Annotated in this window: 43 protein-coding genes and 1 pseudogene; 19 read left to right on the top strand and 25 right to left on the bottom strand. The window is 64.0% G+C overall.

Annotated features, from left to right (window positions below; genetic code table 11):
• Together BOO71_RS17775 and BOO71_RS17765 are read left to right on the top strand one after the other, a co-directional pair.
• Positions 1-310, top strand: a pseudogene (locus BOO71_RS17775) (hypothetical protein); the annotation flags it as partial.
• A gap of 373 nt (positions 311-683) precedes the next feature.
• Positions 684-2939, top strand: coding sequence for a xanthine dehydrogenase family protein molybdopterin-binding subunit (locus tag BOO71_RS17765; protein ID WP_075834605.1), 2256 nt, complete (start codon positions 684-686; stop codon positions 2937-2939).
• Between the two features lie 94 nt (positions 2940-3033).
• Here the strand turns inward: BOO71_RS17765 and menC (BOO71_RS17760) are convergent, their stop codons facing one another.
• Genes menC (BOO71_RS17760) through BOO71_RS17735 form a run of 6 tightly spaced genes read right to left on the bottom strand, consistent with a single transcriptional unit; the run spans position 3034 to position 9601 of the window.
• Complete coding sequence (gene menC, locus BOO71_RS17760) at positions 3034-4146, bottom strand: o-succinylbenzoate synthase (protein WP_075834603.1); 1113 nt, start codon at positions 4144-4146, stop codon at positions 3034-3036.
• A 10-nt stretch (positions 4147-4156) separates the two neighbouring features.
• Positions 4157-5053, bottom strand: coding sequence for an ABC transporter permease (locus tag BOO71_RS17755; RefSeq protein ID WP_075834601.1), 897 nt, complete (start codon positions 5051-5053; stop codon positions 4157-4159).
• On the bottom strand, positions 5046-5960 hold the full coding sequence (locus BOO71_RS17750; RefSeq protein ID WP_075834600.1) for an ABC transporter permease: 915 nt from the start codon (positions 5958-5960) through the stop codon (positions 5046-5048). The genes BOO71_RS17755 and BOO71_RS17750 overlap by 8 nt, the downstream gene beginning before the upstream one ends.
• A gap of 52 nt (positions 5961-6012) precedes the next feature.
• Positions 6013-7533 carry an ABC transporter substrate-binding protein gene (locus tag BOO71_RS17745; RefSeq protein ID WP_075834598.1) on the bottom strand — a complete coding sequence of 507 codons (1521 nt, stop codon included), beginning with the start codon at positions 7531-7533 and terminating at the stop codon, positions 6013-6015.
• 36 nt (positions 7534-7569) lie between these two features.
• Positions 7570-8760 carry an o-succinylbenzoate synthase gene (menC, locus tag BOO71_RS17740; protein ID WP_075834596.1) on the bottom strand — a complete coding sequence of 397 codons (1191 nt, stop codon included), beginning with the start codon at positions 8758-8760 and terminating at the stop codon, positions 7570-7572.
• On the bottom strand, positions 8744-9601 hold the full coding sequence (locus tag BOO71_RS17735; RefSeq protein ID WP_075834595.1) for a MurR/RpiR family transcriptional regulator: 858 nt from the start codon (positions 9599-9601) through the stop codon (positions 8744-8746). The genes menC (BOO71_RS17740) and BOO71_RS17735 overlap by 17 nt, the downstream gene beginning before the upstream one ends.
• A 261-nt stretch (positions 9602-9862) precedes the next feature.
• Between BOO71_RS17735 and BOO71_RS27135 the strand changes: the two genes are divergently transcribed.
• Positions 9863-10069, top strand: a complete 207-nt coding sequence (locus tag BOO71_RS27135; protein WP_139323010.1) for a hypothetical protein — start codon at positions 9863-9865, stop codon at positions 10067-10069.
• 64 nt (positions 10070-10133) lie between these two features.
• Positions 10134-11036, top strand: coding sequence for a transposase (locus BOO71_RS17730; RefSeq protein WP_075834593.1), 903 nt, complete (start codon positions 10134-10136; stop codon positions 11034-11036).
• Positions 11037-11064: 28 nt separating this feature from the next.
• Here BOO71_RS17730 and BOO71_RS17725 read toward each other — a convergent pair whose 3' ends face one another.
• The 6 genes from BOO71_RS17725 to BOO71_RS17700 are packed head-to-tail and all read right to left on the bottom strand — an operon-like array spanning position 11065 to position 17328.
• Positions 11065-12027, bottom strand: coding sequence for a nucleoside hydrolase (locus tag BOO71_RS17725; protein WP_083653583.1), 963 nt, complete (start codon positions 12025-12027; stop codon positions 11065-11067).
• On the bottom strand, positions 12024-13712 hold the full coding sequence (locus BOO71_RS17720; RefSeq protein WP_075834592.1) for an adenine deaminase C-terminal domain-containing protein: 1689 nt from the start codon (positions 13710-13712) through the stop codon (positions 12024-12026). Before BOO71_RS17720 ends, BOO71_RS17725 begins: the two co-directional genes overlap by 4 nt.
• Complete coding sequence (locus BOO71_RS17715) at positions 13709-14698, bottom strand: ABC transporter ATP-binding protein (protein WP_075834590.1); 990 nt, start codon at positions 14696-14698, stop codon at positions 13709-13711. Before BOO71_RS17715 ends, BOO71_RS17720 begins: the two co-directional genes overlap by 4 nt.
• A 10-nt stretch (positions 14699-14708) precedes the next feature.
• Positions 14709-15485, bottom strand: a complete 777-nt coding sequence (locus BOO71_RS17710) for an ABC transporter permease (protein ID WP_075834589.1) — start codon at positions 15483-15485, stop codon at positions 14709-14711.
• A complete protein-coding gene (locus BOO71_RS17705) occupies positions 15482-16300 on the bottom strand; it encodes an ABC transporter permease (protein ID WP_075834588.1) in 819 nt (272 codons plus the stop codon). Before BOO71_RS17705 ends, BOO71_RS17710 begins: the two co-directional genes overlap by 4 nt.
• Complete coding sequence (locus tag BOO71_RS17700; protein ID WP_075834586.1) at positions 16300-17328, bottom strand: ABC transporter substrate-binding protein; 1029 nt, start codon at positions 17326-17328, stop codon at positions 16300-16302. The genes BOO71_RS17705 and BOO71_RS17700 overlap by 1 nt, the downstream gene beginning before the upstream one ends.
• A 106-nt stretch (positions 17329-17434) precedes the next feature.
• On the opposite strand from BOO71_RS17700, the gene BOO71_RS17695 reads away from it, so the two are divergent.
• The 8 genes from BOO71_RS17695 to BOO71_RS17660 all read left to right on the top strand — a co-directional run bounded on the left by BOO71_RS17695 (position 17435) and on the right by BOO71_RS17660 (position 26008).
• The gene (locus BOO71_RS17695) at positions 17435-18184 is read left to right on the top strand and encodes a GntR family transcriptional regulator (protein ID WP_083653578.1); all 750 of its coding nucleotides are present in this window, start codon (positions 17435-17437) and stop codon (positions 18182-18184) included.
• A 180-nt stretch (positions 18185-18364) separates the two neighbouring features.
• The gene (locus BOO71_RS17690) at positions 18365-19363 is read left to right on the top strand and encodes a LacI family DNA-binding transcriptional regulator (RefSeq protein WP_075834583.1); all 999 of its coding nucleotides are present in this window, start codon (positions 18365-18367) and stop codon (positions 19361-19363) included.
• Entirely contained in the window at positions 19360-20694 is a 1335-nt protein-coding gene (locus BOO71_RS17685) for an FAD-dependent oxidoreductase (protein ID WP_075834581.1), read from the top strand. Before BOO71_RS17690 ends, BOO71_RS17685 begins: the two co-directional genes overlap by 4 nt.
• Positions 20687-21913: an ABC transporter substrate-binding protein gene (locus tag BOO71_RS17680; RefSeq protein ID WP_075834579.1), complete on the top strand. Its 1227-nt coding sequence runs from the start codon at positions 20687-20689 to the stop codon at positions 21911-21913. The genes BOO71_RS17685 and BOO71_RS17680 overlap by 8 nt, the downstream gene beginning before the upstream one ends.
• Positions 21910-22773, top strand: a complete 864-nt coding sequence (locus BOO71_RS17675) for a carbohydrate ABC transporter permease (RefSeq protein WP_083653576.1) — start codon at positions 21910-21912, stop codon at positions 22771-22773. The genes BOO71_RS17680 and BOO71_RS17675 overlap by 4 nt, the downstream gene beginning before the upstream one ends.
• A 1-nt stretch (position 22774) precedes the next feature.
• Positions 22775-23626, top strand: a complete 852-nt coding sequence (locus tag BOO71_RS17670; protein ID WP_075834577.1) for a carbohydrate ABC transporter permease — start codon at positions 22775-22777, stop codon at positions 23624-23626.
• 124 nt (positions 23627-23750) lie between these two features.
• Entirely contained in the window at positions 23751-25196 is a 1446-nt protein-coding gene (locus BOO71_RS17665; RefSeq protein WP_075834575.1) for a DUF4127 family protein, read from the top strand.
• Entirely contained in the window at positions 25193-26008 is an 816-nt protein-coding gene (locus BOO71_RS17660; protein ID WP_075834573.1) for a sugar phosphate isomerase/epimerase family protein, read from the top strand. Before BOO71_RS17665 ends, BOO71_RS17660 begins: the two co-directional genes overlap by 4 nt.
• Positions 26009-26091: 83 nt before the next feature.
• Here BOO71_RS17660 and BOO71_RS17655 read toward each other — a convergent pair whose 3' ends face one another.
• The 5 genes from BOO71_RS17655 to BOO71_RS17635 are packed head-to-tail and all read right to left on the bottom strand — an operon-like array spanning position 26092 to position 31762.
• Entirely contained in the window at positions 26092-27123 is a 1032-nt protein-coding gene (locus tag BOO71_RS17655) for a LacI family DNA-binding transcriptional regulator (RefSeq protein ID WP_075834572.1), read from the bottom strand.
• A 17-nt stretch (positions 27124-27140) separates the two neighbouring features.
• Positions 27141-28748: an FAD-dependent oxidoreductase gene (locus BOO71_RS17650; protein ID WP_075834570.1), complete on the bottom strand. Its 1608-nt coding sequence runs from the start codon at positions 28746-28748 to the stop codon at positions 27141-27143.
• 1 nt (position 28749) lies between these two features.
• Positions 28750-29619, bottom strand: a complete 870-nt coding sequence (locus BOO71_RS17645) for a carbohydrate ABC transporter permease (protein ID WP_075834568.1) — start codon at positions 29617-29619, stop codon at positions 28750-28752.
• A 5-nt stretch (positions 29620-29624) separates the two neighbouring features.
• The gene (locus BOO71_RS17640; RefSeq protein ID WP_075834566.1) at positions 29625-30533 is read right to left on the bottom strand and encodes a carbohydrate ABC transporter permease; all 909 of its coding nucleotides are present in this window, start codon (positions 30531-30533) and stop codon (positions 29625-29627) included.
• Complete coding sequence (locus BOO71_RS17635) at positions 30530-31762, bottom strand: ABC transporter substrate-binding protein (RefSeq protein ID WP_075834564.1); 1233 nt, start codon at positions 31760-31762, stop codon at positions 30530-30532. The genes BOO71_RS17640 and BOO71_RS17635 overlap by 4 nt, the downstream gene beginning before the upstream one ends.
• A 92-nt stretch (positions 31763-31854) precedes the next feature.
• Here BOO71_RS17635 and BOO71_RS17630 point away from each other — a divergent pair, with 92 nt between their 5' ends.
• Complete coding sequence (locus BOO71_RS17630; RefSeq protein WP_139323009.1) at positions 31855-32574, top strand: hypothetical protein; 720 nt, start codon at positions 31855-31857, stop codon at positions 32572-32574.
• Between the two features lie 91 nt (positions 32575-32665).
• Here the strand turns inward: BOO71_RS17630 and BOO71_RS17625 are convergent, their stop codons facing one another.
• The 6 genes from BOO71_RS17625 to BOO71_RS17600 are packed head-to-tail and all read right to left on the bottom strand — an operon-like array spanning position 32666 to position 39199.
• A complete protein-coding gene (locus BOO71_RS17625; protein ID WP_075834560.1) occupies positions 32666-33889 on the bottom strand; it encodes an aminopeptidase in 1224 nt (407 codons plus the stop codon).
• 42 nt (positions 33890-33931) lie between these two features.
• Positions 33932-34507 (bottom strand): helix-turn-helix domain-containing protein, encoded by a 576-nt coding sequence (locus BOO71_RS17620; RefSeq protein ID WP_175607472.1) that lies wholly within the window; start codon positions 34505-34507, stop codon positions 33932-33934.
• The gene (gene opp4C / locus BOO71_RS17615; protein ID WP_075834557.1) at positions 34497-35378 is read right to left on the bottom strand and encodes an oligopeptide ABC transporter permease; all 882 of its coding nucleotides are present in this window, start codon (positions 35376-35378) and stop codon (positions 34497-34499) included. Before opp4C ends, BOO71_RS17620 begins: the two co-directional genes overlap by 11 nt.
• The gene (locus tag BOO71_RS17610; protein WP_075834555.1) at positions 35375-36340 is read right to left on the bottom strand and encodes an ABC transporter permease; all 966 of its coding nucleotides are present in this window, start codon (positions 36338-36340) and stop codon (positions 35375-35377) included. The genes opp4C and BOO71_RS17610 overlap by 4 nt, the downstream gene beginning before the upstream one ends.
• A 4-nt stretch (positions 36341-36344) precedes the next feature.
• Positions 36345-37979 (bottom strand): ABC transporter substrate-binding protein, encoded by a 1635-nt coding sequence (locus BOO71_RS17605; protein WP_075834553.1) that lies wholly within the window; start codon positions 37977-37979, stop codon positions 36345-36347.
• A 53-nt stretch (positions 37980-38032) separates the two neighbouring features.
• On the bottom strand, positions 38033-39199 hold the full coding sequence (locus BOO71_RS17600; protein WP_075834551.1) for a M24 family metallopeptidase: 1167 nt from the start codon (positions 39197-39199) through the stop codon (positions 38033-38035).
• A 244-nt stretch (positions 39200-39443) separates the two neighbouring features.
• Here BOO71_RS17600 and BOO71_RS17595 point away from each other — a divergent pair, with 244 nt between their 5' ends.
• The 5 genes from BOO71_RS17595 to BOO71_RS17575 are packed head-to-tail and all read left to right on the top strand — an operon-like array spanning position 39444 to position 44382.
• Positions 39444-40610, top strand: a complete 1167-nt coding sequence (locus BOO71_RS17595; RefSeq protein WP_075834549.1) for a M24 family metallopeptidase — start codon at positions 39444-39446, stop codon at positions 40608-40610.
• The gene (locus BOO71_RS17590) at positions 40598-41686 is read left to right on the top strand and encodes a M24 family metallopeptidase (protein WP_075834547.1); all 1089 of its coding nucleotides are present in this window, start codon (positions 40598-40600) and stop codon (positions 41684-41686) included. Before BOO71_RS17595 ends, BOO71_RS17590 begins: the two co-directional genes overlap by 13 nt.
• Positions 41676-42809 (top strand): aminotransferase class V-fold PLP-dependent enzyme, encoded by a 1134-nt coding sequence (locus BOO71_RS17585; RefSeq protein ID WP_075834545.1) that lies wholly within the window; start codon positions 41676-41678, stop codon positions 42807-42809. Before BOO71_RS17590 ends, BOO71_RS17585 begins: the two co-directional genes overlap by 11 nt.
• Positions 42806-43915 carry an NAD(P)/FAD-dependent oxidoreductase gene (locus BOO71_RS17580; protein ID WP_075834543.1) on the top strand — a complete coding sequence of 370 codons (1110 nt, stop codon included), beginning with the start codon at positions 42806-42808 and terminating at the stop codon, positions 43913-43915. The genes BOO71_RS17585 and BOO71_RS17580 overlap by 4 nt, the downstream gene beginning before the upstream one ends.
• Positions 43915-44382: a DUF3830 family protein gene (locus tag BOO71_RS17575; RefSeq protein WP_075834541.1), complete on the top strand. Its 468-nt coding sequence runs from the start codon at positions 43915-43917 to the stop codon at positions 44380-44382. Before BOO71_RS17580 ends, BOO71_RS17575 begins: the two co-directional genes overlap by 1 nt.
• Positions 44383-44836: 454 nt before the next feature.
• On the opposite strand, the gene BOO71_RS27130 is transcribed toward BOO71_RS17575, so the two are convergent.
• Together BOO71_RS27130 and BOO71_RS17570 are read right to left on the bottom strand one after the other, a co-directional pair.
• On the bottom strand, positions 44837-45007 hold the full coding sequence (locus BOO71_RS27130) for a hypothetical protein (protein ID WP_175607471.1): 171 nt from the start codon (positions 45005-45007) through the stop codon (positions 44837-44839).
• On the bottom strand, positions 44991-45629 hold the full coding sequence (locus BOO71_RS17570) for a type IV toxin-antitoxin system AbiEi family antitoxin domain-containing protein (protein ID WP_075834539.1): 639 nt from the start codon (positions 45627-45629) through the stop codon (positions 44991-44993). The genes BOO71_RS27130 and BOO71_RS17570 overlap by 17 nt, the downstream gene beginning before the upstream one ends.
• Positions 45630-45829: 200 nt before the next feature.
• On the opposite strand from BOO71_RS17570, the gene BOO71_RS17565 reads away from it, so the two are divergent.
• A partial coding sequence (locus BOO71_RS17565; protein ID WP_175607470.1) for a transposase occupies positions 45830-46099 on the top strand: 270 nt, incomplete at its 3' end.

The raw sequence follows: 46099 nt of genomic DNA, 5'->3' as shown, positions 1-46099 counted from the left end.
AGGGAAACGCCGCTGGCGAATCGAAGCCTTTTTCAAAACGATCAAGGGCCGCTTCGGACTTGAACGCTTTGCGCAGCACAGCAAACAGGGTGTCTTGCGCTGGTGGTGCCTCTCCGGCTTGGCCTTCCTGCTCTGTCATCTCCAGGACCTTGACCTCCCTCTTCGCCTGCCGGGCATATGGCCTGACTGGGGCGACCTGGCGAGAACCGTGAGGTTCTCGTTCGTCCCCGACGTGCATCGTCGTGCGCTTCAATTGGAGCTAGACGCGCTCGATGCCTTCCAGCACGCATCCCCTGCCCTCATTGTCTAAACTGCAAGATGTCAGTTGACACTCCCCAGACCTAAAGGCGGGGGATTCTTAAAGTTGGAATGAACCCATAACTCAGGACCAGTGGTCAAGCACTTCTGAGCAGAATGGGAGCGGGCGGCGAACTCGGTGGGCAGAACGTAGTCCAGACTCGAATGCGGGCATTCCTGGTTGTACAGTTCCCCGCTAAAGTGGTCCAGGTCTGCGGCGACATTCATCGGTAAGCCGTACACTTCCACGCCCTCGAGGAGAATCGATTTCTTGCCTGGCTGTGAACTGCCCAGCCACTCGCCCGCTGGCAGGCCCCTGGGCGTGAGGCGGTGTTCTTGGGCCACGCTAGCCCGTAGACTCTCCATCAAACCCTCAGGAGGTCCACGTGACAGAGACCACTTACCTCGGCAAACGGCGCAGGATCATCGACGGCCTCGAAAAGGTGCGGGGCACCGCGCGCTACACCGCCGATCTGAACCTCGCGGGCATGCTGCACGCCCGCCCGGTCCTCTCGCCGTACCCGCACGCGCGACTCAGGGCCATCAACGCCTCCGCCGCCCTGAGCGTGCCCGGCGTGGTCGCCGTACTGACTGGCGAGGACCTGAACGGGGGGCGCACGGCCCACTCGCGACCCAGCATGCTGCTCGCACAGGGCGAGGTTCAGTTTGCCGGGCAGCCGGTCGCGGTGGTTGTCGCTGCCACCGAGGCGCAGGCCGCGGACGCTGCCGCGCTGCTGGACATCGACTACGAGGTGCTGGAGAGCGTGGACGACGCCGGGGCGGCCATGACCGACGAGCGGCTGGTGTGGCCGCAGGGCGTGCCCAGCGCAGACACCAGCCTGGCAAGCCTGCACGGCGGCGAGACGGGCGCTCAGGGCGGCGACACGCGGTCGAACATCGACGAGCGCCGGACGTTTGCGCGGGGAGATGCCGGAGCCGCGCTGGCGAACGCGCACACCGTGGTGGAGGGCACCTATACGAATTCGTGGATTCACCAGGCATATCTGGAACCGCACGCGGTGGTGGCACAACCCGGCATCCGACCCGGCCAGGTCACGGTCTATACCAGCACTCAGGGGCAGTACGCGGTGCGCGGCGAGGTCGCGGGCGCGCTGGGGCTGCGCGAGGGGGACGTGCGCGTCGAGCCGATGACCGTGGGCGGTGGTTTCGGGGCGAAGTACGGCATCATCGACGCGCTGGTGACGGCGGTGGCGCTGCACCTGGACCGCCCGGTGCGGATGGTCCTGTCACGCAGCGAGGACATGCTGACCACCATGCCCGCTCCTGGCACGGTGATTCGCGTGCGCCTGGGAGCCGATGAGACCGGCCACCTGGTGGGTCTGGACGTACACGCCGTGATCGAGAACGGTATCTTCCGCTTCGGCCACGCGGGCATCCTCGCCACCCTGATCGGCGGAATGTACCGCTGCGAGAACGTGAGCATCGAGACGCTGGAAGTTCTGACCCACCGTGCGCCCACCGGGGCCTACCGCGCGCCCGGCGTGCCGCAGGCCCTCTTCGCGCTGGAATCGAGTATCGACGAACTCGCCCGCACCCTGGGACACGATCCGCTGGAGCTGCGGCTGCTCAATGCCGTGGAGGGCGGCGACCCCACCGGCACCGGACGCCCGTGGCCGGACATCGGCCTGAAGGCTTGCCTGGAACGGGCGCGTGAGCATCCGCTGTGGCAATCGCGCGCTGCGCGGCCCCACGAGGGCGTGGGCCTGGCCGTCGGCGGTTGGCCAGGGGGATTCTCGCCTGCCGGGGCGGTGTGCCGGGTGGACACGGACGGCACCGTGCGCCTGCATGTCGGCAGCGTGGATATCAGCGGCGTCCACAGTTCGATGGTCCTGATCGTCGCCGAGACGCTGGGCATCGACCCGGAAACGGTCGAGATCGTGCAGGGCAGCACCGACAGCGGCCCGTATGCCCCCGCCTCGGGCGGGTCGCAGGTCACCATCAGCCTGTCGGGCGCGGTGCTGGGTGCCAGCCAGCAGGTACGCGAGCAGTTGCTGGACCTCGCTGCCACACATTTCGAGGCGCACCGCGACGACATTGAGCTGAGCGGAGGCCAGGCGCGCGTGCGCGGCGTGGCCGGACAGGACGTGACCCTGGGACAGCTCGCCCGGCTGGGTCAGGGGACGGCGGGCGGCCCCGGCCCGGTGGTCGCCGAGGGCCGCGCCGCGATCAAGGGCGGCGCACCCGGCTTCACGGCGCAGCTCATGCGGGTGCGGGTTGATCCTGAGACCGGACACGTCACGCCGCTGGAGGCGGTCTGTATCCAGGACGTCGGGTACGCCCTCAACCCGCTGCTGGTCGAGGGCCAGATGCACGGCGGCACGGCGCAGGGACTGAGCATGGGCCTGTACGAGGGCCTGAACTTCGAGGGCGGCACGCTGACCAATCCGAACTTCCTGGAATACGTGTTCCCCACCACCACCGACCTGCCGCCTATAGACGCGGTAATCGTCGAGCGGCCCTCCGAACACGGGCCGTTCGGGGCGCGCATTGTCGGTGAACCCCCCATCACGGCAGGGGCCGCCGCCATCGCCAACGCGATCCGCGACGCGGCGGGCGTGCGCGTCACGAGCCTGCCTGCCACGCCCGAGCAGGTCTGGCGGTTGATGCAGGAGCGCGGCTGAACGTGTGACTGCCAACAGGCCTCTGGCGGAAAAGTCACTTCTGGAGACCTGGCGGGCAGGCAGAACAGAAAATTTGTTTGTCTGCGTCCCCCACTCAGCCTGTCTGGAAGTCGTCGACCGTCTTCAACGTGACGCTCTGGATGAAGTCCCAGTTGGGCGTGACGCCAATGCCGGCCCCCGGAGGCACGGCCATCAGGCCGTCTTTGACCTCCAGCGGCTCGTTGACGATGTCGGTGGCCCAGTACCGGGAAGCCGAACTGGTGTCCCCGGGCTTGCTGAAGTTCGGGAGTGTCGAGAGATGGATGTTGTGGGCGCGGCCGATGCCGGCCTCCAGCATGCCGCCGCACCACACCGGGATGCCGAACGCCTGCGCGAGATCATGGATACGGCGGGCCTCGCCGTGCCCGCCCACGCGGCCCACCTTGAGGTTGATGACCTTGCCGGCGTTCATGACCAGCGCTTTGCGCGCCGATTCCGGCGAGATCACCGACTCGTCCAGGCAGATGGGCGTGCGCAGCAGGGCCTGCAACTGGGCGTGATCGTTCAGGTCGTCGAAAGCCAGTGGCTGCTCGATGTAATCCAGCCGGTACTGGTCGAGCGCCGTCAGAACGCCGGTGTCCGCCAGGGTGTAGGCGGAATTGGCATCGACCGTCAGGTCGGCGTGGGGAAAAGCGGCGCGCGCCGCCTCCACCGGTTCGATATCCCAGCCGGGTTTGATCTTCAGCTTGACCCGCCGGTAGCCCTGATCGAGGTGCTCGCCGATCAGATCCACGGTGGCCTGCGCGGAGGGCTGGATGCCCAGACTGACGCCCACCTCTACCTGGTCTCGCACGCCGCCGAGGAGCTCCCACAGGGGCGTGTCTTTCGACTTGGCGTACAGGTCCCAGAACGCCATCTCGACCATGGCCTTGGCCATCGCGTTACCCCGGTACGCCGCCAGTTCCTGCCGGAGCCGCTCTGGATTGGCGAAATCGCGCCCGAGGATGCGGGGCAAGAAAGCCTGTTCGAGCAGGTCCCAGGCTCCGGCGATGGTTTCCTCCCGGTACATCGGGAGCTTTTCCATCACGCCCTCGCTGTAGCCTTCCAGGCCCTCGCCGCGGAGCGTCAGCAGCGGGATGGTCCGGAAGGTCTGGGCTCCGAACGACGTCTCAAAACGGAATTTCAGGGGCAGCTGGATCAGCCGCAGTTCAGCACTTTCAATACGCATCGCTTACACCTCAGTTGTTTCTGATCCGCGGATCGAGCAGGTCGCGCAGCCCGTCCCCGATCAGGTTGACGGACAGCACCGTCACGAAGATGGCGACGCCGGGGATCACGGCCATCCAGGCCATGCCCAGCAGATAGTTGCGGGCCTCGTTGAGCATGCCGCCCCACGATGGAATCTCCGGGGGAACACCCAATCCCAGGAAAGAGAGGGCGGCGGCCGAGAGCAGCACATGCCCGAACTCGTTGGTGGCGATGACCAGGATCGAACTCATCAGGTTGGGCATCAGATGCCGGAAGAGAATCCGGCGCGTGGGCGCGCCCAGAGCGTTGGCCGCCTCCACGAACTCACGTTCCCGCAGCGCCACGGTCTGCGACCGCACCAGCCGCGCGAACGGCGCCCACGAGGTGATCACCAGCGCCAGAATCAGGTTGGGCAGACCCGCACCCAGCACCGCGACGATCACCAGCGCCAGCAAAATGGTGGGAAAAGACCAGACTGCGTAGATCAACGTCGAGATCCAGTAGTCGACGCGGCCACCCACGTAGCCGGCGATCAGGCCCATGGTGATGCCGAAGCTGCCGGACAGCAGGACCGTCAGACCGGCCACGAACAGGTCCGTCCGCCCGCCGTACAGCACCCGGGCCAGGGTGTCCCGGCCCACCTGATCGGTGCCCAGCAGGTGGTTGGGATCCCCTCCTGCGTACCAGGACGGTGGGCGCATGCGCGCCATGATGTCCTGGAGCATGGGATCCTGACCGAACAGCACCGGGGCCAGCAGCGTCACGGCCAGGATCGCGACCAGCATGACGCCGCCGACCAGTGCAGAGGGATAACGCCGGAGCTGGCGGAAGAACGAGACGGGCTTGCGCGGCGCAGTCTCTGGACTGGAAACAGTCACGTCAGCCATACCGCACCCGGGGATCGACCAGCCCGATCAGCAGGTCCGACATCAGGTTGAAGATCACGACGCTCAGGGCGGTCAGCAGCACGATGCCCTGGACGATCGGGACATCGCCCTGGGTAATGGACTGGACCGCGAGCTGGCCCAGTCCTGGCCAGGCAAAGACACTCTCGGTGACCACCGCGCCGCCGAGCAGGGCCCCGACCTGTAAACCGACCACGGTGATGATCGGGTTCAGGGCGTTGCGCAGCGCGTGCTTGACGGTCACCTGACGCTCGGATACCCCCTTGGCCCGCGCCGTGCGCACGTAATCTTGCGACAACACGTCCAGCATCGAGGAGCGCGTCAGCCGCATGATCACCGGCAACAGGCCGCTGGCCAGCGTCAGCGTCGGCAGCACCAGGTGTTTCCAGCCGCCGCTGCCGGCCACCGGGAGCCAGCGCAACTGCACCGCGAACAGGATGATCAGCATCAATCCCAGCCAGAAATTGGGCACCGCCTGACCGGCGGTGGCCAGCATGTTGGCCACCACGTCGATCCAGGAGCCCCGGCGCAGGCTGGCCTGGATGCCCAGGAACAGACCCAAGGTCAGGGCCAACACCAGGGCGCTGAAGGTCAGCTGCAAGGTGTAGCGGATGCGTGGACGGATGACGTCGAAGACTGGTTCGTCGGTGAACAGAGACCGACCGAAATCGCCGGTGGTGGCCCGGCCCAGCCACTTGCCGTACTGGACGGGAAGCGGCTCGTTCAGGCCGAGGGTCTGACGCAGCCTCACAATGTCCTGTGCCGTGGCATCCGGCCCGGCCAGAATGCGCGCCGGGTCCTTGACGCCGTACAGCAGACCGAAGGTGGTCAGCGACAGGATGAACGTGACCAGTACAGCCTGGATCAGGCGCTGGACGACGTAGGTCACGGCTCACTTCCAGCGCGCGGGTCAGCGGCCCTGTACTTTTCCAGGACAACGGTCATTTCCAAGACGCCAGCCAGTAGCGGTCGATCTCGTCGTTCGATGGGCTCCAGTTCAGGTTGGCGCGCATGCCCGCGATCACCTTGCCGCTGAACAGCGGCACCCAGTACGCCTGATCGGTGACACGCGCGATGGCCGACTTGAACAGGGCCGCGCGGGCGGCGCTGCTGATGGTGATCCCCGCATTCGCCAGGGCGTTCTGGACCGCCGGATCCTTAATGTAGACGAACTCGCCGCCCCGCGAGAAGAAGGGATCCATACCAGTCGAGGCGTCGTAGACGCTGTTGGCTCCCCACGAGCCGAACCACAGCGGCACCTTCCCAGCGGCCAGCGATTGGGACGCGACGTCGTACTGGCCGCCGTACCACTTCAGGTTCGCCTTGATGCCGATCTTGGCGAGATATCCGGTGAGCGCCTGGGCCACCGACTGCTCGCGGTACCCGTAGAGGTCCACGGTAAAGCCGTTGGGATAGCCGGCCTCGGCCAGCAGCTTCTTGGCCGCCACCGGATCGTACTTGTAGGTCTTGGCGGCCTTCGCGTCGCAGCCGAACTGGGCGGGGTTGCAGGGCGTGTCGATGGTCTGGGCGTAACCGCCCAGCAAGACCTTCTCGATCTCGTCGCGGTTGATCGCCATGTATACGGCCTGGCGCACCTTGGGGTTTTTGAAGTACTCCACGCCTGAGCGCCCGGTCGCGTCCATCTGCAGGAACCAGAAGCGCAGAATGTCCGCCGAGTCGATCTTGAGTTCGCTGTTGCGGGCCAGCAGCGGAGCCTGATCGGAACTGATCCCACCCGGACGCACGAGGGACAGTTCGCCGGTGGTCAGGGCCGCGACCCGCGAGGATTCTTCAGGAATCATGTGAACCACCAGATTCGAGATCTTGGGTTTCGTCTTGGCCCCGCCGAAATAGCTGTCGTTGGCCTTAAAGGTCATGGTGTTGGCCTTCCACGACACGAAACGGTAGGGGCCAGTGCCGACGGGGTTCTTGGCCAGACCCGCCGCCCCGGCTTCTTTCAGGTACTTTGCGGGCAGCATGATGGCGGAGGTGGACAGGGTTTCGAGGGCGATCGGCGCGGGCTTTTTGGAGATCAGCCTCACCGTGTATTCGTTGACCTTCTCGGCCTTGTCGATCCAGCGCAGGATGTCCGCGCCGGGGTTGGGATTCTTGGGATCGACGGCGTAGTTGAAAGTGGCCACCACCGAGTCGGCGTTGAAGTTCTCGCCGTTGTGGAACTTCACGCCCTGGCGCAGCTTGAGTTCCAGAGTGGTGGCGTTGACTTTTTTCCAGGACGTGGCCAGATGAGGCACGAGCTTGCCGCTGGCCGGATCGCGAACCAGCAGGGTGTCGCCCCAGTTGTGGGCCAGCACCAGGGGCAGGCGGTCAGTCGTCGCGTAAGGGTTGAGGGTCAAGATCACCCGTTCGTAGCCGACGTCAAGGGTGTCGTTGGCCTTGCTGGCCTGCCCGGTGGCAGAGAGGGCGAGCGACAGGGACAGCATCAGACTCAGCTTGTTCTTCATGGCGTTCTCCTTGAAAGCGGTGGATCGGAAGGGAGTTCAGTACACTTCGTCGGCGGGAGGCTGACCGGCCTGGTCGTCCACGCTGGGCGGCGCGCCGGCCCGGACCGTGGTCACCGAGCGGGTGACCTCGTCGATGACGCCGTGATCCAGGGTGACCCCGATCCCTGGACCCTGCGGCACAGGCATCCATCCCCCGGACACCTCCAGCGGTTCGCGGATGATGTCGCGCTGCCAGTAGCGACTCGCACTCGAGGTGTCGCCGGGGAAGACGAAGTTCTCCAGGGTGGACAGGTGGATGTTGTGGGCCCGGCCCACGCCCGTTTCGAGCATGCCGCCGCACCACATCGCCGCCCCGAAGGCCTGGGTCACGTCGTGGATGCGCCTCGCCTCGAAGTGACCGCCCACCCGCGCCACCTTGAGATTGATGACCCGGCCCGCGCCGATGCCCAGCGCCTTGCGGGCGTCCTGTGCGCTGGTAATGCTCTCGTCGAGACAGATGGGCGTGCGGATCTCCCGTTGCAGCGCCGCGTGGTCCAGCAGATCGTCGAAGGCCAGCGGCTGCTCGATGTACTTCAGGTGGTAGGCGTCCAGCCGCTGCAACGCCGACAGGTCCGCAAGGGTGTAGGCGCTGTTGGCATCCACTGTCAGCGGCAGGTCCGGGTACGCCTCACGGGCCGCCGCCACCGGCACCTCGTCCCAGCCAGGCTTGATCTTGAGTTTGACGCGCTGGTAGCCGGCATCGACACTCTGGGCGAGCAGGTCCAGGGTGGCGGCGACGTCACGCTGGATCCCCAGGCTCACGCCCACCGCCACGCTGGAACCGTTGCCGCCCAGCACCTGCCACAGCGGCAAGTCCAGCGCCTTGGCCCACAGGTCCCAGGCGGCCATCTCCAGCATGGCGCGCGCCATGCGGTTGCCCCGGTAGGAGGCGAGTTCGGCGGCCAGGGCCTGGGGATGGGGGTAGGCCCGCCCCAGGACACGCGGCAGCAGTTGCCGTTCCAGAAAGGCGAGCGCGCCGGGCACCGTCTCTTCGCGGTACAGCGGCAGGTAGTCCATCACGCCCTCGGCGTAGCCTTCATGGCCCTGGGCATGCAAGGTCAGCAGCGGCACGTACCGGCGGCGCATGACGCCGAAGCTGGTCTCGAAGGCGAAGCGCAGCGGCAGTTCCAGCACGCGCAGCTCGGCGGACTCGATCAGCAGCCCACGCGGTTCAGTAGCTGAAGACATCCTGCTCCTCAAACTGCCGCTCAATGGCTTCCAGACGCGCGGTGCCCAGGCGGTCGACCAGCTTGGACGCCAGCAGCATGCCCAGACTACTCGGCAGCGTTGCCGACGCGAAACGGCCCGAGGTGAGCTGATCAGCCTCGGCTCCCCGTGTGGGCAGCACGATCACATGGCTCGCCTGCCGCGCCCCCGGTGCCTGCGCGCTGTCGGTGATCAGGGCCACCGGAACCTGCTCCTGAAGCAGCTGGCCGATCAACTGCGACGTCGCCTGGGCGTAGCGCTTGACGGTGAACGCGACCAGCAAGTCCCCGGCCCCAGCGCCCATCCACTGCTCGGGCGCGCCCACCGCATGCTCCTGAAGCAGGGTGACGCCTGGACGGACAGTGCTCCAGAGGTAGGCGCAGTAGGCGGCGGCCGCCGCCGAGCCGCGCGTGCCCGCCACGAAGACCTGCCGGGCCCCAGCCAGGTGCGTCACCAGATCGTCAAGCGGCTTTTCCGGAAAGCGTTGCATCTGACCGAGCAGATCCAGCTCTCTTTGCCAGTGAACGGCGGCCTGAGAGTCGGCGGGCAGCGCCGTCGGCACGTGCCGGCCCCGCAACTCGGTGCGGATCACGCGTTGCATGTCCGGGTAGCCCCGGTAGCCTAGGCGCTGGGCAAGGCGCGTAACGCTGGAGGGATTGACCCCGACGTCGTGGGCAAGCTCGGCGGCATTCATGAGCGGGAGTTCGTCCCAGATTGCGCGCATATGGGCCATGAGCCGCCGTTCGGTCTGCGTGGCTCCGTTCTGGGCCGCGTCAAAAGTCTCGATCACGGAAGAATGTGGCTGGGCGGTCTGGTGGGCCATGACTCACCTCCTCTCAATATTTGGCAATTTTGATTGCCGCATTCTACGACTTTGCAATTTCAATTGCAAGTTGAAAGCCGTTTGTGAATGCCTTTAACTCCGAGCGAGTCTCTGGGGCATGACGCTCAGTAAAGGACCTGGGCGACTGATCGACCACCAAGTCCCGGACTCGTGAACACCGGGCACTCGAAAAAGAACTGGACCCTGACGGCCTGACAAAACAGATGAGAATGCCTCCACCAAGAGGCATTCTTGTTGTGTATGAAAACAAAAATCCCGGTTGGTGGAGACGCGGCCATTCTATTCCAACAGCTCAATTACTGGCTGCGTACCGCTCCCTGGCGAGATGCCCGGCACCTGGTCGCCTGCACCTGGATGATGGTGGGCATCGTGCTTTCCGAGTCCATCCATCCTGCCCGGTGGTCATCCTTTCGTCATTTCTGGTGCAACACAGGCACAAAGTACTGAACGACAGCTCATCCGCCATCTCTCGCTGACCACGATTCCACGCACGGCCATTTATCAGCATATTGTGCGGCTCGCCCTGTCGCAGTGGGGTGATGCCCGCATCACCCTGGCTCTGGACACCACCCGTCTGTTCCATTCCTGGTGCCTCATCTGCGTGTCCCTGACGTACCGGGGCCGCGTCATTCCGCTGGCCTGGCGACTGTTGCGTCATTCCAGCTCCACCGTAGGGATCAAAGACATTCGGCCTGTGCTGGTCAGTGTCCATAGTCTGCTCTCACATCTTCCCCAGATTGAAGAGGTCTACATCGGCGCGGATCGTGGCTTTATGGACCGCGAACTGATGCGTGTGTTCATAGCGTATGGCTGGCAATGGAACATCCGTGGGAAGGGCCAAGTGTACGTCTATGACACCCAGGGCAAAGCCCTGGGCCAGATCCGCCAGCAACTCAGCCAACATGGCACGCCCGTCTTCCTCAAGGACGTCTATCTCACCAGGGCCAGGTTCGGCCCGGTCCATCTGGCGGCGATTCACCCGCCAGGAGCCAGAGAACCCTGGTTCATCGTGAGCGGTCAACCCTGTGGTCCACAGACCTTCGACGAATACGCCGGACGATTTCAGATTGAGGAAGGTTTCCTCGATCTGAAAAGTGGGGGATTCCAGCTTGAGGACACCCATCTCCGACACACGGCTGGCCTGGAGGGGCTGATTTTCGTGCTGGCGTTGACCTCAGTGTTTTTGTTCAGCGAGGGAACGCAAGTCGTGGAGGAGGGTCAACGAACCTCCGTTGACCCTCACCATCAGCGTGGATTGAGCGACTTCCAGATCGGCTGGCGAGCCATTCGACAGCGACTCTCCCGCCGTATCCCCTTTTTGCAACGCTTGAGACTCTCGCCAGCACCGGACCCTGAGCCATCTCGGCATCCACGCGCTCCGCCTGTTCAGCACGCCGATTCTCCCCTCTCATGATTTTTGTCAGGCCGTTAGGAACTGGACCTCAATTCTTAAGCGCTGACTCTTCAGTCAGGGCCGTCCGCAGCAGGGCCATCATGGCGGTCTGGCTCTCGGGCACGTGGGCGTGGGTGAGCACCTCGGCGTTGGCCACTCCACGGGCCGGCACCCTGAACTCGCAGACCGTCATCCCCCGGGTCAGGGTGCCGTCCAGTTCTACACGCACGTGCGCAGGCACGCTGGTGAACAGCTCCGGATAGATCAGTCGCAGCGCGGCACAGGGATCATGGAACGGCATCGGACCCGGACGTCCCGGCGAACGGATGCCGAGGTAGAACTCCAGGTGATCGGCCAGAAGCGCCGCACGCTCACCGGGCCAGGAGCGCAGGGTCCGCAGGTGATCCGGATCCACGATGACCTGCCGGGTCAGGTTGAGGCCCACCATCACGAAGGGCACGCCGGAAGTCAGCACCAGATCAGCGGCCTCGGGATCAGCAAAGGCGTTGAATTCGGCGGCGGCGGTGTGGTTGCCCCGGTCACTGGACCCACCCATCCACACGATCTCGCGGAGCAGCTCTGGCACGCGGGCGTCCGCCTGAATGGCGCGGGCGAGGTTGGTCAGCGGCCCCAGTGCCAGGACGCTCAGCTCACCGGGATGGGCGTGGGCGGCGGCGATCAGGGCCTGCACTCCGTCTCCCGCCTCGCCCGGATATGGCCCAGGCGGCAGGGTTCGGTTCACCGATGCCAGACCCGTCGGGCCAAGCAGGTGCTGGGAGGTGACCAGGGCACCGGCGAGGGGACGGTCGCGCCCGGCATACACCGGAGCTTTCAGCCCAAAAAAATCCCGCGCTCGCACGGCATTTTCGAAAGTGTCGGCCAGCGGCGCGTTGCCGGCCACCGCACTGACGCCTAGCAACTCGATCTCCGGTGCAGCGCTCAGCATCAACCAGCTGGTGAGGTCATCGAAGCCCGGATCGGCGTCGAGCCAGATGGGACGGGCGCCGTTCACGGGAACAGGGGGAGCAGCGCGCGGCGCTCCACGTCGACGAGGCCCCGGTCCGAGACCTTGACCTGCGGGCTGACCGTCAGCGGCAAAATGGTCAGGAACAGCACCGGATTGAGGTGAACCACGCCGCCCCGCCGCAGGGCCGCCTCGATGGCCTCGAAGTCGCGGGCGACGTCTGCCAGCGGCGCGTCGCTGATCAGGGCCGCCACCGCCAGAGGTAGGTGAAGGTGTTCCTCGCCGTGGACGTAGGCCATCCCGCCCCCGGCGCGCTGCAATAGCTGGGCGGCGGCCAGCATGTCCTGCCGTGAGCGGCCCACGACCAGCAGGTTGTGGCTGTCGTGCGCCAGCGTGCTGGCAAACGCGCCCGAGCGCAGCCCGAAGCCGCGCAGCAGCCCCAGGCCCGGTGGCCCGCTGCCCTGGCGGGTAAACACGGCAACGGTGTTCAGGACGTCGTCCGAGCTGCCGTCCTGCGGCCAGCCCTGATCGAAAGTCACCTGCTGCGGCTCGAGGACGGTAAAGGTGTTGCGGGTGTTGGCCCTCAGAACGTTCGTCAGGTGGGAGCCGTCCGGTACGGCGAACGTCAGTGCGGCCGCGTCAATGGTGGGCCGGGTCAGCTCTCCCCCAGCCGGCGCTGGGAAAGGAACCGTTTTGGTCAGGCACTGCCCCTGCCGGGCGACGGGCTGGCCCGCAACCCAGGTCTCGTTGACCTGGAAGTCGGCGCCGGCTTCCAGCACGCAGAAGTCGGCGGCCCGGCCCGGCGCGAGGATCCCCACATGCCGCAGGCCCAGGTACATGGCCGGACGCAGGCTGGCCGCCGCGACGGCGTCTACCAGCGGCCAGCCCAGATCAGCGGCCAGGTTGACCAGTCGGGAGAGGTGGCCGCCTTCAAGGCGGTTGGGCATCACGTCGTCCGTGACGAGCAGGACCCGTGAGCGGTCCGGCAATTCAAGGACCGCCCGCACCACCTCGGCGTTCAGGCTCTTTTCCTGCAGCATCACCGTGTAGCCTTTGGTGAGTTGTTCGAGCAGCTTCTCCGGCGTGGACAGCGTGTGATCCGAGAGAATGCCGTACGCGGTGTAGTCCGAAAGCACCGTGCCGCCCAGGGTGGGCGTGTGGCCCTCGATCAGCAGGCCGGCGTCCTGGGCCGCCGTGATGAGGGAGGGCAGCGCGGTGACCCCGGCCGCCAGGCCCTGGTAGTCCATGACCTCCCCCAGCGCCAGCACGCGCGGATGCGCGGCCAAGCGGCGCACGTCGCCGGCGTCGATCTTGCCCAGTGCCGTTTCCAGCTCGGCGGTGGTGGCCGGCACGCACGAGGGCACCGCGACGTAAACCCGCAGGGGCAGACCCTCGCTGGCGTCCAGGGTGTAGGTCACGCCGACCACGCCCAGGACGTTGGCCAGCTCGTGCGGGTCCGTCATCACCGTGGTCGTCCCGTGCGGCAAAACCGCCTCGGCGAACCGCCGGGGTGTCAGCAGGCTGGACTCGATGTGCATGTGGGCGTCGATCAGACCGGGCGTCACCCGGCGGCCCCCCAGGTCACGGGTTTCCACGGCGTCGATACCTGCGGGCACCTCGCCTTCCTCGACGTACTGGAAGCGCCCGCCCCTGATCCCCAGCCAGCCCGCGTAGGTGCGGCTGCGGGCCACGTCGAAGATGGTGGCCCCGGTGAGCAGCAGATCGAGTGTCATGCGTCCCTCAGCGCGGCGGCGCGTTCGGGCGGGAGGGTGAAGGTCAGTTCACTGCCCTCGGCCCACTGGGCGGTGACCGGCGCGAAAGCCTTGACGCGGCCTAGTGGACTGTCGAGCAGGAACTCGAGATGCTCACCCTGGTAGGTGCGGGCCAGGACCCGCCCGGACGTGGGACCGGCGCCCAGCGTCACCGACTCGGGCCGCCACGCGAAGTGGGTCGCGGCCGGGTGTGTGCGCCGCAGCGGCTCCGGGACGTTGCCGGCAGACAGAATGTTCTGCCAGCCCATGAAGTCGGCGACGAACGGCGTCCCCGGGCGGGCGTAGACCTGCTCCGGCGTGCCCTGCTGCTCGATGCGCCCGGCACGCATGATCACGATGCGGTCCGACAGCGCCAGCGCCTCGTCCTGGTCATGCGTGACGTACAGCATGGTGACGCCCAGTTCACGCTGGATGCGCCGCAACTCGCCGCGCATGTCCAGCCGCAGCTTGGCGTCGAGGTTGCTGAGCGGCTCGTCGAGCAGCAGCAGCCGGGGCTCGATGACGATGGCCCGCGCGAGTGCCACACGCTGCTGCTGGCCGCCCGACAGGTTGGCGGGCAGCCGGGCAGCAAACTCGGACAGGCCCACCACTTCCAGGGCGTCGCCGACGCGCCGGCGCAGCTCCGCGTCCTGGACCTTGCGCAGCCGCAAACCAAAGGCCACGTTCTCGAAGGTGCTCAGGTGCGGGAACAGGGCGTAGGACTGGAAGACCAGGCCGATATCGCGCCGGTTGGCGGGCAGGCGCGTGATGTCCTGGCCGCCCAGCGTGATCGTTCCGCCAGCCGGCGCGAGCAGGCCGGCCACCGCGCGCATGGTGGTGGTCTTGCCGCAGCCTGACGGACCGAGGAGCGACACCAGTTCGCCGTCCTGCACCTCCAGGTTCAGGTCCTCGACGGCGGGGGCATTCCCATAGCGCAGGTGCAGATGATCGAGTTGCAGGTGACTCACAGAGACCTCGTCATACGTACCTCGACAGACCGAGCACCCGCTCAAAGACCAGCACCAGTCCGATGGAAAAGATGATCAGCAGGGTGGAGAGCGCCGCGATGGTGGGATCGTAGTTGTACTCCATGAACGTCAGCATGGAGATCGGCAGCGTGGAAACGCCGGGACCGGTCAGGAACAGCGAGACCGCCACCTGATCGAACGAGGTAATAAAGGCCAGGACGGCCGCCGCCGCCACACCGCCGCGGATGTTGGGCAACACCACCAGCCGGAACGCCGTCAGACGCGAGGCTCCCAGGCTGATGGCGGCTTCTTCGATATCGGGCTTGAGGTTGATCAGGCTGGTCGAAACCACCCGCACCACATAGGGCAGCAGCAGGGCCGTATGGGCTGCCAGCAGCGACGGGTACACCGATCCACCGAGGTTAATGAAGTACTGGAGCAGGGCCAGGCCGACCACCAGTCCCGGAACCAGCGCCGGACTGGTCAGCACTGTCTGGATCACCACTGCGCCAGGCAGGCGGAAACGGCTCAGGGCATAGGCCACCGGAATGCCGAGTGCCAGGGCCAGGCTGGTGGACATCAACCCCAACCCCAGGCTGGTCAGGAAGCTGCTGCGAAAGCTCTCCACCTCGAAGACCTTCGTGAACCACTGCGTGGAGAAGCTGGTCGGCGGAAATTTTAACGTCGGCTCCCCACCGAAGGCTGCGATGAAGACCACCAGAAAGGGGCCGACCAGGAACACCAGGGTCAGGTACAGGATGATGATGGGAACGCGGCTGGAATTCATGTTCGCCCCCCACGTCCGCGCAGCACGCCCGCCACGGTCAGGGTCAATGCCAGCATGACCACGCTGATGACGCTCGCAGCGGCGTAGTCGACGGTCACCCCGGCCTTCTGGTAGAGCAGCGTGGCGAGCAGTTGTACGCGCGCGCCGCCCAGCAGCGCGGGCGTGACGTAGGCGGTGATACAGCCGGTGAAGACCAGCGTGCCGCCCACCACCAGACCCTCGCGGGTCAGCGGCAGGATCACGCGGGTAAACGACTGCAAGGACGTGGCCCCCAGGCTGCGCGCGGCAGGCACCACATCGCGGGGCAGGTTCTCCATGGCGCTGATCAGGGTCAGCAGCATCAGCGGAATGAACAGTTGCGCCATCCCGATATAGACCGCCCACTCGGTGTACAGGATGCGCACCGGCTCCTGGACCAGCCCGCTGCGCAGCAGGGCGGTGTTGACGATTCCAGTCTGCCCCAGCAGCACCAGCCACGCGTACGTGCGGGCGACGGGCGAGGTCATCAGGGGCACGATGATCAGCGCCGTGACCAGGCCGCGGTAGCGCGGCGGCACCGACTGGATGCCGTAGGCGGCGGGATAGCACACCACCGCGCTGACCAGGGTCACGACCAGCGCCACCCGCAGGGTTCGCCACAGCACTTCGAGGTTGAAGCGGTCGCCGAAAAATGACGTGTAATTGCCCAGTCCAAAGGTGTCGCCCACACTGAAACTGTTGAGCAGCAACTTGACCACCGGGTAAAGGAACACCAGCGTCAGGAACAGCAGGGCCGGCGTGACCAGCAGCCAGGGCGTGACGGTTCGGCCTGGCATCACTTCACGACTTCACGGTTCCAGCGCTGGATCCAGTTGTCGCGGTTGGTCAGGACGTAGGACGTGTCCATGAAGCGCAGCCCCGCCACCTGGCTGACCCCCACGGTCAACTGGTTGGCGACGGCAGCCGGCAGCTTGACCTGCTTGTTCACTGGGGAGTCCACCAGATCGAGGGCCTGGGCCGTCTGCACCGGCGTCGACAGCATGAAGTCGATGAATTTATGGGCCAGTGCCACGTTTTTGCTGCCCTTGACCACCGACGCGACGTTCACCAGTCCTGCCTGCCCGTCGGATAGCCGCGCCCAGGCCAGGGGCTTTTTGGTGTTGAGCAGTCCGCCCCACGCGAAGCGGCCCACCGGCGCGGCCCAGATCTCGTCCTGTGCGAACAGCGAGGTCACCTGCGACGACTGGTTGTAGTACGTCAGCACCTTGAGCTTGCCGAGCTGGCCAAAGGCGGCGGAAGCGTCGCTGTCCTTGCCGCCGTAAGCCCGGTTGACCAGCCACACCGTGGGCGGTCCCTGGGTCGTGGTGATGTTGGGCAGCGCGACTTTCCCGGCCAGTTCCGGGCGCCACAGGTCCTTCCAGGAGGTGATGGGTTTGGTGATCTTGTCGGTGCGGTAAACGATGCTGACCGAGTAGACCGTGAAGGCCACCGCCGTGCCGTCCTTGAGGGGGTCGCGGGCGAAGTCATAGAGCTTGCCGTAGTTGCTGAGCTGGGCCGTGTCCAGTTTCTCGAACAGCCCCTGGTTGCTGGCCTGCTTGGCGAAATAGTCGGCAAGCAGCACGACGTCCACATTGGGATTGGCCTTGCGCGCGGTCAGCTTGGCGAGGCGGTCGGCGTTGTTGCCCACCTCGAAGACGACGTTGCAGCCGCAGACAGCCTCAAAGGGCTTGGCGATGTTCTTCTCGATCTTGTCCTGGGCGATACCGAAGCCGGAGACCACCAGGGTGGTCTTCTGGGCCTGAGCAGCGGCGAGGCTCAGTGGCAAAAGCGTGAAGAGAAGCCGGACATGTCGGGGGGTCTTCATAGGCACTCCTGAACAACATCGTGTGAAGCGGCTGCGGGATTGTGGCGATAGCGGAGGTTGTTGGACGTCCGACATCATAGATCGTGTAAACTCCGGGTCTTCAGCTATGGATACACAACCTTCCTCTGCCGTGCGGGCCACGCGGCCCCAGATGGTGGCCGAACATCTGCGCGGCCTGATGCCGGGCCTGGCCCCTGGTGAGCGCTTACCCAGCGAAACCGCGCTGAGTGCCGAACTTGGAGTGAGCCGCACCACCGTACGCGAAGGTCTGGCCCGTCTGGAGCGCGACGGCCTGATCGTCCGCCAGCATGGTCTGGGAACCTTCAAGGCCAGGCCCCCACAATCGCTACATGCGCCGCTTAACCATGTGCTGCCCATTCCCGACGTGATCCGCGCGGCAGGGTACGAAGCGCAGGTGGACACTTGGACCCGGCGGAGCGGTTGCGCCGACGCGGCCACCGCCGCCGATCTGGGTGTCTCCCAGGATGTCAAACTCACTTCTCTCGACGTGCTGTACCTCGCAGATGGGACGCCTGCCGTACAGGTGACGTACACGTTCGCGCCGCACATTGACCGGGCCATCGCCGACTGGGCCGCCTTCGAACCGACGCGGGGAGTGATCGACTTCCTGACCCCTTACCTGCTTGACCCGCTGGCCTCCACCTCGACACGCATCTCCGCCGTGGCGGCAGACCCATCGACGGCCCGTATCCTCCGGGTGGCCGTGGGCAGCCCACTGCTGCGCTTCGTGACCCTGGGCCTGACTGCGGGCGGCGAGGTGCTCTACCGCAACGTCTCTTTCCAGTCGGGTGATCTGCTGGACGTGCATATTTCGAGACAGGTCACGGCTCCGTAGCTGGCCCTGATGAGGTTCCCCCATCGGTCAATCCAGTCCAAGTGCAATGGAATCGTACCTCTGAGCCGGCTCCAAAAACTTCTCCGGGTCACATCATCGCTCCTGCCTTTCGGTAGCGCAGTGCAAATTTTGCATTGAATTTGAATTCTGAGCGCGGAACTCCTACGCTGATCATTACCCATGCGTGTGAACCAGAGTGATATTGCGCGAGCCGCAAATGTCTCCATCGCCACGGTGTGCCGCGTTCTGAAAGGAAACACGCACATCGGAGACGAGACACGTCTCAGGGTGCTCCGAATCGCCGCTGAACTTGGCTACTCCTCGACTCGCTACCGGCGCACAGAAGAGCCGTTGAGCATCCACGTCCTCTTCGTCCGGTTAAGTCAGTTTCCACCAAGTGACGTGTTCTTCGGGGAGGTGCTTCACGGAATCATGGAAGAGGCTGCTGTTGGCGGCTGTCATGTTCATTACTCCGAGGTCGCGGATATGCCCGACGCGCTGGACGTTGTGGCCGGTCACGACTGTCTCGTCGTGGCCGGACTCCCACTGTCTGATGACTTCGTGCGGCTTATCCACTCACTCACTCTGCCGACCGTATTCGTTGGGCGTCATCAGCGCCATACCTGCTCCAATGCGGTCTTGACCGACAATATCGGAGGCGCAGAACTGGCCACCAGACATCTGCTGGACTCTGGCTCCCGTCGGCTGGCGTTCATGAGTCCAGATCCAAAAGATCCTGTCTATGGTGACCGGTTGGCAGGGTTTCAACGGGCCCTTGCAGAGTACGGCTATTCACCGGCCGGGCACTGGCATGCCGAACCGACCGCGCTTGCTGGTGAACAGACCGTCGCTAAAATTCTGGGTTCGGAGGATCCTGGCGGAGCAACAGACGGAATTTTTGTCGCGCATGATCTGATGGCCGTGGGCGCGCTGCGGGGGCTGGACCGGGCGGGCGTGGCAGTTCCGGGCGACATGCAGATCGTCGGTTACAGCGACGTGTCCGCTGCCGAGGCCGCTCACCTCACCACGGTTCATGTGCCACGCCGTCGCCTGGGACGGCATGCTGCGCGCCTCGCTGCCCATCTGGCCTGGGGCGAAGCGGAAGCCCCCATTCACTGGACCCTGCCGCCCTCGCTGGTCATCCGGGACACGACGCGCCCTCTGAAGGGAACGCCATGAACGTGGATGTCCTGGTGGTCGGTGGCGGCCCCGCCGGGATGATGGCAGCGCTGGCTGCCGCCCGCGGCGGCATGTCCGTTCTGCTCGTCGAAAAAAATGGTTATCTGGGCGGCAGCCTCACATCGTACGGCACTTTTCCCATGCTGACGTTTCATGGGCCGAAAGGGCAGGTTATCTGGGGCTATCCTCAAGAACTCGTCAACGAACTGCGTCAGGGCGGATTCAGTCCTGGACATGTGGCTGACGGAATCGGTTACGCGCCGAGCGCCACGCCGTTCCATGCCGAAGGTCTCAAATACGTCAGCGAGCGAATGTTGCGGGCAGCGGGTGTCCAGTTGCTGTATCACTCGTTGTTCACCGAACCGACGCTGGACGGTACGCGTGTTACTGGGGCCACGCTGTGGTGCCGTGAAGGGCGTGTGGTTGTCAACGCCGGCGTTGTCATTGACGCTTCTGGTGACGCTGAGGTGGCGGCGCGCGCGGGCGCCGGGTACTGGCTCGGGCGTGAGGAGGACGGCCTGACTCAACCCCTGACCACCTACTTCAGACTGGGGAACGTTGATCTGGGGCAGGTCCGGGAATACATGCGCCGCCATCCCGAGGAGTTCCATGCGGGCAGTGACCCGGACGCCCAGTTCCTGGCGGTCAGCGGGTTTTTTAGTCTCTGGCGCAAATACGGTCCGGCCAACGTTCCCCGCGACCGCCTGCTCTTCTTCCAGACGTCTCTCAGCGCCGAGGTTGCGGTGAACACGGTCAGGATTGTCGGCGCGAACGCCTTGACCAGCGCGGGCCTGAGCGCTGCGGAAGTCGAGGGCCGCGAACAGCTCCACGCCCTGCTGACGTTCTTCAGGGCGCACGTTCCAGGATTTGAACAGGCTGAACTCGTGGCCGCCGCCGCCAGCGTGGGGATCCGTGAAACCCGCCGCATCGTCGGCGAGTACACGCTGACGGTCCCGGACATTCTTGAGCAGCGGAGCTTCGATGACGCCGTCGCCCAGGTCTATTACCCGATCGACGTTCATGCCCCCACCGGTCAGGGCGACGATTTCCACAAGTACACCTTCACCGAACCCTACGCCATTCCTTTCCGCACCCTGGTTCCCAGGGGTGTGCAGGGCCTGCTCGTTGCGGGCCGCTGCATCAGCGTGTCACACGAGGCGCTGGGGTCTACGCGCGTCTCGCCCATCTCGATGGCCCTCGGTCAAGCTGCCGGTACTGCCGCAGCGCTCGCCCTCTCACGCGGCATTGAAGTGGGTTCCGTCCCTGCTGCGCCGTTGCGTGCCGCGCTCAATCAGGCCGGCGCGCGTCTCCCGGAGGTTCGCTATGCGTAAGATTCTGACCCTGACCCTGGCCCTGATCGGAACAGCTTCAGCCAGCACCATCACGGTGTGGTATGCCGGCACCTTCCAGGGCCACATGGATCTCGTGAACAAGACCATCGTGCCGGCCTTCGAGAAGGCCAACCCAGGAGTCGATGTCCGCGTCGAATTCGTACCCTGGGGGGACCTCTCCACCAAACTGAATGCGTCTTTCGCCGCTGGGAACGCCCCCGACGTCTTCATGCATGGGGCGGCGGCCACAGCAGGCTTTGCGGCGAACGGCCGCATCGTGCCGCTCGATTCTTACCTCACACAGATCGACACAAAAGACTTCGGTAAGACCCTCAACCAGGGGCAGTACCTTGGGAAAAAGTACATGGTGCCTGTTTTCGGCGCTGGCCGCCTGCTCGTCTACCGCAAGGACCTCTTCCAGCAGGTCGGTCTGGACCCGAACAAGCCTCCCACCACCTGGAACACCATGCTGGCCGCAGCCCGCAAACTGACTACCCGCGACAGTTCCGGGCGGATTCAACGGGCGGGCCTGCTTCTGGACAGCGCGGGCACCAACCTTCAGCAGGTGTATGCCAGCCTCCTGTGGCAGGCCGGCGGTGACTTTTTTGATGACGCGAACAAGGTGGTGAAGTTCGATGGCATTCAGGGGATTCAGGCGCTCAAATTCATGCAGCAGTTGTTCGATCCACAAACAGGCGTCAGCCCCCTGGGCGAGCCGGTGTCGCCGGTGAGTCCGCTGGTCACGGGACGCGCCGCGATGCTCTTTGCTGTTCCCGACGATCTGACCACCATCAAGGTGAACAATCCGGACGTGTACGCCAAGCTGGCGGTCGCGCCCGCGCTCAAAGACAAGGAGCAGGCCACCCTATATTCCTTCAGCGGATTCTTCCTGAACGCCGACAGCAAGGACAAGGCCGACGCCTGGAACTACATCAAGTTCGCCACATCCTCCAAGAATCTCGAGGACTTCAACGCGGCGGCCGGCAACATTCCGCCCCTGCAAAGTCTGGTCAGCGCCAGTTTCGTCAAATCCAACCCGATCCTCCAGTCGTATATCCAGAACATGCAGTACGCGGTGGGCAACCCCAATGTCCCCAACTGGACGAAGATGCGTGACATTCTCAGCGTCCAGCTCGAACGGGCCATCTACGGCAAGGCCAGCGCCGCCGAGGCACTACGAACGGCGGCCCAGTCCGTGAAGCGTGAGCTTCCGAAGTGATCCAGAAACGGTGGGCCGTCTGGCCCTTCGTCCTGCCTGGCCTGCTTTACCTGGTGTTCACCCACCTTGCCCCGACCCTCTACGCCCTGTATCTGTCATTCACCAGTTACGATCCAGCGCAGCGGGGCGGGCCGGAATGGCTTGGGCTCGACAACTACGCCCGGCTGCTCACAGATCCCCAGGTCGCCCGCGCCCTGCTGGTCACGGCGCAGTTCGCCTTTGAAGTCATCCCTCTCAACATCGTCTTCGCCCTGGCCCTGGCGCTGCTCCTGAATGCGGCCAGCCGCCGACTCTCGGGCCTACGCGCCGCATTCTTTCTCCCCTCGGTGGCCAGCGCGGTTGTGGTGTCCTTGATCTGGCTGTGGCTGTACGAGCCGACGTTTGGCCTGCTCAATCAGGCGTTCAAGGCCGTGGGTCTTGGCCCCATGCCCTGGCTGTCCGATCCCAACTGGGCGCTGCACAGCCTGGTGATCATGCGGGTCTGGCGGGGCGTCGGCTGGAACGCCGTGATCTACTTGGCGGCGCTCCAGACGATCCCCGAAGACGTCAAGGAGGCGGGCCGTGTGGACGGGGCCAGCGACTGGCAGGTCTTTCGCTATATCACCTGGCCGCTGCTGACGCCGGTCACCATCTACGTCGTCGTGACGGGCCTGATCAGCACCTTTCAGACGTTTGCGGAGCCGTTCGTGATGACCAAGGGCGGGCCGCTGGAGTCAACCACCACCGTCGGTGTGCTGATCTACCGGCAAGCCTTCGAGTACGGGGAGATGGGTCTGGCAAGCGCCACGAGTTTCCTGCTGGCAATCGTGATTTTTGCGCTGGCTCTCCTCAATTTCCTGCGCGTGCGCAGGGCCGGTTAAGATGAAAAGTCGCGCTTTAATCAACATGGGTGTCATCGCCTTCGCGCTGGTTACCCTGGCCCCATTCGCGTGGATCCTGCTCAGCTCGTTCAAACCGCAAAGCGAGATCTTCGCGTGGCCTCCCCACTTCCTGCCCACTCGCCTCTCCCTGGAACATTACGTCTATGCCCTGACGTCCACGCACATCCCGCTGTATTTCCTGAACTCGCTGATCGTGGCCATCATGGTGGTTGCAGGAAATTTGTTGATCGCCGTCCCGACTGGATACGCCTTTGCCCGGCTGCCGTTTCAGTACCGTGATCAATTGTTCCTCGCCGTTCTGGCCGGGATGATGGTCCCCAACCAGGCCACGGTCATTCCCCTGTTCATCATCACCAAGCATCTGCCGCTCTTGGGGGGCAATGACCTGTCCGGGGCGGGGGGCAACGGCCTGTTGGGAACCCATCTGGGGCTGGCCCTTCCACACATCGTGCTCGCCTTCGTGATCTTTCTCAGCCGTCAATTTTTCAGTGAGCTGCCCGGCGAACTCCGCGACGCGGCACGCATTGACGGGGCCACCGAGGGCCAGGTGTTCTGGAGGGTCTACGTGCCCATCTCGCTGCCGCTGCTGGCCACCATCACCATCTTTTCTTTCGTGGCGGCGTGGGACGACTTCCTGTGGGCCCTGATCGTGGGGGTAGGTGAGGAGACGCGCACCCTCCAGGTGGGCCTGAGCGTCTTCCTGACCCAGGGCTCGGCCAACTGGGGGCCACTGCTGGCGGCCACCGTGCTGGCAACCATTCCAATCGTCATCCTGTTCATCGTCAACCAGAGGGCATTTATTGCGGGGCTCGCCACTGGAAGCGACAAATGAGCGGTGTGCGGTCACGGCCCACCACTGGCGCTTGTCCGTACGCTGATCTGGCAACCACCCTTCTATCTCCCGGTTCTACACGGACCCACCGTCTGATGGCCAGCAAGTTTCTGGAGTCCGTATCATGAAGATCGCGCTGCTTCCTCTCGACGACCGCCCGGTCAGTGTTCAGTTGCCTCAACAGGTGGCGGCGCTGCATGGCCTGGAACTGGTTATCCCTCCCCTTGAAACGCTGGGACACTTTATGCGTGCTGGCGATACTGGGCTGGCCGCGTCCTGGCTCCGCGAACAGGCCGCCCAGGTCGATGCCGCCGTCATCAACGTCGATGCCCTGTGTTACGGCGGCCTGATTCAGGGCCGACAACCCCATGTGCCGCTGGCCGCAGCGCTGGAACGGCTTTCGTTGCTGACCGAACTCCGGGCAGATTTTCCCCGTCTGCGGATCCTGGCTGTCTCGGTGATCATGCGGACCACCATCACCGCCTCGAACGCCGCCCAGATGCCCTTCTACGAGGCGATGGGCGAGTTCGTACAGCTCCGGTCACTGCTGCCTGGGCGCCCCGATCTTCAGCCAGAATTTGAACGGCTCCAGTCATTCTTACCTGCTGAACTGGTCGGCGAGTTTGACGCCGCCAGAGCGCGTAACCACCACATCAACCGGGCCTGCCTTGAGCTGTGTTCGGCGGGTGTTATCGAGCGCCTGCTGCTGCTTCAAGAGGACTGTACGCCCGCCGGTCCCCACCGCGCCGAGCAACGCGCTCTGCTTCAGGAGCGGCGTGCGCTGGGACTCGCTGACCGTGCCTTTCTCCATCCGGGGGCCGACGAGGGGTCTGCCATGTGTCTCGCCGTTCTGGCCGCCCAGGATCAGCCGCTGACCTACCAGCTCTGCGTGACGAATTCCGCAACCTTCCATCAGCCCACGCCGTTCGAGGATCGGTCCATTGCCCGCAGTTTCCTGGGGCAGGCCCGTGTCCTTGGTCTGCGGCGCAAGGCAGCGGCAGACCGCTTGATTTTCCTTCATACGCCTGAAGCCACCGATCAGCAGATCGAAGCGGGTCTGGATACGCTGGCACAGGCCCTTGAGCGCCACTGTGCCGTCTACGTGGGCGATCTCGACCATCCGAACGGGGGCGACAGTCGCCTCGTCCACGCGCTGGTCCGGCGGGGCCTGCTGAACGAACTGAGCGGCTACGCTGCCTGGAACACTGCGGGGAACGCCATTGGGACCCTGTTGAGCATGATCGTCCCGGACAGGCCAGAGGAAGCGGCCCATGAAGTGGCGTTCCTGACAAGGCTGATGGACGACTGGTGGTATCAGACAGTCGCTCGTCCAGCCATCAACGCGGCCCTGCTTGACACCGGACACGACAGCGTTTGCCTGGACACTGAGGGTGTTCGCGAAGCGCAGCGTCTTCTTCGGCAGCTCTGGGAGACGCAACGGCCAGCCTGGATGACAGAACGGCCCACTCCAGAATTAAGTTTCCCGTGGCCGAGAACTTTTGAAGTGGCCCTGGACTGGCCTCAACGGGTGGGGACGGCTGCTGGCCAGAATATGGAGGAGAAACCATGAACCCACCTGATCCAGCCCGGCTCTCGGTGCAACTGTGGTCCCTTCGGAATGAGGGACGGCAAGGCGCATTCGAGGTTCTCGAACGTCTCGCGGCGCTGGGGTTCCAGTTTATCGAACCCTACGGCATCGGGAACCGCTCCACGGCAGCCGAGGAGCGCCTGAAGAGTGCCCGTGACCTTCAGGCTGTCCTTGAGACCTTGGGGCTGGGCGTTTCGGGCGTCCATGCCACGGCCCCCCTGGACGGGAAAGACGCGGATACGTTCAGGGAATTGGAACTCCTGAAGACAGACCTCTGCATCGTTCCGTCGCCAAACCTCGTGAGAAACTCGAGTTTCGAGTCGTTTCACAAGCAGCAGGACACCATCGCCCTGGCGGATTCTCTTAACGCTGCCGCAGCCCTGTGCGCGAGGCATGGCGTGACTCTGGGCTATCACAATCACGCTGCCGAATGGCACGAACTGGAGAATGGCCAACTGGCCTATGACGTTCTGATCGACCACTTGGATCCGGCCATCAAGATAGAACTCGACATTTACTGGGCGCAGATCGCTGGCCAAAGCCCCGCGCGGGTACTCGAACGTCTCGGCGACCGCGTCGTTGCCCTGCATCTGAAAGACGGCCACCACGATGTCAGCCCTGACCAGCCGCAAACCCCTCTGGGCGAGGGACTGGTCGATTACCGCGCCGCTGTTCATGCCGCGCCGTCGGCCCTGTGGCACATTCTGGAAATGGACCACAGCAGCCGGATCTATGCCGATCTTGAGCAGTCAGCGGCGCAACTGGTGGGACAGGGGCTGTCCCGATGGCATTGAGTTAAGTCGCCGGTAGGGGGCAACCGGAAGATCGACGCCCCCTGGAGTGCAGCAACCCGGGGTAGCTTGACCAGCCAGGTCTACTATCCCAGGCTTGTACCAGCCACCCAGCGACAGGGTAAGCACCGGGAGGGTGGATGATCACCGTCAAGCAGGGCGCTCAGCACTTGAATGGCCTGACGTCCCATGTCCATGCGCGGAATCTGAAAATGCGCCCACCCTTCTGGAAGGACCGTCTGGTAGATCGGATCACCCAGGACGGCGAAGCCGAAATCCCCTGGCCATGTCCAGTTCGATTGTTGTGCCAGGTCTACCCAGGCGGCGGCCAGATGCTCGTTCTCAAACAGGTATCCGGTCACGCCACGGTGCATCGCCGCACGAATCAGTGGCGCCTCGATCCGTGAGCGCCGCACCGTCTCGCCCATCAGCTCTGCCGACGCCATCTCTTGGCGGTAGCCCTGCTCACGTTCCTGGGCTGACTCATGCTCCTCTTCTGCGCCGACGTACAGAAGCTTCCGGTGCCCATGTGCGGCGAGCTGACGAACGGCCCGGCGTGTTGCTGCCGCGTAATCTGCCGTGACGTAACTCAGGGTGCAGCCAGGCAATTCCCGCCGCCCGATAAAGGTCACGGCGTGCCCATCGCCGATCAGCCTGGCAAGGTCGCGCCGGCGCCGCTGGTCGAGCTGACCCATCATGACCGTGCCATCGGCCAGGCGCAGTCGGCTGTCCCGCTGCCGCGCGGTCTGGATGCCTCCCTGAACGGTACCGGACCGCGTGTGCAGCAGCAAGTCATAGTCCAGTTCCGCTGCCGCCGCCTCAATGCCTTCCAGGAACGGCGAGAAGAAATCGCGGCGATCAGAGGGAAACACTGGTTCATACGTGAACACGCCCAGAATCCGGTTGCGTCCCCCTGCCAGCCGCTGGGCGGCGACATTAGGGACATAGCCCAGCTGGTGCATGGCGTCCAGCACCCGCTGCCGGGTGGCGTCGGGAATACGGACCCCGCTCTGGCCGCCGTTCAGGACCTGTGACACGGCGGCCTGCGAGACGCCGGCCAGCCCGGCCACCTCGCGCTGGGTGGGGCGTTTGCGGCGGGGCAGCGCGGCTTCAGGCATGTCAGTGACCAGGCATATCAGAAATTGGGTGAGGGGATCAGGCGCTGTTCCTCGGGCCACGCCAGTTCAAAGCCCAGCGGTCCGGCCAGCAGCGTCTGGAAATCTTCCAGCAGCGCAGGCGTGTTGCGGATGGCGCGCGGGCTTTGTCCCAGGTTCAGCGCCTGTGCGGCCAGCGCCCCCGCCGCCTCGCCGATGTTCCATTCCACCGGATGCAGCCGGTAGCAGCCGTTGGTGATGTGCGTGACCCCCAGGTTCTTGCCTGCCGGCAGCAGGTTCTCGACCCGCACGGGCAGCAATGACCCCAGTGGAATCTGGAACGGCCACGACGCGATGTCCACGTAGTTGCGCCCTCGCGTGGACGGGTGCAGGTCGATGCGGTACTGCCCGATGCCCACACTGTCAGCAAAGACCTCGGCTCCCTGAAGTGAAGCGCGCGCCTCCACGCCCACCATCTGTTCGGTGACCGTGAACTCGGCCTGGATGCGCCGGGACTCACGCACGTAGATGGTCTTTGCCAGCCCGTCACGGGTGCCGGTCACGTCCCCGCGCAGCCGCAGCCCCGGGTAGCCCTGGCCGGAGCCGTCGTGGCGAGGTGCTTCGGTCTGCATCCAGTACATCAGGCTCAGGCTCAGGTCCCGCGCGCCGTCCAGATGCTTCTGCTTCTCTTCTGCGCTGACACCCAGCACCGGCCCCAGCCAGTAGTCGATCTGTGGCCAGTTCACCAGCGTCACGTCGCTGCGGTAGCGGCCCTGGGGATAATGGCGCTGCGCGAAGATCCGCCGGAAGTGCCACAGGTCCCCGCCGTGAGGAGTCTCGTCCGGGTTGCCGAACAGGTCACGGTAGACCGCTTTGTGGGTGATCGGGTGGCACAGCGTCCAGCTCAGGTGCGGCCCCGGCCAGAAGTCGGCCTGGTAGCCGCGCCAGAAGTCGTAGGACGCGGGTTTGTCGATGGTGTGATCCTCGCCTTCGAGGTGGTCCATCGCGAAACACCAGCTGATGGCCTGCTGGTTCATGGGATCAGCCTCGGCCAGCGCGTGCAGTTCCCCGGTCTGGGCCTGACCCTCCGCGCCAATTACGCTCTCGACGTTGCCGAGTTCCAGGAGTTCGCCGGTTTCGGTGGCGTCCAGCACGTAAGGGGCGCTCAGCACCATGCGTTCGCCGTCGGGCAGATGCTCGACAGTCACCGCCTCGATGCGGTCCCCGTCCATCTGCACAGCTACCGGGCGGGTACACAGCAAGATTTCGAGTTGCCGGTTCGCGCGGTAGGGGGCCAGCATTGCCTCCAGCACGGCCAGGCCCACGCGCGGCTCGTGGCACAGCCGACTGACCGTGCCCGCTCCGGGGTTCAGTTCCTTCTCGGCCAGCGACTCCGGGCGTAGTGGGTAGTGCTGGCGGTAATAGCTCCTGACGCCCTCCCGAAACGCGCGGTAGCTGGCGGTGCAGCCCACCGTCTCGATCCACAGCCCCTCGTCGGGCGGCACCGCCTGTGAGGTGAGCTGGCCACCGATCCAGTCGGTTTCCTCGGTCAGGATGACTTTTCGTCCCAGCCGCAAGGCGCTCAGGGCGGCGGCCACCCCGCCCGTGCCGCCGCCGATGATCAGAATGTCCGTGTGATGTTCGTTCATATCATCCTTTGGTTCCGCTGGCCGCCAGGCTCTCGATGAACTGCCGCTGCGCCAGCAAGAAGGCCAGCAACACCGGCAGCGCCACCAGCACGCTGGCCGCCAGGGTGAGGTTCCAGTACACGCCGCCCAGCGGATCGGTGAAGCGACCCAGCGCCAGCGGCAGGGTCAGCAGCGTTTCCTTGCTCAGGTAGATCAGCGGGTTGAAGTAGTCGTTCCAGGAATTCAGGACGGCAAAGATGGCGGCCGTGGCCAGTGCTGGCCGGGACAGCGGCAGCATGATGTACCAGAACACGCCCAGCGAGTTCAGGCCGTCGACCCGTCCGGCGTCTTCGAGTTCGCGCGGCAGCGTGATGAAGTGCTGGCGCATCAGGAAGACCGTGAACGCTCCGGTGGCGCTAAAGATCTGGAGCAGGATCACCGGAACGTGCGTGTTGACCAGGCCCAGGCGGCTGAACAGCACAAACTGCGGCACGGCGGTCAGTTCGCTGGGGACCATCATGGCGAGCAGGCTGAGGAGGAAGACCGCATTGCGCCCCGGAAAACGGATGCGCGCGAAGGCGTAACCAGCGACCGCCGCCAATCCCACCGTGACCGGCACAGAGACTGCAGCGATGTAGACGCTGTTGAGGTACTGCCGGGCAAAGGGATAATCGGTGAACACCTGCTCAAAGTTGGTCCACCTCAGCCCCCCAGCCCCGAACTCGAAGGGGCTGCTGAAGATGGCCCCAGATGACTTGAAAGCTGAGATGAACAGCCACAACAGCGGCAGGAAAAAGGGCAGGCTGACCAGCACCAGGACCAGATACAGCGCCCAGTGCCAGCCGGGTCTGGAGATCCGGGTGGACTTTAGCTTCAGCGCCTCAGCCGTCATAACACTCAGTCCTCATAGAACACCAGCCGGCGGCGCAATGACCACTGGGCCAGGGTCAGGGCCAGCACCAGCACGAACAGCACGGCGGCCACCGCGCTGGCGTAGCCGAACTCGAAGAACTGGAAGCCCTGCTTGAACATGTACAGAATCAAGGTGGTGGTGGAGTCTGCCGGTCCGCCGCCAGTCAGCACGAAAATTGGCGTAAAGACCTTCAAGGCTCCGATCAGCGTGATGATGAAGACCAGGAAGAACGTCGGCGAGATCAGCGGCAGCGTGATGCGGAGAAATGCCTGCCACGGCGTCGCGCCGTCCAGGCGGGCGGCCTCGTGCAGTTCGGGCGGCACACCCTGCAAGGCGCTCAGGAAGATCACGGCATTCAGACCCACCGACTTGATCACCTCGATGACGATCACGGTCCACAGCGCTGTCGAGGGGTTGAACAGCACGTTGCTGTCGGCGACGCCCAGGTTCTGCAGGCCCATGTTGACCGGTCCCTGCGGTTGCAGCAGAAACTTCCAGACCAGCGCCCAGGCCACCACGGGCATCACCACCGGCGAGAAGACCAGCGTGCGGAAGATCCCGATGCCACGCAGCCGGGTGTTCATCAGGGAGGCCAGCCCCAGCGCCGCGCTGATATTGACGGCCAGGATGCCCAGGGTGAATACGGCAGTGACCCCGACGCTGCGCAGGAAGGCTGGATCGTTGGCCAGCCGCAGGTAGTTTTTCGCTCCGACCCAGCGCGGGCTGTCGAGCAGGGACCACTGGGTCAGCGAGATGCCCAGCACCGCGATCAGCGGTCCGGTGACCAGCAGCAGCATGCCCAGCACATAGGGCAAGACGACCAGCCAGCCCAGCCACCCCTCGCGTTGGTGCCGGCTCAGGCCGCGCCGTGCGGGGCGCGTGCCAGTGGTCACAGCCCGTCGACACCTTTACAGATATCGTTCAAGACGTTACCGACATTGGCTCCCGGCTGATACAGACGTTCGATCCCGCTCGCGAAGATGTCGTTGGCCCGCAGGAAGTTGTCGCTGGTCTTGAATACGCGGGCGCTGCCCAGCTGGTTGACCAAGGCGGTCTTGAGTTCGGCGGCAGGGATCGCCGGATTGCTGCCCAGGTACGCCTTGCTGGTCAGCACGCTCTTGCGGGGCGGCGGGAAGAACTTGGCGGTGCGTGCCATCACAGCGGGGGAGGCCAGGAATTTCAGGAATGCCTGCGCCTCGCTGGGATTTGAGCTTTTGGCAAAGACCACGTACCCCGCCTGGCCAAGCTGCGTGATGCGCCCCGCTGGCCCTTTGGGCAGCGGCGCGACGCCCCATTTGAAGGCGGCGTCCTTGAGCTGGGCGCTGAAGCTGACGTTGTCGATGTACATGCCCAGGCGTCCCCCCTGGAAGGTGGTCTGATCGCCAGGGCGCGGCACCGAGCTGTCTTTGAAGGTCATGTCGTACATGAACTGGAAGGCGCGCACGCTGGCTGGGCTGTTGACCGCGCATTTCAGGTTGTTGTCGTAGGCGTTGCCGCCGTAGGACCACAGCACGCCCAGCGTGCCGCTGTTCCAGGCCTTGGTGTCCACCCGCATGATCCGCGCGCCGAAAGCGCCGGTCTTGTCCTTGATGGTCTTGGCCGAGCTGCGGAAGGTCGCGTAATCCCAGCCTCCCTTCGCGTACTGCTGGAGTGGCGTGCTGACGCCAGCCTGCTTGAACAGGTCTTTGTTGTAGAACAGCACCTGTGGGGAGTTCGAGAACGGCACGCCGTACACGCCCTTGCCCTGCTTCCACAGAGAGAGCGCGCTGATGGGAAAGTCGGCCAGGTTGAAGGCCGGATCACTGGTCAGCGCGCTCAGGTCTTTCAGCGAACCGCTTTTCAGAAAGGTGGGAACGCTCTGCTCGGCCAGCCAGCCGACGTCCGGGCCGGAGCCGGAGGCCAGTTGCACGGCCACCTTGCTGGCGTAGTCAGCGAACGGCGTGACTTCTACCGTGACCCCCACGTTCGGGTTCTGGGCACCGTATTCCTGGGCCAGTTGCTGGAGCAGGGTGAGCCCCTCGCCACCAGCCCAGGTGGAAAAGCGCAGGTTGACCTTCTGGGCGCTGGCGACGGAGACAGCGAGCAGAGCGGAAAGACCGAGGACAAGGACGGAACGATTCATGGGAACCTCCATTTGGCTGTTGATTATGCGTATTATCAAAAATGGAAGGCAGGTTGTCAACTTCACACCACTCGCACAAGGGAGAGGCGAACATGGACAGACGTGTTGAAGGTTCGGGGCGGTTGCTGTCGCAGACTATCAGGGCGGCCCGAGAGCAGGGAGAGCTGGCCCTGATCGCCAGCCTGCCCCACAACGATCTGGCTTATGCCCAGGCCGCACTCAGGGGCGGGGCACATGCCCTCAAGGTACATTTCGGCCTGACCCACCGTGCCAGCGGTCAGGTGGCCCCCACACTGCACGAGCAAAGGGAGTTGATTCCCCGACTGCGTGATCTGGCCCCTGAAGTGCCGCTGGGCGCGGTACTGGGTTCAGACGCCGCGCAGGTTGAGGAGTCTCTAGATCTGGCTGTCGAACTGGGAATTGACTTCGTCAGCGGATATGCCCACGCCCTGCCTGCGTCTGTTTTCGACATGGATGTCGAGGTTCTGCTGGCGTTCGATGATCAGACGCCACTGGACTGGGCTGCCGCACTTCCCCACAGGGCCATGCTTGAAGCTTCGGTGGTGCCTCACACACAATATGGGGAACCGTTGACCGCCGCTGATTTACTGCTGCTTGGTAAGTTGCGGGCTGCCACCAGTGCGCCTTTGATCGTTCCGACCCAGAAACGACTGACGGTGGTTGATCTGCGCCTCCTTCAACGTTTGGGGGTAGACGCGCTGATGTACGGCGTGATCATGACTGGCGAGACTGCCGAGGGCTTCGAGCAGGTGGCTCGGCAGTTTCGCCGTGTCTTTGCTGAACCCGGCTGAGAGTAGGTCGGGGCAGGATTTGTGCTGGGATGCAGCATGAACAAGCTATTAGAGAATTTCATTGACGTGCAAACTGCCTGGACTCTTGAAATCAGACCCACTTTCCATGCTGCATTACAGGAAAGCTGCGTCCATCTGACGTCAGTGCTGTGACACGCAGCTCTGGAGAGCCCACCATAAAATCGAGGTGGACCTGACTGTGGTTTCCTCCACGGGCCTGGAATTCAGAGGCTTCAAGATCGGCTCCACCCTTCAAGGTCACGGGGTAGGCGCGGCCCAGCGCCAGATGGCATGAGGCGTTCTCGTCGATCAGGGTGCTGTAAAAGGTCCGGTGTTCGCGTGACACCCGGCTGTCCTCGCTGACCAGTGCCACCTCGCCCAGGTGGGCCGCGCCCTCATCCGTACCCAGCAGGGAACGCAACAGGGCCTCGCCGGAAGGACTGTGAAGTTCAGTGACCCGTCCACCCTCGAAGGTCAGGTCCATCGTCTCGATCAGGTGTCCATGCACCACCAGCGGCCGGGTCATTCGCACCTGACCCTCAGCCTGCAAGCGGTGGGGCAACGTGGAGATCTCTTCCGTCGGCATGTTGGGAATCCCCCGGAGTCCTGCGGCGCTCGGCACCAGCGGCCCAAACCACTGGTGGCCGGCAGGCAGGCCGAGCCGCAGATCCGTGCCTGGACCTTCGAAGTGGAGTTGGGTGATCTGTAGGGCGTCCAGCGCGGCGCAGCGCTGCATCAGATGTGCGGCGTGGGCCTCCCAGGCTTGCACAGGGTCTGGAGCGTCTAGCCGCATCAGCCGGGCCAGCACCTGCCAGAGCCACTCCAACGCGTCGGCTTCTGGCAACTCAGGGCGAAGTTGCTGCGCCCAGCCGGCGGTGGCCACTGCCATCACGGACCAGCTGAACTGAACCCGTGAACGCCGCATGCCGTACTCCTCCAGCGCGGCGTTGCGGGCGCCCGCAGCCACTGCTGCGCGGGCGTCAAACCCCTGATGGGTGTGTGGCTGAGGCGAGTGCAGACTGAGCATGGGCTGGCCCGCACAGGCATGGGCCGTCAGTGCATCGGCGGTCCAAGAGGAAAAGTTCTGGAGCGCCGCCTCAGCCGCGTATTGCACCTTCAGGCTGAGCACCTGCGGATCCTCGTAGAGAATTTCAACCTCGGCTGCCCCTACGGCGTACGCTGCGGTGGCAATTTCTCCTGCGAGCTGGAAGGTTTCGGGAGGGCTGATGATCAGCAAGCGTTGCCCTGGCTGGAGCGGCACAGCCACCTGAACGGCCAGCCGGGCGTACCGCTGGTAAAACGTTTGATCTGGCATGTGCTGTCTTCCTTTTGGGGCGGCCCATTCGGGCAGACCTTGCTACACGATGCGGGGCGGCGTACTCATGGTCAGGATGCGCGCACTTTCTCTGGCCGCGTTTGCGAGGCAGTGCGGCAGCGCGCTGGGATAATAGGCACTGTCGCCGGACCGCAGGGTCCGGGTGGGGGAGTCGTGAACCGTCAACTGGATTTCACCTTCCAGCACATACACGAATTCCTCGCCGGCGTGGCCAGTGTCGTTGCGCTGCTCTGAAGCAGGCTCAAGGATCAGCAGCACGGGCTGAATCTTTTGGAGCAGATCATTAAACAGCACCTGAACCTGCACGCCAGGCCCAAGATCCACAATGCGGGGAGCCTCGCCGTGCCGCACGATCTTCAAAGTGTCGGTGCGCCCCTCATCAGGCAGAAGATCGGCGGCACTGAGATGAAAGGCAGCGGCCAGACGTTGCAAAAGCGTGGCCGAAACGTCAGTCTGGCCCCGCTCCAGCATGCTGAGGAAACTGCGTGAACACTGCGAGGCCTCGGCCAGTTGCTGCAAGGTCATCCCACGGGCCTGCCTCAGCGCCCGCAACCGCTCTCCGAGCCGGGAATGGCCTGTGTCCACCTTACTTTTCACGAGGGTTGAATGTATCACGCAGCCCATCACCCAGAAAATTAATTGCCAGTACAGTCAGCAAGATGGCCAGGCCGGGGGGAAGCCACAACCAGGGCTGCGACTGGAGCACTGTGATGGTGCGGGCGTCCGAGAGCATGTTTCCCCACGACGCGATGGGCTGCTGGACGCCGAGACCCAGAAACGACAGCGCGCTCTCGGTCAGAATGGCCTCGGCCACGCCCAGTGTGGTCTGCACAATGATCGGCGCGGCGGCGTTGGGCAGGATGTGCCGGAACATGATGCGCCAGTCGCCTGCGCCCAGGGCGCCCGCTGCCTCGACGTACTCCTGATGGCGCAGCTTGAGGGTTTCGCCGCGCATCAGCCGGTAGGTCGAGACCCAGCTCAGCAGGCCGATGATGGTCACGGTGGTGATGAGGCTGGGTTTGACGAAACTGGAGACGGTCAGAATCAGGAACAGGCTGGGGAAAGCAGCGACCGCGTCGGTGAAGCGCGACAGAATAATGTCCGTCCAGCCCCCCCGGAACCCGGCGAGAACGCCCAGCACCACGCCGATCACCAGGGCCAGGAGCGCCGCGCTGATCCCGATGGTGAGCGAAACCCGAGTGCCGAAGATCAGGCGTGAAAGCACGTCGCGGCCCAGGGCGTCGGTCCCCAACCAGAACGCCGCACTGGGCGCGCTTGTGAACTGGATCTCGCCGCCCGGACCAGCGGCCAGATCATAGGGATCATAGGGGGCCAGCAGCGGCGCGAACACGCCGATCAGGATGAAGAGACCCAGTACCACCACGCTGATCAGGGCCAGACGGTGCCGGGTAAAGCGTCCCAGGCCCCGCCCCCCTGCCAGACGCTTTGGGACTGCCGCGACGCTCATCCGTCGAACCTCACGCGCGGATCAATCAGTCCGTAGAGCATATCGGCGACCAGACTGCCCACGATGACCAGCACGGCCGTGATGGTGTTGATCGCCATCGACACCGGGTAGTCGCGGGCAAACACCGAGTCGACCAGCAGGCGGCCCATGCCTGGCCAGGCGAAGATGGTCTCGGTGATCACAGACCCCGCGAAGAACGCGGGGAGCGAGAGGCCAAGCAGCGTGACCACCGGAATAAGACCGTTGCGCAGCGCGTGCTTGACCAGAATGGCCCGCTCGCCGACGCCTTTGCTGCGGGCCGTCCGGATGTAGTCCTGGCGCAGCGCCTCGCTGACCGAACTGCGAACATGACGCAGGATTCCGGCGATGCCCGTCAGTGTCAGAACGCAGACGGGCAGGGCCATGTGCCAGGCACGGTCCAGAAACAACGCCAGACCCTGATGGCCGGCGCTGTAGCTCTCAAAACCGGAGGTGGGAAACCAGCCCAACTGTACTGAGAACAGGTAGATCAGGGTCAGGCCGAAAAAGAAACTGGGAATGCTGATGCCTGCAAAGACCAGGGTGGTGCTCAGGTAGTCCACCAGCGAGTATGGTCTGGCCGCGCTGTAGACGCCGATGACCAGGGCAATGAATACGATCAACACGAACGAGGTTGCAGTCAGCAGCAGCGTTGGCCCCGCCCGCTGTTTGAGCAAAGCAGTGACACTTTCTCCGTTCCGCACCGAGTAGCCGAAGTTGCCCTGGAGGAGGTTTGAGGCCCAGCCCAGGTACTGCACCGGGATCGGCTTGTTGATGCCCAGGGCGTTCTCAGCCCGCGTAATCTCCTGCGGACTCATGCGCGGATTGATGAACGTCTGCATCGCATTGCCGGGGGCCAGGTTCATCACGGCGAAGCTGATGAACGAAACCATGATCAGCAGAATCACGCCCTGGATTCCCCGTTTGGCGATGAACGGCAGCATGAACTTACTGCACCCACCAGCGGGTGACGTTGACGTTGACCCCCCGGATATCTGGCGCAAAGTTGTGGAGTCTGGTCTGGTTGCCGTACAGGGCCTGTGCCTGGGTCAACGGAATCCAGGGCAATTGATCGCGCATCATCAGGCCGAACTGGTTGTAGAGCGACTTGCGGGTGGCCTGGTTCACGGTTTCTTGGCCCTTGACCAGCAGGTTGCCGCCTGCGGGATTGGTATAGCCACTGAAGTTATAGCCGTTCGGGGGCTGGCCGTCGGCGGTGAAGTACGACAGGTACTCGCTGGGATCACGCTCGATGCCGAAGCCCAGAATGAACAAGTCAAAGTCGGACGTGGTGACGGCGCGGGGCTGTCCCTTGCCGTCCTTGGGCAGCAGGAACGTAACCAGCGTCGGGAAATCCATGCTCTGGAGGTCAACCTGAATGCCGATCTGACGCAGGTTGGCCTGAATGAGGGCTGCGCCGCGCTCCCGGACCGGGTTGCCCGTGGTGTAGAACATGCGGAACTTCAGCGTCTTGCCGCCCTTGCTGCGCACGCCTCCGCTCATCTTCCAGCCGGCGTCATCCAGGGTTTTTTGTGCCAGGGCTGGGTCATAGGGAATGGGTTTGACGTTGGTGGGGTAGGCCCAGTGGGACTTGGGGAACAGGGTGTCGACCACGTTGCCGTACCCCGACATCAGGCCGCTGACGATGGCCTTGCGGTTGATGGCGTAGGCCATCGCGTTACGCACAGCCTGATCGGCCAGCAGGGGATTGCGCAGGTTGGTGCCGACGTAGTCGAAATTCAACTGATCGACGACACTCAGCTTGACGTTAGGGCTGCTCTTGACGCTCGCCACGCTGGGGACCGGCACTGGGGCCGCATCAACCTCGCCCTTCACCAGTGCGGCCAGCATGGTGTTCGCGTCGCCGAAACGCACGATCAGGCGGTCCAGGCAGGGCCGCCCGGCAAAGTAGTTCTTGTTGGCCTCGAGCTCGATCAGTTCGCCGCTGCGGAACTGCTTGAACTTGAATGGCCCACTGCCTACCGGATTGCGGTTGGTGGCGTCCTTCTGCCAGTTTTCCACCGGGATCTTGCCGTAGATGTGCTGGGGCAGAATCATGATGCCCGCCATGGTGGCCAGAATCGGGGCGTAGACCTTGTCGGTGGTCACCGCAATCGTGCGGTCGTCAATCACTTTGATGCCGCTGATGGATTTTGCTTTGCCGTCATGGTAGGCGTTCGCGCCCGTGATGACTTCCACCTGGCTGAAGGCGCCGCCGTTGTATTTCGGGCTGGCGATGGCCGTCAGCGTAAAGGCCACGTCCTTGGCGGTCAGTGCCTGCCCATCGTGCCATTTGACGCCGGGCTGCAGCTTGAACGTGATGGTCTTCTTGTCGGCGGAGAACGTCCAGGACTGGGCCAGATCTGCCTGATAATCCAGGTCGGCGGTGGGCTTGACCAGGGCATTGAAGACCAGTTCCTCAATGTTGGTGTCATAGGTGGTGGGAAAGATCAGCGGGTTGAGGTTGCCCGGTTCGCTGTTCTGGGCGATGGTGGCCGTGCCGCCGATCTTGGGGCACGCAGCAGTCTGGGCAGAGGCGCTGGCGAGGACGAGGGCGGCGGACAGGGTGAGTAGATGACGCATGGCGTGCCTCCTGGGCGAGATGGGCGATGTGGATGGGGGTTGGTTTGAATGGACTAGCGGGCCGTCCAGAGGTGGTGCTGACGCTGGCTGAGGTAACGCGCGCCGTCGCCGGTGACCACCACGTTTTCCTCGACGATCATGCTTGGATCTGGACTCATCAAGACGGTGGGTTCGAGGGTAAAGACCATCCCCTCAGCGGCTTGCAGTCTGGGCGCCCGGCGCTTGCTGTCCCACAGCGGTCCGAGCACCGCGCCGCCGTCATGAACGTGCCGTCCGATCTGGTGGCCGGTGGAATGCTGGATTTCTGGATAGCCCTGATCCAGCAGGTGCTGCCGGGCGGCGGCATCGACCTGATGGCCGGGGACCCCCGGTTTCAGCGCAGCGAAGGCGGCGTCGATCGCGCCGTAAATGGCCTGGAAGACCCGCTGTTCGCGTTCGGGCGGCTCGTTTTCGCCGTCCTTCAGAAAATAGATGGTGCGGGCAATGTCGGAATAGTAGCCCTCGGTTTCCAGCGCTGTATCCAGAATCAGCAGGTCCCCTGGCTCGACTGCCGTATCGGTGGGCGCGCGGTGCGACATGCCGACCCGGTTGATTAGCACCAGCGGCCCCCCGAAGTCGCCCATGTCGGGGGTGGTGCCGAGTTCGGCGGCCAGGTCATTCATGCGGGCCTGAATCTGGCGTTCGGTCTGACCGGCATGCAGGGTGGGGAGCAGACGGTCATAGAAGGTGATGGTGCGGTCGATGGCCTGTTGCAGGCGGCGCAATTCCTCGGGCGTTTTGATGGCCCTGACCCGACTCAGTTGCGCCTCACTGTTCTCGATTCTCGCCTGTGGCAAGGCGTCTGTCAGCAGACGCTCGACGGCGAGATACTGCCCGTGTGTCAGGCCGTCGCACCGGATGTCGTCCTCACTGAAATTCAGCAAGACGGTCCGGGGGCTTAACTCACGCAACCAGTCGATCAGATCGGTCTCGAAAGACGTGGAATAGCTGCGCGTTTCCAGAAACGCCGCATGTTGCTCGAAATGTCCGGCGTCGATGCGCGAGACCAGGGCCTTGGGGCCGCTGGCGTGGAGCATGAAGGCCGCCTTGCCCACCGAGTTGGTCCCGAAGACCAGTGGCACGCTAGGGTCGCTGCCCTCCTGGGTGAAAAAGAGCCACAGCTCACCGTCCTGAAGCTGTTCCGTGGCCTGCCGCGCTTTCTGTTCGCCCAGTATTGACATTTCGTCCTCCTGCCTCTGACCCCATGATTTGAGTGGCTAAGTGTTAGCACGGCTGCAATCTGGAGTCAAGATATTGAACTGATTGGTAGTTTTTTCGCTGACGGCATTTTTTTGGTCCCGACATGCCCGTGTATAAGCCCATTATTACTGATTGAACTAAGTTCAATAGATTGACCCTGACCGATATATTCCCTACACTCTGGGCATCACCTGGCTGGAAACGGCCCCAGAAGGAGGCGTCACCTTGGATACCCTTGCTCGGCAAAAGATTGCTCAGGCTCTCGCCACCTTGCAGCCGCATGAGCTGTGGCTCTTTTTTACCCAGGAGGGCAGCGACCCCAGCGTGCCACTGGTCTTCGACACGGCCCTGAGTGGACGGGCCGCCCTGATGCTGCATCCGGCGCGCGGGTCGCTCGCCCTGTGCGCCAACTATGACCGGGGCCATCTGGAACACCAGGGTCAGTTCGACGAGATCCGCGCCTACACCACTGATTTCGCCGAGGCGTTCTGTGGTTGGCTGGCCGAACTCGCGCCTCAGACTGTCCTGATCAACTTCAGTGAGCATGACCCGCTGGCTGATGGCCTGACTTACGGGCAATATCTGGTGCTGGAGCGGTTGATCCACCGTGTTCTGCCGCAGGCCACGCTGGAGAGTAGTCAGACCCGCTTGGGAACGGTACGCGGCGTCAAGACCCCCGAGGAATTGCGCCGCCTGCAGCAGGCCATCGACCGCACCATCACCTTCTATGACCGTCTGCTCCCCACCCTGCACGCCGGTCAGACTGAGCGCCAGATCCAGGCCCGCATGAATGACCTGGCCGCTGAACTCGGCACCACGCCCTATTTGGGTGGGCATGGCGGGCCGCTGGTGTGCCTCAACCGGGTTGGACTCGCCCACCGTGGCCCCACCGACGAGGCCCTGCAGCCCGGTGACCTGTTGATCCTGGACACCGGTCTTGGTGTGGACGGATATTTTTCCGACATTGCCCGCACCTGTTATGTCCGTGCTCCTGGGGAGGACGCCGCACCATCAGAACTACAGGCCGTCTTTCAGGCCATTTACGGCGCAATTGACGCCGCCTTTGGGGCCCTGAAGCCGGGTGTCCAGGGGGTCGAGGTGGACGCTGCTGCGCGCGCGGCTCTGCGGCAGGCCGGGCAGCCGGAACTGAGTCATGCCACCGGCCATCAGATCGGGCGGCACGTTCACGACGGCGGCACGCTGCTCGGCCCTGCCTGGGAACGGTATGGGGCGGCCCCGCAGGGCACCGTGAAAGCTGGAGAGGTCTACACGCTGGAACCGACGGTGGTGCAGTCACCGCTGCCCAGCATGATCGTCGAGGAAAACGTGGTGGTCACGCAGACTGGAGCACGCTGGTTGAGCCGACGTCAGGAGCAGCTGTGGCTGATCTGACCTCACACCGCCTGACCGCGCTGCGTGCCCATCTCGGCGCGCTGGACGCCGTGCTGATCACCGCGCCGTACCAGCTCCGCGCCTTCTGTGGTGCCGAGGTTTCTGCGGGAACGCTCCTCCTGACTGCCCAGGGTTCCTTTCTGTTGCTGGACCCCCGCTATCAGGAGGCTGTGACGGCTCCAGCGCAGATTGAGATCAAGCCCTACGCCAACGCCCAGCAGCGGTTGCAGGTGCTGGGCTCGGCGCTGGAAGGTGCCCGGCACATCGGCGTGTATGCCCAAGCCCTCACCCTGACCGAGATCAACACCCTGAGTCCCGGCGGTGAATTCAGCTTTGTTCCGATGGACGGGGTGCTGGACGAACTGACCAGTCTGCTGAATCAGACAGAAATTGGCAGTCTCCAGCGTGCCGAGGCCGTTACGCGGCGCGCGCTGGAGGCGGCGTTTGCAGCGCTGCGGCCTGGAATCAGCGAGCGTGAGATCCGGCAGGTGCTGCTGAGCGTGATTGAGCGGGAGAGCGAGGGACCCGCTTTTGCGCCGATCGTGGCGTTTGGCGCGCGTACAGCACTTCCTCATGCCCATCCCAGCTCAGCCACTTTGCAGTCTGGTGATCTGGTGACCATCGACGCTGGAGCGGTGATTGACGGGCTGCATGCCGATCTGACTGAGACCCGGATGTTCGGGGCCACGCAGGGCCAGGACTCACCTGCCCAGCACCTGCTGTCGGTCGTCCGGGGTGCGCTGGATGCGGCGCGGCTCGCCACCCGTGCCGGGGTGACCGCCGCCGACATTGACGAGGCGGCGCGCGCCCTGGTCCGCGAAGCCGGGCTGGATGCCCAGACCCTGCGTGGGATCGGCCACGCCCTGGGGTATCAGACCCACCAGCCCCCGATCTTAAGGGAACATGCTCAGGACAGGGTCCAGGTGGGGCAGGTCCTGGCGCTGGAACCCGGCATTTATCTGCCGGGTGTGGGCGGCGTGCGTCTGGAAGAGATGGTGGTGGTGGGCGAGGTCGGCGCGCTGCCCATCGCCGAGTGGAGGGTGCCTGCACTGCTGGAGGTGGGACATGAGTCTTGACCTTGCCGCCTTCCGCAGTCACTTTCCTGGGCTGGGAGCCTACGTCCATGCCAACAACTGCTCGCGCGGTGCCCTCAGTCTGGACGTTGAGGCCGCGCTCACTGAATACCTCCGGTCCTGGCAGGCGGGTGGATCTCCCTGGGGAGAATGGATGGCGGTCTGGGAGGAGGCCCGCGCCGCACTGGCGCATTTGATCGGCGCCCAACCAGAACAACTGGCCCTGACCGACAGCGCGAGTCACGCGCTGGCCATGGCCATGCGCGCCAGAAGCGCAGCAGACGGTCCTGTGGTGATTGAGGAACACAACTTCCCAAGTGCGTATTACCTGGCCGATGCCCTGCGGCGCGACGGGTATCAGGTGCGGTTCACGGCGGACTACCCTGGTGAGACACCGCTCGAACGGACCTGTGCCGCCTTGCCGGGCGCGGCCACACTGGTCCTCGCCCAGGTCAGTTTTCAGACGGGCGAACTTCTTGAGGTCGCCTGCTACGCGGAGTCCGCCAGAGCGCAGGGTTGCCAGGTGGTCCTCGACGGCTACCAGGCTCTGGGGATCGTGCCCACCGATGTCACGGCGCTTGGCGTGGACTATTACCTGAGTGGCACCCACAAGTACCTGCTGGGCACCGAGGGTTTCGCGTTCCTGTACGCCGCTTCTGGCGGCCTTCCCCATGCGCCTGGCTGGATGGCCGCAGATGATCCTATGGGCATGGACTTGGTCAGGCGAGACCTGAGCTCAACTGCTCGCCGCTTCGAAACGGGAACGCCGAATGTCGTCGGGGCTTATGCCTGCCGAGCCGCCCTGGAACTCCTGAATCAGCTTCCTGCGCAGGAGCGACTCGCGCAGGTTCACGCCTGCGCCGCGGTGGTTCGCCGAGCCTGTGATCACGCCGGACTGACTGTGGTCACACCCGCCGAGCCTGCCCGTCACGCGGCCATGATCGCGCTGGGCGCCCATGACGCTGGGAAGACGGCGGCGGCCATGCTGGAGAGTGGCCTGCTGGTCAGCGCACGGGGGCCGGTGGTGCGGGTCAGTTTTCACGCCTACAACACGCTGGATGAGGCTGAACGGATTGCCGGGTGGGTGGCCGCCCATTCCCATCATTTTCAACAGGAGAGCCTATGAAGCAGCATGTTTTGGTCATTGGGGGAGGCATTATCGGTGCTTGTGTCGCCCTGGAACTGACCCGTCAGAACAAACGCGTGACCCTGCTTGAAGCTGGGGAACCCGGCAGCGGCATTACCCGCTGGTGTCCAGGTGGCGTACGTCAGCAGTGGGGCAGTGACCTGAATATCTTGCTGGTCCGGGACAGCCTGCCCTTTTTCAACAGCGTGGCCGAACTGGATTCCAGTCTTCATTTCGAGCGCTGTGGCTACGTTTTTCTGGGGTACAGCGAGGCGGGTGAGCGCTCGGCCCGGCACCTGGCCGAGCGTCAGCAGCGTCTGGGCGTGGACGCACAAGTGGTCGATGCGGACGTTTTGCAACGCCTGTGCCCGGACATCGTGACGGAAGGACTGAAGGCGGCGAGTTATGGCCCGGACGACGGATTTGTGAATGATCCTGTGCGCCTCACACAGGCCATCGTGCGGGCCGCTCAGGAGAACGGTGCACAGCTTATTCATGGCCGCGCGACTGCCTTGCTGACCGACGACGGGAAGGTCACGGGGGTTCAAACCCCGCAAGGTCTGATCACGGCTGATGTCACGGTACTTGCCGCAGGTCACGGCGCGGGGGAACTGGCCTCCAGCGTTGGTCTGGACCTGCCTCTGCATGCCGAGGAGCGCCGCCTTCACTATCTGGACGGTGCCCCTGACCACTACTGCACTCCGTTTCTCGTGTCGCAGGACCATCAGTGGGCCGGGAAACAACTGGGACACGCCTTTTATATGAGTGCGCTGGGGACCTTGCCCGAAAGTGATGATGTGTTCAAAGAGCAGACCTTTGAACGGGGGGCACACGTTCTGGCGGGCCTTGACCAACTGCACAGCACGCACGTCGTGCACGGCTACTACAGCTCGACCCCGGATTTTCAGGCGATCGTGGACGCGCCGGACAGCCATCCTGGACTGGTGTTGAGCGTAGGATTCAACGGCAACGGCTTTATGATGGCCCCGGCCAACGCCCGGCTGGTGGCGTCCCTGGTCAGCGGTGAGGAGCCTGCCTATGCTCATGCGGACTACCAGCTTGAACGCTTCAAACAGCAGGTTCAGATGGAAACGGCGGTGATTTGATGCTGGTCTTTACTTTTTCCGGCGGCGAATTGCACGCCCAGCTCGAGCCGCAGATGGCGCCGGTCACTTGCGCTTCCCTGAAGCAGGCACTGCAGACGCCGGTCACTGTTCGGGTGCGGCACGCCATGTTTACGGGTCCAGAGATGTCGATGCAACTTCCCACTGCGCCTAACCAACACCTTCTACAGACCCCCCTTGAAGCGGCCGTGATCATGCCCCTGGAGGGGCAGGTGCTCTTCACCGTACTGCCATCTCACGTATGGCCGGGAACGACGGACGCGGTCTTTGACCTGGGAATCTACTACGGTCCTTACGGGAGAACCTTTTTTCCGAGCGGCTGGCTTCCCGGCAATGCCTTTGCCCGGATCATTCCCGAACACTTCGAGCGGATGAAACAGATCGGGCGCTCCCTGCTTGAAGACGGTGCACAGGACGTGACCATCGCCGTGCGGGAGCAGGACGCCTGAGACCTGGACCTCCTCTAGCAGATGGGGGCAACCGACGCCCCTGCCGAAGATGGACCGTCCTGACGCGCACTGGGGGCAAAAGCGCAGCGCACCTCTTTGGCCAGCGTGCTGGTCACGGCAGCGGAGACTGGCGCTGGTATTCTCGACGGGACCCTGACGTGATTCTCTCACTGGGAGTCCTACCGGGAGCCTAGCCCTGTACGTGTGACCAACAGAGCGCCCACTCCCGTGCGCTACCACGTCCAGGACGCTCAGTGAACATGGAAAATCTGCGGCTCTCCTCTCGTTCATCCGGGGCAGGCGATGTGCACCTCAAACGCCGGGATGGAGTGTCGAAAAGAATAGGGCCTTTCCAGACTCCATCTCGGCGCTAAGAAGATATGACGTCACACACATCGGGTAAAGGGGCGGCCCTCAGAAGGTGGCGGCGATCTCCAGCAGATGCTGCCGCTGGTTAGAGTCCGCCCGCACGAACACCGGGATACGGGGAGGCGTCAAGCCGGGCCAGGAAGCCCTGCTGCGCATAAAGTTGCAGCATGGTGTTCGGTGGCATGTTCGGGTAGCGCTCACGCTGAAGGTTCTTGAGCCGGGCGAGTATGCTGGCAGGGTTAATGGTCCTGGTCATGATCGAGCACCTCCAGGTCCCGGGCGAGTTCTTTCCAGACCCCCAGCGTGCGGGCGAGCTGCCCGAGTGTTCGGCGGTCCAGCGCGCCATCACGGCGCGCGTTCTTGAGCCCCTCCAAATAGAGTTCGCGGCCAAACTTCGGGGCGAGGCGGAGCAGGTCGATCAGCGTTTTCTCGATGGTGTAGGTGGTCAGGTGGCGTTCGCGCACCGGCACCTGCGTCAGTCCAGCCGCGTAGGTCTGATCCCCGAAGTAGAAGGTGCTGACCGGCAGACCCGCGTAGACCAGCGCCTGACGGTTTTTCGGCACGGCGAACTGGAGCCGGTTGGGCCGGGTGGTGGTCAGCCCGTGCAGGTGAAGGGCGCTGATCAGACAGGGGCGCGCGAAGGGGAAACGCAGCTGCACCTCCAGGAGATCGGTCAGCGCGGCGTCCTCTGCTTCAAGGCCACTGAGATTCGCGAGTTGATACACACCCAGAGCGAGCCGGATGAGTTGACGGTCCCGCACGGAGCGGGTCAGTTCAATCCGTGGGATGCCGGCGACGGTTGCTTCGGCGGTCGTGACGTAGCCGCCCTGTTGGTGGGCGTATTCCAGAAGCTGGTGGCGGTGGGTGTGGGTGGACATGTCAGTTGTTCCAAAGTATAGGATAGAAATCAGAAACCACCTATGATTTGCAACATTATTGGATTGGGAGTCGACTCACGTAGATGACAGTTCGTTGTTATGCCGTAAATATATAGGGATGATATATAAAAAAGATTTCAGATGATCTTGCTAGGGTTTTGTGGAGGAGGGGTTCAGTCTGACGGACAATGGAGACTGACATGACTGCCAGCAAACACGAGTACACTGCCGAGTTCAAGGAAGAGGCCGTCCGTCTGGTGATCAGCAGCCAGAAGAGCTGCGCGGAAATCGCCCGAAATCTCGGCATCCCTCCCTCCCTGGTGGTGCGCTGGAAGCAACAACACGAAGAGAAGGGGGCGGCCCGCCGCCCCCAGTTCACCGGACGGGGGGTCCCGGCGCTCAGTGAGCAAGAAGCGCGCTTCAGGAAGCTCGAACGAGAACTCGAAATTACCCGTCAGGAACGCGATATT

It is taken from the genome of Deinococcus marmoris, from assembly GCF_001949125.1.
GTDB lineage: Bacteria > Deinococcota > Deinococci > Deinococcales > Deinococcaceae > Deinococcus > Deinococcus marmoris_A.
This window is presented reverse-complemented; position numbering and strand designations above follow the sequence as displayed.

Bases quoted from the DNA above. Each gene is read 5' to 3' on its own strand.
- menC (WP_075834603.1), bottom strand. From the start codon at position 4,146: ATGCGTATTGAAAGTGCTGAACTGCGGCTGATCCAGCTGCCCCTGAAA.
- BOO71_RS17755 (WP_075834601.1), bottom strand. From the start codon at position 5,053: ATGGCTGACGTGACTGTTTCCAGTCCAGAGACTGCGCCGCGCAAGCCC.
- BOO71_RS17745 (WP_075834598.1), bottom strand. From the start codon at position 7,533: ATGAAGAACAAGCTGAGTCTGATGCTGTCCCTGTCGCTCGCCCTCTCT.
- menC (WP_075834596.1), bottom strand. From the start codon at position 8,760: ATGTCTTCAGCTACTGAACCGCGTGGGCTGCTGATCGAGTCCGCCGAG.
- BOO71_RS17735 (WP_075834595.1), bottom strand. From the start codon at position 9,601: ATGGCCCACCAGACCGCCCAGCCACATTCTTCCGTGATCGAGACTTTT.
- BOO71_RS27135 (WP_139323010.1), top strand. From the start codon at position 9,863: ATGAAAACAAAAATCCCGGTTGGTGGAGACGCGGCCATTCTATTCCAA.
- BOO71_RS17720 (WP_075834592.1), bottom strand. From the start codon at position 13,712: ATGACACTCGATCTGCTGCTCACCGGGGCCACCATCTTCGACGTGGCC.
- BOO71_RS17710 (WP_075834589.1), bottom strand. From the start codon at position 15,485: ATGAATTCCAGCCGCGTTCCCATCATCATCCTGTACCTGACCCTGGTG.
- BOO71_RS17705 (WP_075834588.1), bottom strand. From the start codon at position 16,300: ATGCCAGGCCGAACCGTCACGCCCTGGCTGCTGGTCACGCCGGCCCTG.
- BOO71_RS17700 (WP_075834586.1), bottom strand. From the start codon at position 17,328: ATGAAGACCCCCCGACATGTCCGGCTTCTCTTCACGCTTTTGCCACTG.
- BOO71_RS17695 (WP_083653578.1), top strand. From the start codon at position 17,435: ATGGATACACAACCTTCCTCTGCCGTGCGGGCCACGCGGCCCCAGATG.
- BOO71_RS17690 (WP_075834583.1), top strand. From the start codon at position 18,365: ATGCGTGTGAACCAGAGTGATATTGCGCGAGCCGCAAATGTCTCCATC.
- BOO71_RS17685 (WP_075834581.1), top strand. From the start codon at position 19,360: ATGAACGTGGATGTCCTGGTGGTCGGTGGCGGCCCCGCCGGGATGATG.
- BOO71_RS17680 (WP_075834579.1), top strand. From the start codon at position 20,687: ATGCGTAAGATTCTGACCCTGACCCTGGCCCTGATCGGAACAGCTTCA.
- BOO71_RS17670 (WP_075834577.1), top strand. From the start codon at position 22,775: ATGAAAAGTCGCGCTTTAATCAACATGGGTGTCATCGCCTTCGCGCTG.
- BOO71_RS17665 (WP_075834575.1), top strand. From the start codon at position 23,751: ATGAAGATCGCGCTGCTTCCTCTCGACGACCGCCCGGTCAGTGTTCAG.
- BOO71_RS17660 (WP_075834573.1), top strand. From the start codon at position 25,193: ATGAACCCACCTGATCCAGCCCGGCTCTCGGTGCAACTGTGGTCCCTT.
- BOO71_RS17655 (WP_075834572.1), bottom strand. From the start codon at position 27,123: ATGCCTGAAGCCGCGCTGCCCCGCCGCAAACGCCCCACCCAGCGCGAG.
- BOO71_RS17650 (WP_075834570.1), bottom strand. From the start codon at position 28,748: ATGAACGAACATCACACGGACATTCTGATCATCGGCGGCGGCACGGGC.
- BOO71_RS17645 (WP_075834568.1), bottom strand. From the start codon at position 29,619: ATGACGGCTGAGGCGCTGAAGCTAAAGTCCACCCGGATCTCCAGACCC.
- BOO71_RS17635 (WP_075834564.1), bottom strand. From the start codon at position 31,762: ATGAATCGTTCCGTCCTTGTCCTCGGTCTTTCCGCTCTGCTCGCTGTC.
- BOO71_RS17630 (WP_139323009.1), top strand. From the start codon at position 31,855: ATGGACAGACGTGTTGAAGGTTCGGGGCGGTTGCTGTCGCAGACTATC.
- BOO71_RS17625 (WP_075834560.1), bottom strand. From the start codon at position 33,889: ATGCCAGATCAAACGTTTTACCAGCGGTACGCCCGGCTGGCCGTTCAG.
- opp4C (WP_075834557.1), bottom strand. From the start codon at position 35,378: ATGAGCGTCGCGGCAGTCCCAAAGCGTCTGGCAGGGGGGCGGGGCCTG.
- BOO71_RS17610 (WP_075834555.1), bottom strand. From the start codon at position 36,340: ATGCTGCCGTTCATCGCCAAACGGGGAATCCAGGGCGTGATTCTGCTG.
- BOO71_RS17605 (WP_075834553.1), bottom strand. From the start codon at position 37,979: ATGCGTCATCTACTCACCCTGTCCGCCGCCCTCGTCCTCGCCAGCGCC.
- BOO71_RS17600 (WP_075834551.1), bottom strand. From the start codon at position 39,199: ATGTCAATACTGGGCGAACAGAAAGCGCGGCAGGCCACGGAACAGCTT.
- BOO71_RS17585 (WP_075834545.1), top strand. From the start codon at position 41,676: ATGAGTCTTGACCTTGCCGCCTTCCGCAGTCACTTTCCTGGGCTGGGA.
- BOO71_RS17580 (WP_075834543.1), top strand. From the start codon at position 42,806: ATGAAGCAGCATGTTTTGGTCATTGGGGGAGGCATTATCGGTGCTTGT.
- BOO71_RS17575 (WP_075834541.1), top strand. From the start codon at position 43,915: ATGCTGGTCTTTACTTTTTCCGGCGGCGAATTGCACGCCCAGCTCGAG.
- BOO71_RS27130 (WP_175607471.1), bottom strand. From the start codon at position 45,007: ATGACCAGGACCATTAACCCTGCCAGCATACTCGCCCGGCTCAAGAAC.
- BOO71_RS17570 (WP_075834539.1), bottom strand. From the start codon at position 45,629: ATGTCCACCCACACCCACCGCCACCAGCTTCTGGAATACGCCCACCAA.